49 protein-coding genes, 2 tRNA genes and 1 other RNA gene (1 of these 52 cut by a window edge) are annotated in these 57,328 nt (G+C 71.5%); 31 read left to right on the top strand and 21 right to left on the bottom strand.

Annotated features, from left to right (window positions below):
* On the top strand, positions 1-335 hold the 3' portion of the coding sequence (locus QZL85_RS14415) for an MFS transporter (RefSeq protein WP_295578021.1). Its footprint begins 946 nt before the window's first position; 335 of the gene's 1,281 nt are visible here — the last part of the coding sequence; its start codon lies off the left edge, out of view; the stop codon is at positions 333-335.
* Between the two features lie 7 nt (positions 336-342).
* Complete coding sequence (locus QZL85_RS14410; RefSeq protein ID WP_295578019.1) at positions 343-741, top strand: hypothetical protein; 399 nt, start codon at positions 343-345, stop codon at positions 739-741.
* A gap of 43 nt (positions 742-784) precedes the next feature.
* Here the strand turns inward: QZL85_RS14410 and QZL85_RS14405 are convergent, their stop codons facing one another.
* Positions 785-988: a hypothetical protein gene (locus QZL85_RS14405; RefSeq protein WP_295578017.1), complete on the bottom strand. Its 204-nt coding sequence runs from the start codon at positions 986-988 to the stop codon at positions 785-787.
* A 137-nt stretch (positions 989-1,125) separates the two neighbouring features.
* Between QZL85_RS14405 and QZL85_RS14400 the strand changes: the two genes are divergently transcribed.
* Entirely contained in the window at positions 1,126-1,851 is a 726-nt protein-coding gene (locus QZL85_RS14400) for a CoA pyrophosphatase (RefSeq protein ID WP_295578014.1), read from the top strand.
* Here QZL85_RS14400 and QZL85_RS14395 read toward each other — a convergent pair.
* Genes QZL85_RS14395 through QZL85_RS14375 form a run of 5 tightly spaced genes read right to left on the bottom strand, consistent with a single transcriptional unit; the run spans position 1,823 to position 8,527 of the window.
* Positions 1,823-5,263: a CARDB domain-containing protein gene (locus QZL85_RS14395; RefSeq protein ID WP_295578012.1), complete on the bottom strand. Its 3,441-nt coding sequence runs from the start codon at positions 5,261-5,263 to the stop codon at positions 1,823-1,825. The two genes, QZL85_RS14400 and QZL85_RS14395, sit on opposite strands and share 29 nt — an antisense overlap.
* A gap of 44 nt (positions 5,264-5,307) precedes the next feature.
* Positions 5,308-6,345 (bottom strand): serine hydrolase, encoded by a 1,038-nt coding sequence (locus QZL85_RS14390; RefSeq protein WP_295578009.1) that lies wholly within the window; start codon positions 6,343-6,345, stop codon positions 5,308-5,310.
* A gap of 34 nt (positions 6,346-6,379) precedes the next feature.
* Positions 6,380-6,724, bottom strand: a complete 345-nt coding sequence (locus tag QZL85_RS14385) for a DUF2834 domain-containing protein (protein WP_295578006.1) — start codon at positions 6,722-6,724, stop codon at positions 6,380-6,382.
* Positions 6,725-6,770: 46 nt separating this feature from the next.
* The gene (locus tag QZL85_RS14380) at positions 6,771-7,859 is read right to left on the bottom strand and encodes a HAMP domain-containing sensor histidine kinase (RefSeq protein ID WP_295578003.1); all 1,089 of its coding nucleotides are present in this window, start codon (positions 7,857-7,859) and stop codon (positions 6,771-6,773) included.
* Positions 7,856-8,527 carry a response regulator transcription factor gene (locus QZL85_RS14375; protein WP_295578000.1) on the bottom strand — a complete coding sequence of 224 codons (672 nt, stop codon included), beginning with the start codon at positions 8,525-8,527 and terminating at the stop codon, positions 7,856-7,858. Before QZL85_RS14375 ends, QZL85_RS14380 begins: the two co-directional genes overlap by 4 nt.
* Positions 8,528-8,613: 86 nt before the next feature.
* Here QZL85_RS14375 and QZL85_RS14370 point away from each other — a divergent pair, with 86 nt between their 5' ends.
* Entirely contained in the window at positions 8,614-9,189 is a 576-nt protein-coding gene (locus QZL85_RS14370; protein WP_295577998.1) for a M15 family metallopeptidase, read from the top strand.
* Positions 9,190-9,199: 10 nt separating this feature from the next.
* Here the strand turns inward: QZL85_RS14370 and QZL85_RS14365 are convergent, their stop codons facing one another.
* Positions 9,200-10,138, bottom strand: coding sequence for a hypothetical protein (locus tag QZL85_RS14365; RefSeq protein ID WP_295577996.1), 939 nt, complete (start codon positions 10,136-10,138; stop codon positions 9,200-9,202).
* 116 nt (positions 10,139-10,254) lie between these two features.
* Between QZL85_RS14365 and QZL85_RS14360 the strand changes: the two genes are divergently transcribed.
* The gene (locus QZL85_RS14360) at positions 10,255-11,982 is read left to right on the top strand and encodes a sodium:proton antiporter (protein ID WP_295577994.1); all 1,728 of its coding nucleotides are present in this window, start codon (positions 10,255-10,257) and stop codon (positions 11,980-11,982) included.
* A 109-nt stretch (positions 11,983-12,091) separates the two neighbouring features.
* On the opposite strand, the gene QZL85_RS14355 is transcribed toward QZL85_RS14360, so the two are convergent.
* Genes QZL85_RS14355 through QZL85_RS14340 form a run of 4 tightly spaced genes read right to left on the bottom strand, consistent with a single transcriptional unit; the run spans position 12,092 to position 14,404 of the window.
* A complete protein-coding gene (locus QZL85_RS14355) occupies positions 12,092-13,138 on the bottom strand; it encodes a beta-propeller fold lactonase family protein (RefSeq protein ID WP_295577993.1) in 1,047 nt (348 codons plus the stop codon).
* 59 nt (positions 13,139-13,197) lie between these two features.
* Positions 13,198-13,569, bottom strand: coding sequence for a hypothetical protein (locus tag QZL85_RS14350; protein ID WP_366208654.1), 372 nt, complete (start codon positions 13,567-13,569; stop codon positions 13,198-13,200).
* The gene (locus QZL85_RS14345; protein WP_295577989.1) at positions 13,566-13,868 is read right to left on the bottom strand and encodes a hypothetical protein; all 303 of its coding nucleotides are present in this window, start codon (positions 13,866-13,868) and stop codon (positions 13,566-13,568) included. Before QZL85_RS14345 ends, QZL85_RS14350 begins: the two co-directional genes overlap by 4 nt.
* Positions 13,865-14,404, bottom strand: a complete 540-nt coding sequence (locus QZL85_RS14340; RefSeq protein ID WP_295577986.1) for a PadR family transcriptional regulator — start codon at positions 14,402-14,404, stop codon at positions 13,865-13,867. The genes QZL85_RS14345 and QZL85_RS14340 overlap by 4 nt, the downstream gene beginning before the upstream one ends.
* A 174-nt stretch (positions 14,405-14,578) precedes the next feature.
* On the opposite strand from QZL85_RS14340, the gene QZL85_RS14335 reads away from it, so the two are divergent.
* Both QZL85_RS14335 and QZL85_RS14330 read left to right on the top strand, forming a co-directional pair.
* A complete protein-coding gene (locus QZL85_RS14335) occupies positions 14,579-16,069 on the top strand; it encodes an HNH endonuclease signature motif containing protein (protein WP_295577984.1) in 1,491 nt (496 codons plus the stop codon).
* 253 nt (positions 16,070-16,322) lie between these two features.
* Positions 16,323-16,414, top strand: a tRNA-Ser gene (locus QZL85_RS14330).
* A gap of 393 nt (positions 16,415-16,807) precedes the next feature.
* On the opposite strand, the gene QZL85_RS14325 is transcribed toward QZL85_RS14330, so the two are convergent.
* Genes QZL85_RS14325 through QZL85_RS14315 form a run of 3 tightly spaced genes read right to left on the bottom strand, consistent with a single transcriptional unit; the run spans position 16,808 to position 21,283 of the window.
* Positions 16,808-19,078 (bottom strand): DUF3488 and transglutaminase-like domain-containing protein, encoded by a 2,271-nt coding sequence (locus tag QZL85_RS14325; protein ID WP_295577982.1) that lies wholly within the window; start codon positions 19,076-19,078, stop codon positions 16,808-16,810.
* A complete protein-coding gene (locus QZL85_RS14320) occupies positions 19,065-20,309 on the bottom strand; it encodes a DUF58 domain-containing protein (RefSeq protein ID WP_295577981.1) in 1,245 nt (414 codons plus the stop codon). The genes QZL85_RS14325 and QZL85_RS14320 overlap by 14 nt, the downstream gene beginning before the upstream one ends.
* 8 nt (positions 20,310-20,317) lie before the next feature.
* The gene (locus QZL85_RS14315; RefSeq protein WP_295578165.1) at positions 20,318-21,283 is read right to left on the bottom strand and encodes a MoxR family ATPase; all 966 of its coding nucleotides are present in this window, start codon (positions 21,281-21,283) and stop codon (positions 20,318-20,320) included.
* A gap of 168 nt (positions 21,284-21,451) precedes the next feature.
* On the opposite strand from QZL85_RS14315, the gene ffs reads away from it, so the two are divergent.
* From ffs to QZL85_RS14290, 5 genes are all read left to right on the top strand, one after another.
* Positions 21,452-21,548: signal recognition particle sRNA small type (ffs, locus tag QZL85_RS14310), an RNA gene on the top strand.
* Between the two features lie 70 nt (positions 21,549-21,618).
* Positions 21,619-23,742, top strand: a complete 2,124-nt coding sequence (gene pta / locus QZL85_RS14305) for a phosphate acetyltransferase (protein ID WP_295577979.1) — start codon at positions 21,619-21,621, stop codon at positions 23,740-23,742.
* Complete coding sequence (locus QZL85_RS14300) at positions 23,739-24,962, top strand: acetate/propionate family kinase (protein ID WP_295577977.1); 1,224 nt, start codon at positions 23,739-23,741, stop codon at positions 24,960-24,962. Before pta ends, QZL85_RS14300 begins: the two co-directional genes overlap by 4 nt.
* Before the next feature lie 79 nt (positions 24,963-25,041).
* Positions 25,042-25,773 (top strand): HAD family phosphatase, encoded by a 732-nt coding sequence (locus tag QZL85_RS14295; protein WP_295577974.1) that lies wholly within the window; start codon positions 25,042-25,044, stop codon positions 25,771-25,773.
* Between the two features lie 38 nt (positions 25,774-25,811).
* Positions 25,812-28,346, top strand: a complete 2,535-nt coding sequence (locus QZL85_RS14290) for a glycoside hydrolase family 65 protein (RefSeq protein WP_295577973.1) — start codon at positions 25,812-25,814, stop codon at positions 28,344-28,346.
* A gap of 22 nt (positions 28,347-28,368) precedes the next feature.
* Here the strand turns inward: QZL85_RS14290 and QZL85_RS14285 are convergent, their stop codons facing one another.
* Positions 28,369-29,448 (bottom strand): NAD(P)-binding domain-containing protein, encoded by a 1,080-nt coding sequence (locus tag QZL85_RS14285; RefSeq protein WP_295577971.1) that lies wholly within the window; start codon positions 29,446-29,448, stop codon positions 28,369-28,371.
* 147 nt (positions 29,449-29,595) lie between these two features.
* On the opposite strand from QZL85_RS14285, the gene QZL85_RS14280 reads away from it, so the two are divergent.
* The 3 genes from QZL85_RS14280 to QZL85_RS14270 are packed head-to-tail and all read left to right on the top strand — an operon-like array spanning position 29,596 to position 33,424.
* Complete coding sequence (locus tag QZL85_RS14280) at positions 29,596-31,893, top strand: DNA polymerase III subunit gamma and tau (RefSeq protein WP_295577969.1); 2,298 nt, start codon at positions 29,596-29,598, stop codon at positions 31,891-31,893.
* A 3-nt stretch (positions 31,894-31,896) separates the two neighbouring features.
* Positions 31,897-32,490 carry a recombination mediator RecR gene (recR, locus tag QZL85_RS14275; RefSeq protein WP_295577967.1) on the top strand — a complete coding sequence of 198 codons (594 nt, stop codon included), beginning with the start codon at positions 31,897-31,899 and terminating at the stop codon, positions 32,488-32,490.
* Positions 32,491-32,503: 13 nt separating this feature from the next.
* A complete protein-coding gene (locus QZL85_RS14270; RefSeq protein ID WP_295577965.1) occupies positions 32,504-33,424 on the top strand; it encodes a DMT family transporter in 921 nt (306 codons plus the stop codon).
* A gap of 6 nt (positions 33,425-33,430) precedes the next feature.
* On the opposite strand, the gene QZL85_RS14265 is transcribed toward QZL85_RS14270, so the two are convergent.
* Positions 33,431-33,838 carry a hypothetical protein gene (locus QZL85_RS14265; RefSeq protein WP_295577963.1) on the bottom strand — a complete coding sequence of 136 codons (408 nt, stop codon included), beginning with the start codon at positions 33,836-33,838 and terminating at the stop codon, positions 33,431-33,433.
* 140 nt (positions 33,839-33,978) lie between these two features.
* Here QZL85_RS14265 and QZL85_RS14260 point away from each other — a divergent pair, with 140 nt between their 5' ends.
* From QZL85_RS14260 to QZL85_RS14230, 7 genes are all read left to right on the top strand, one after another.
* The gene (locus tag QZL85_RS14260; RefSeq protein ID WP_295577960.1) at positions 33,979-35,265 is read left to right on the top strand and encodes an aspartate kinase; all 1,287 of its coding nucleotides are present in this window, start codon (positions 33,979-33,981) and stop codon (positions 35,263-35,265) included.
* A gap of 240 nt (positions 35,266-35,505) precedes the next feature.
* The gene (locus QZL85_RS14255) at positions 35,506-36,576 is read left to right on the top strand and encodes an aspartate-semialdehyde dehydrogenase (protein WP_295577958.1); all 1,071 of its coding nucleotides are present in this window, start codon (positions 35,506-35,508) and stop codon (positions 36,574-36,576) included.
* Between the two features lie 130 nt (positions 36,577-36,706).
* A complete protein-coding gene (locus tag QZL85_RS14250; RefSeq protein WP_295577956.1) occupies positions 36,707-38,182 on the top strand; it encodes a malate:quinone oxidoreductase in 1,476 nt (491 codons plus the stop codon).
* Between the two features lie 23 nt (positions 38,183-38,205).
* Positions 38,206-40,188 (top strand): DUF2207 domain-containing protein, encoded by a 1,983-nt coding sequence (locus tag QZL85_RS14245; protein ID WP_295577954.1) that lies wholly within the window; start codon positions 38,206-38,208, stop codon positions 40,186-40,188.
* A gap of 9 nt (positions 40,189-40,197) precedes the next feature.
* Entirely contained in the window at positions 40,198-40,851 is a 654-nt protein-coding gene (locus QZL85_RS14240; protein WP_295577952.1) for a thymidine kinase, read from the top strand.
* A gap of 71 nt (positions 40,852-40,922) precedes the next feature.
* Positions 40,923-41,633 carry a FadR/GntR family transcriptional regulator gene (locus QZL85_RS14235; RefSeq protein WP_295577950.1) on the top strand — a complete coding sequence of 237 codons (711 nt, stop codon included), beginning with the start codon at positions 40,923-40,925 and terminating at the stop codon, positions 41,631-41,633.
* Between the two features lie 20 nt (positions 41,634-41,653).
* The gene (locus tag QZL85_RS14230; RefSeq protein ID WP_295577947.1) at positions 41,654-42,934 is read left to right on the top strand and encodes an alpha-hydroxy acid oxidase; all 1,281 of its coding nucleotides are present in this window, start codon (positions 41,654-41,656) and stop codon (positions 42,932-42,934) included.
* A 15-nt stretch (positions 42,935-42,949) separates the two neighbouring features.
* Here QZL85_RS14230 and QZL85_RS14225 read toward each other — a convergent pair whose 3' ends face one another.
* From QZL85_RS14225 to QZL85_RS14210, 4 genes are all read right to left on the bottom strand, one after another.
* Positions 42,950-43,714 (bottom strand): HAD-IIB family hydrolase, encoded by a 765-nt coding sequence (locus QZL85_RS14225; RefSeq protein WP_295577945.1) that lies wholly within the window; start codon positions 43,712-43,714, stop codon positions 42,950-42,952.
* Between the two features lie 76 nt (positions 43,715-43,790).
* A tRNA-Pro gene (locus QZL85_RS14220) sits at positions 43,791-43,864 on the bottom strand.
* A gap of 48 nt (positions 43,865-43,912) precedes the next feature.
* Complete coding sequence (locus QZL85_RS14215; protein WP_295577943.1) at positions 43,913-44,872, bottom strand: metallophosphoesterase; 960 nt, start codon at positions 44,870-44,872, stop codon at positions 43,913-43,915.
* Positions 44,869-47,439, bottom strand: a complete 2,571-nt coding sequence (locus tag QZL85_RS14210) for a transglycosylase domain-containing protein (protein ID WP_295577941.1) — start codon at positions 47,437-47,439, stop codon at positions 44,869-44,871. The genes QZL85_RS14215 and QZL85_RS14210 overlap by 4 nt, the downstream gene beginning before the upstream one ends.
* Before the next feature lie 76 nt (positions 47,440-47,515).
* Between QZL85_RS14210 and QZL85_RS14205 the strand changes: the two genes are divergently transcribed.
* Together QZL85_RS14205 and QZL85_RS14200 are read left to right on the top strand one after the other, a co-directional pair.
* Positions 47,516-47,731, top strand: coding sequence for a DUF4177 domain-containing protein (locus QZL85_RS14205; protein WP_295577940.1), 216 nt, complete (start codon positions 47,516-47,518; stop codon positions 47,729-47,731).
* Complete coding sequence (locus QZL85_RS14200; protein WP_295578164.1) at positions 47,731-48,198, top strand: RidA family protein; 468 nt, start codon at positions 47,731-47,733, stop codon at positions 48,196-48,198. Before QZL85_RS14205 ends, QZL85_RS14200 begins: the two co-directional genes overlap by 1 nt.
* 72 nt (positions 48,199-48,270) lie before the next feature.
* Here QZL85_RS14200 and acs read toward each other — a convergent pair whose 3' ends face one another.
* Positions 48,271-50,241, bottom strand: a complete 1,971-nt coding sequence (acs, locus tag QZL85_RS14195; protein WP_295577938.1) for an acetate--CoA ligase — start codon at positions 50,239-50,241, stop codon at positions 48,271-48,273.
* A 608-nt stretch (positions 50,242-50,849) separates the two neighbouring features.
* Between acs and QZL85_RS14190 the strand changes: the two genes are divergently transcribed.
* From QZL85_RS14190 to tmk, 7 genes are all read left to right on the top strand, one after another.
* Positions 50,850-51,830, top strand: coding sequence for a TadA family conjugal transfer-associated ATPase (locus QZL85_RS14190; protein WP_295577935.1), 981 nt, complete (start codon positions 50,850-50,852; stop codon positions 51,828-51,830).
* Positions 51,827-52,795 (top strand): type II secretion system F family protein, encoded by a 969-nt coding sequence (locus tag QZL85_RS14185; protein WP_295577933.1) that lies wholly within the window; start codon positions 51,827-51,829, stop codon positions 52,793-52,795. Before QZL85_RS14190 ends, QZL85_RS14185 begins: the two co-directional genes overlap by 4 nt.
* A 179-nt stretch (positions 52,796-52,974) precedes the next feature.
* Complete coding sequence (locus tag QZL85_RS14180; protein WP_295577931.1) at positions 52,975-53,211, top strand: DUF4244 domain-containing protein; 237 nt, start codon at positions 52,975-52,977, stop codon at positions 53,209-53,211.
* The gene (locus QZL85_RS14175; RefSeq protein WP_295577929.1) at positions 53,208-53,540 is read left to right on the top strand and encodes a TadE family type IV pilus minor pilin; all 333 of its coding nucleotides are present in this window, start codon (positions 53,208-53,210) and stop codon (positions 53,538-53,540) included. The genes QZL85_RS14180 and QZL85_RS14175 overlap by 4 nt, the downstream gene beginning before the upstream one ends.
* 70 nt (positions 53,541-53,610) lie before the next feature.
* Positions 53,611-53,928 (top strand): Rv3654c family TadE-like protein, encoded by a 318-nt coding sequence (locus QZL85_RS14170; protein ID WP_295577927.1) that lies wholly within the window; start codon positions 53,611-53,613, stop codon positions 53,926-53,928.
* Between the two features lie 75 nt (positions 53,929-54,003).
* Positions 54,004-56,667 carry a type I DNA topoisomerase gene (gene topA / locus QZL85_RS14165; RefSeq protein WP_295577925.1) on the top strand — a complete coding sequence of 888 codons (2,664 nt, stop codon included), beginning with the start codon at positions 54,004-54,006 and terminating at the stop codon, positions 56,665-56,667.
* A complete protein-coding gene (gene tmk, locus QZL85_RS14160; protein WP_295577923.1) occupies positions 56,664-57,284 on the top strand; it encodes a dTMP kinase in 621 nt (206 codons plus the stop codon). Before topA ends, tmk begins: the two co-directional genes overlap by 4 nt.
* The last annotated feature ends 44 nt before the right edge of the window (positions 57,285-57,328 follow it).

Genomic DNA, 57,328 nt, shown 5'->3' with positions numbered 1-57,328 from the left:
CCCTGATGCTGGCGGTCATGGGTCTCGGCGTCGGGCCGACCCTCGTGACCCTCTACAGCCTGGCCGGCCAGCGCAGCCCGGTCGGCCGGTCGGCGACGATCATGACCGTGCTCGGGTCGGCCGTGGCGCTGTCCCAGTCGCTCTCCGCCGCCGTGACCGGCGCCGTGGCCGAGGCCTTCGGCGCGCGCACCGCCATGGTGCTCCCGTTCCTCGCGGCCGGGGTCGTGGTGGGACTCGGTGTGCTCAACCTGGTCATCGAGCGACGCGCGCGGCGGACCCCCGTCGGGAGCCTCGAGGTTCCGCGCGCGCTGGAGTGTCCGCGCCCGGTGGGATGATCTCGGCATGACCCGGTACGCGATCGACTCCGGAACGGCTCTGCGCCTCGTCGAAGAGGGGCGGGCGGTGAGTGCGGCGCATTCCCTCGTGGGCCCGGCCGTGCTGCGCTCGCATGCGCTGGGTGCGCTCTACCGGGCGGTGCGTGACGGCACCCTCGCCGAGAAGGAGGGCCGCGCGCGGCTGGAGGGCATCGCGGCGCTGAAGATCCGGCTGCTCGGCGACCGCGTGTCGCGGGCGACGGCGTGGAAGATCGCCTCCGGGCTCGGGTGGGAAGACACCGCGGCCGCCGAGTACCTGGCCGTCGCGACGCTGCAGGCCGACGCGCTCATCGCCGCCGACCCCACGCTGGCCGCGGCGGCCGACGGCGTCGTCGCGCTCGCGGAGTACGACGACCTCTTCCGCTGACAGCGCCGCCGGTGACGCCGCGTCGACCTGGTCCCGCTGAGCGTCAGTAGCGGTTCGGCCCGTCCGGGTCGGTCAACGGCTCCTCGGGGTGCGGCGCGAACGGCTCGGTCGGATTCGGCGCCAGCGGCTCGGACGGGTACGGGGCCAGCGGCTCCTCCGGGGCGCCGGGCAGTCCCGGATCCGGCGGGCTCGCGGGGCCGGGGGTCTCCCCGGGGGAACCGGGGGAGTCGGGGAAGGCGGTGCTCATGGCGTTCTCCTCTCACAGCGCGGATGCGCGATGACCCCAGCCTCACCGGGCGCCCCGGCGCAGCCCAGCCCCTTGACCGCGGCGCGCGTCGCGGGTAGCACCGGCCCACCCCACCGGAACCGGCGTAGCCTGAACCGATGTCCGCCCCTCCCGCCCCGCGCAGCGCCCGGGCGCAGCTGGAGGCGCTGACGGCCGCGGTCGCCGACGGCACGGCGGGCCACGGCTTCTCCGCGCTGCGGAACGCGCCGGCGCCGACGGATCCCCGTGCCGCCGCCGTGCTGGTCCTCTTCGGCATCCTCGACGGCGTGCCGAGCGATCACGCCGCCGACGCCGTCTCACGCGACCTCGACGTGCTGCTCCTCGGCCGCGCGGCGACCCTGCGGTCGCACCCCGGGCAGGTCGCGTTTCCGGGCGGTCGTCTCGATGCCGGCGAGGAGCCCGTCGACGCCGCCCTCCGCGAGGCGGAGGAGGAGACCGGTCTCGATCCGGCCGGCGTCGACGTGCTCGGCACCCTCGAGACGCTCCCGCTCGCCTACTCGCAGCACCTCGTCACCCCCGTGCTCGGCTGGTGGCGGCATCCCTCGCCCGTCCGCGTCGTCGACGAGGCCGAGTCCGCGGCGGTCTTCCGTGCCCCCGTCGCCGACCTCCTGGACCCGGCGCACCGCGGCATCACCGTGATCCGCCGGGATGGTCAGGAGTGGCGCGGCCCGGCCTTCCACGTGCCGCACGCCGCCGGCATCCACCTCGTCTGGGGATTCACCGCCATCGTGCTGGACGGGCTGTTCGACCGGCTCGGCTGGACGGAGCCGTGGGACCGGACCCGCGAGCTCCCGCTCACTGCTGAACCTCGACCCACTCGCTGATGGCGGCCGCGGCGGAGTATCCGCCGCTGAACTCGGCCTGGGCGACGCGTGCGCCCTCGACCTCGCCTTGCTCGGCGCGGAACTCGAACGCGAAGTTCCCGTTCTCCACGCGTCCCTCGTACACACCGAGGTCCTTGCCCTCCTTGTCCTCGCGCAGCGAGACCACGACGGTTCCCCACACGCCGTCGCCGTCCTCCTCGACCTCGACGCGGCCGCGCGCGTACCCGCGTCCGACGTACAGATCGACGAAGCGCGTCCGCCGTCCGAACCAGACCTCGACGTGCGCACCGCCGGTGACGTCGCCGTGGCAGCCCTCGCCGGTGTCGGCGACGCCCGTGAGCCGCAGACTGTTCGGGAGCTCCCACGACTGGCTCTTGCGCTCCTCCCAGAACCGGCCGAGCGCGGGGTCGCCGATCATCGACTCGGTCCAGAACCGCACGTCGCGCTCCTCGCCCGGGTCCAGCTGCACCCATGCGCGCTCGAGGTAGGTGCGCGACAGCCGGTCGGTCTGGCGCACGACGACCCGGCACCGTGCCGGGACCGCGTGCGGGTTCGTCACCCGGACGACTCCCGTCTCCCGTGTCGAGGGCGACCCGGAGGCCGAGATCATGCGCGTGTGGTTGGACTGCGCCTCGTTGTTGTCCCGCGTGATCTCGCCGGGCTGCGCGGTGATCCGGGCGATCACGCAGTAGTGCGGACGGATGTCCAGGAACGGGATGCCGCTGAGCGCCGGCGGGCGCCACACATCGGGAGACGTCACCTCGGTCGTCGCGCCGGCCGCGAGCGTCGGGATCGTGATCGTCCCGAGTCCGGTCTCGGCCCCGCCGCCGAGCGTGAAGTCCTTGACCGCGAAGCGCACCTCGATGTCGTTCGCGACGTCGCGGCCGGTGTTGCGGATCGTCGCGACGATCCAGTTGTCATGGCCCTCCCACGGGACGTCGCGCAGCGCCGGGTTCAGGCGGTTCCGGTGGTTCTCGACGCGCAGGTCGGGGCTCTTCCAGTTCGTGCTCTGGCCCCACGGCAGGATCGACGGGTCGGGCTTGGCGTCCGCGTAGCGCAGCCGCACGCGGGCGAAGTCGCCCGCCGTCTCCAGTACGGTCATCGCGAAGTCGTTCGGGTACGACGGGTCGGTCGTGTCCTGCTCGCGGTAGTCGTCGTTGAGGGAGAAGGTCGCGTCGTCGTTGTCGGAGTCGTTGCGCAGCATCAGCAGCGGCCGACGGTCGGTCGGCGGCGTGTCGCCCGAGATGTAGTCGGTGCCGAGGACCACGAAGTCCTCCGGGATCGCCTGGTCGCTGAGCGCCGCGGCGTTCCGCCGCCGGTACTCGAAGTAGTAGTTGCGGCCGTTCGCGATGCGCAGCTCGACGGCCTGCCGCCGTCCCGCCGGGACGGGTACGCCGCGGCCGCTCGCGTGCAGCGTGACCTCCTCGTCGACGAAGCCGGCCACGCCGACCGAGATGGTCCGCACCTGACCTCCCGGCACCCACCCGAGGTGCATCCGCTCGACGACGGCCGGTTCCGGCGCACCCTCCTCGTTGCCCATGAGGTCCCACGTGCCGGGAGCGCGCGACTGGTACTCGGCGAGGTGCTTCGTCGACACCCAGTACGAGTCGTGCAGACCGAAGTTGTGGCCCAGTTCATGGCCGACCGTCTCCGCGAGCGTGCGGCCGTTGCTGATCGCCGTCCACGTCGTCGGCATCGTGAGCGCCTGGATGTTGCGGATCCGCGGGATGGAGATCTCGAAGCCGAACGGGAGCGACAGGCGGTCCTCGCCGACGATGAAGCTCATCTGGTAGCCGCCGGGGCGTGTGCCGTACGGCCACTGGTGGCGGCCGGGGAAGCCGGCGGGGGCACCTGCCGGGATGGAGCGCATCACCGCGATGATCGAGTCGACGGCGTCGAGGTCGAGCACGAGCGGCTGCCCGGCCGCCGTGCGATCGCGGTTCTGCCGCACGATCTCGGCGACCGCGGCCGTCGTGAAGTTGCTGAGCCCGTCGCCCTGCGTGCGGCCCGTCGCCTCCGGGTCGACGTAGTCGTCCCAGTCGTTGGGCAGGTGGACGGGCACGATGATGCCGGCCTCCACGAGGTTCAGCTGCCCGTCCGAGACGGCGTCGTAGTACAGCCGCGTCGATTCGAGGACGCCGCCGCGCATGACACCCGTGAAGATCTCCTGCCGCAGTGTCTGGGTGAGCGCCGTGACCTCCGCGGCTGTCAGCGTCGCCTGATCGTCGGTCTCCACGAGCAGCACCGCGACCCGGTAGTCCCCGCGCCGCGGGCGGACGTCGAGATTCTGCGGCACGTACGGGTCGCCGCCGCCCCACGAGGCATCCGGCGCGGCGTTCTCGGCCGGCCCGATGAGCGCCGTCGGCGGCCCATCCACGCCCGACCACGTGTCGGTGATCGAGAAGGCCGCCGCCGTGTGGACGGCGCCGGTCGCAGCATCCATCGCCACCAGCTTGTAGTCGCCGACGATGCCGCCGATCGCGACGACGACGTCGGGATGCGCGGGGTCGAACGATGCGTCGCGCGACGCCGAGACGAGGCCGCCCTCGGGCGGGTCGACGGCGAAGAGCAGGGAGTCGAAGGAGACGCCGCCGCGGCATGCGACGCGTGCGCGGGTCCAGGAGGCCAGGTAATGCACGGCGTCGATCGTGATCTCGACGCCGGGCGCCTCCACGAGCGGCACGACGCGGACCTCGGCGCCCGTCCCCACGAGCACCTCGTCCCCGCGCGTCGCAAGCCCCCACACCGCACCGGCGCCCGCGTCGAGGGGCTCCGGCGCCGTGGTCGGCGTCGTGAGATCGATGAGCGCCGTCCGTCCGTCGGCGTACCCGATGACGAGGCGCTGATCGCCGGGCGCAAACGTCGCGATCCGGGTGGCCCCGGGCGTCTTCGCGATCGGCTGCGGCGCGGAGCCGGCGCGCAGGACATACAGCCGGCGCCGCGGCGCCCAGCCGGCGAGGGCCAGAACGGCGGATTCGCTCGGGTGCGCGACGATGTCGACCACCCCGCTCGGAGCCTTCCCGATGTCCGTCACGGTGCCCGTCGCCGGGTCGACCTCGAGGTGGCGCGCGGCGCGCCCGCGTGTGACGACGGTGATCGTCGCGCCGGTCGCCGTCAGCGCCACGGCGCCCCCCGCGTCGGCCAGCGCCGACAGGGACACGGCCGCCACCGTCGGCGCGACCGTCGCGACGCCCCGGGTCGGGATCGCCGCGACCGCGGACGTCGCATCCGTCGGATGCGCGGCCACGTCGGCGATCGCGCGCCGATGTGCGGTGGAGTTCAGGCGCGCGCCGTCCGCCGCGCTGTGCACGAGCATCCACGCGCGGGCCTTCGGCCGCTCGAGCTGGATGATCGATCCGTCGCCGAGCAGGGCGAGGGACAAGCCGCTGGTGATGCCGTCGATGAGTGCCATGCCTGGAAGGAGGGGCGGCGGGGCGCCGGTGATACCCGCGCGTCTCAGTGCGTGTGGGGCTGCTCCTGCGCGACCCACGCGTCGATGGCCTCGGCTGCGACGCCGATGACGGGCCACGCGCCCTCCGAGCTGTTCCCGAGGACGCTGACCGTCGTTTCCGAGGCCGGGATGTGCGTCGACCGGAACGACACGCCCGCGTCGTAGCCCTCCATGACGGCGGCCGGCGCGGACGCATGCAGCCAGAAGCCCAGGCCGTAGCGCATCCCTTCGTCCGGCACGTCGTGGCGCGGCGCCGTCATCGCGGCCACCGAGGCGGGAGACACGATCCGCCCGGCGTAGAAGGCGCGCCAGAACCGGTGGAGGTCGGCGGCGGTCGTGTACGCCCCGCCGTCGCCGTTGCCGAGGACCGGGAGGTGCAGTGTGTTGACCCGGTCACCCGCCTCGAAGAGATAGCCGAGCGCCGCGGTCCCCGGCAGCTCGTCGGATCGGAGGAAGTCGGTCTGCGTCAGCTCAGCCGGCTGGAACACGAGGCGGCGGAGGACGTCGTGATACGTCTCGCCCGTCACGCGCTCCAGGACGATCGCGAGCACGATGTACCCGCCGTTGCAGTACCCGAAGCGCGTGCCGGGCGGGAAGGACTGCGGGAACCCGTCGACGAGCGGAAGGAACGCCTCCGCGCTCGTCAGCGTGTGGACCGGAGCCGTGAGCACGTAGTCCGAGGCGTCCCACTCGGCCTCCTCGTCGAGGTAGTCGCCGATCCCGGACGTGTGGGCGAGGAGGTGCTCGAGTGTCACGGCGTCGTCGATGAGCGGCAGGTCGTCGCCGAGGATCTCGCGTACGCGCCGGTCGAGTCGCAGCACGCCCTCCTCGACGAGCCGCATGACCGCGAGCGCCGTGAAGGTCTTGCTGCCGCTCGCCATCGCGAACCGCGTCTCGGGCGTGTTCGGCACCGCGAAGGCGCGGTGCGCGAACCGGAAGGCACGCGCGAGCGGGCGCTCGTCTCCGGCATCCACCGTGATCACACCGGTGAACGCCCGTTTCGCGGCAGCCGCTTCCAGAGCGGCGGAATCGATCGTCGACATGCAGACCTCCCGGAACACCTCAACCCTGGGCTGATCATCCCGCAGCGACGGCGTTCAGGGAATGGAGGCGCCGCTCGCGCAGCGCGAGGAACAGCGGGAACGTGAAGGCGAACGCCGTCACCCCGGACAGCACGATGTAGAGCCAGGCGCGACGCATGCCGAGCCGGCGCGCTTCGACGACGATCAGGATGCATCCGGCGACCGCGACGACGAGGAGGTCGACGCCGATCGACCCGACCGCGGGGCCGGACGTGAACAGGTCGCCGAGGTAGTCGCGCATGAGCACGACCGACCACACGTTCAGGAGGAGCGTGCCGATCAGGCCCACGAGCGCGAGGACGAGGTAGGCGATCGACAGGGGCGTCCAGGAAGGCTTCATGGGGGCATTGTCCTCGGGGAGCCGGCGACCGCGCGACGCCGGCCGTCTAGGAGGCGCCGTCGCCCGGCAGCGTGACCCGCACGCGAAGGCCTCCTTCGGCGGGAGCGAGGATCTCGAGTTCCCCGCCGCTCGCGCGGACGACCGACGCGACGATCGCGAGCCCCAGGCCGACGCCGTCGTCGCCCGGCCGCCGTGCGCGCCCGCCGCCGCGCACGAACGGCTCGGTGAGCGTCTGCGCGACGGCAGGATCGATGACCGGCCCCGAGTTGGAGACCGTCAGCACCGCCGCGCCGCCGCCGGTGTCCGTCGACACCGTCATCCGCCCACCGTTCGGCAGGTTGTGGACGATCGCGTTCTGCACGAGGTTCGCCACGGCGCGCGTCAGCAGGGCGCGGTTCGCGCGGGCGGGGGCCGGATGCAGTGCCGTCTCGATGCGGATCCCGCTCGCGCGGTCTCGGGCGTCCTCGATGACCTCCGCCGCCACCGCGGCGAGGTCCACCGCCGCCGTCGGCGCGTCGCCCCGCCCTGCCCGTGCCAGCAGGAGCAGCGCCTCCGTGCTCGCGATCGCGCGCTCGTTCGTGACGGCGATGCGCTCCAGCAGCGCATCGGCGTCGCGTCCCTCGGGGTCTACCTGAGCGACCTCGACCATCGTGCGGATGATCGCGTGCGGCGTCCGCAGCTCGTGCGACGCGTTCGCGGCGAACCGGCGCTCCTCGTCGATCGTGCGCTGCACGCGGTCGAGCATCGCGTCGAAGGCATCGGCGAGATCGGTCAGCTCGTCTCCGCGACCCGAGAGGGCGACCCGCTCATCCAGCGCGCCCTGACCCGTCCGCCGTGCCACGGTCGTGATGCGGGCGAGCGGTGCCAGCATCCGTCCCGCGAGGAACCAGCCGCCCACGAGCCCGATGGCGACGAGGGCGATGAGCGCCCAGGTCGCGTACCGGACGAACACGTCCATGAGGTCGCGGCGGTTCGGCGCCCAGCCGCCCTCCAGCAGCACGAGGTTGCCGTCCGGGACGAACCTCAGCAGCAGGATCCCCACGGCGAAGAGCGCGAGGCCCGCGATGAGCAGGAACCCCGCGTAGCTGAGGGTCAGCTTGACCCGCACGGACAGTCCGCGTGCGCGCGCGGTCACGGCGCGGCATCCGTCGCGATGCGGTACCCGACCCCGGGCACGGTCTCGATGACCCAGGGCTCGCCGAGGCGCTTCCGCAGGGAGGAGATCGTGATGCGCACCGCGTTCGTGAACGGGTCCGCGTTCTCGTCCCATGCCCGCTCGAGCAGGTCCTCCGCGCTGACGACGCCGCCGCGCGCCGTCATGAGCACCTCGAGAACCGCGAACTGCTTCCGGGTCAGCGAGACGTAGCGTCCGTCGCGGAACACCTCGCGTCGGAACGGGTCGAGTCGGATGCCGGCGGCCTCGACGATCGGCGGGTTCACCGCCGCCGGGCGGCGGCCGAGGGCGCGCAGGCGCAGCACGAGCTCGCGCAGCGCGAAGGGCTTCGTGAGGTAGTCGTCGGCACCGGACTCGAATCCCGACGCCTTGTCGTCCAGCCGGTCGGCGGCGGTCAGCATGAGGATGCGCGGGCTCTCCGGCGTCGCGGACAGGCGCCGGGCGATCTCGTCGCCGCTCGGTCCCGGGATGTCGCGATCCAGGATGACGACGTCGTACGTGTTGACCGCCAGCTGCTCGAGCGCCGTGTCGCCGTCGCCGGCGAGATCGGCGGCGATCGCCTCGAGCCGCAGCCCGTCGCGGATGGCCTCGGCGAGGAACAGCTCGTCCTCGACGATCAGCACACGCATGCGCCCATGCTAGGTCGGCCGGTGTATCGGGAGCGTATGGGATTGCGCCGACGCTCCCGCAACACGCGCCCGCGTGGGATGGGAGCATGCTCCGCCACGCCCGACGCGCCCGCCCGCGCCCCGTCCCGTTCGTCGTCCTCCTCGTCCTCGCGGCGCTCGCGATCAGCGCGGCGATCCTCGTCACCGTCCTGTGGGCGCCGATGCAGAGCCTCGCCTTCGCGCCGGGCGAGCGTGACGGCGCCGTCGACGAGCGGCATCCGATCTCCCTCAGCGCGACGCACCTGCCCGCGATCTCGCGGCTGGATGACGACCTGTTCGATGCGCTCCGGCGCGCCGAGGCGGATGCTGCTGCCGACGGCATCCGCTTCGATATCACCAGCGGATGGCGCAGTCGCGAGTATCAGCAGTGGCTGCTCGACGAGCGGATCGAGGAATGGGGGAGTGAGGAGCTGGCGCGGGAGTATGTCGCGACACCCGAGGGCTCCCACCATGTGACGGGGGATGCCGTCGACATCGCGCCGCTCGACGCGCAGATCTGGCTGATCGACCACGGCGCCCGGTACGGCCTGTGTCAGACCTACGCGAACGAGCGCTGGCACTTCGAGCTCGCGACCGAGCCGGGCGGCACGTGCCCCGAGATGCTGCCGGACGCGGCGGGATGAGTGACGTTCGTCAGCTCGCCACCGGATGCGGAGAGTCCGACCGCCGCGCGATCAGCATCCGGATGCCGAGCCCGACCGCCGCCGTGATCACCGTCGCCAGGATGGGGCGGAGCGCGAGCTCCGGGATCAGCAGTGCCATGCCGAAGACGTTGACGCCGTAGTCGAGCATGTCGCCCGGACTGTTCGCGTAGACACGGGTGCCGAGGGCGCTGCTGACGCCGGTGAGGAGAGCGGGCGCCACCCACACCACGATGACCGTCGCGACGGCCGCGATGACCCGGCCCACCGAGTCCACGCCCGCCCACGCGATCGCGGCGCCCGCCAGGACAGGCGCGATCCAGGGCGTCAGGACGAGCGCCGCCGGCGGTTCGACGGACACGGAGCCGAACGGCACGATGAGCGCCGAGGTCCACGGCCCCAACGCGATCGCGCCGATGACGAGCCCAATGAGGGCGCCCCCGCGCGGAGCCCGGACGACAAGCAGCAGCGCGCACACGCCCACGAGCACGATGAACACAGCACCGGCGGTGAGTCCGACGACGTAGACGGTCGCCTCCTCGCCCACCTGCAGGCCGGCGTGCACGGTGGCCGCGGTCTGCGCGACCGCGACCAGCTGCACGACGACGACCCCGACGAGGAGCAGCGCGGTGGCGCCCTTCGCGGTGGCCGCGCGAAGCGCACGTCCGACGACTCCGGCGGCCAGCGCTCCGACGATCAGCAGTGCGGCGATCAGGCTGACCGCGTACTGGCTGAACGGCAGCAGGACGAAGGGGGCATCGCCCGGCGCGCCCTCCCAGAGGTTCTGCAGCGGCAGCCCGGCACCGGTCGCGAGCCAGGGGAGCATCCCGAACAGGGCGGCGGCGGCGCCCATCGGCAGGAAGAGCCAGCGGGCGACGTCGCGCCGGGGAGCGGTCCTGGTCGGGTCCTCGGTGGTGGTCTCGCTCGCCATCGCGTCTCCTCTGCTGTCCGGGGGAAGTCAGCGGGGCCAGCCTAGGAGGGAGTCGGGACAGCCGTCGAGGCCGCGAGCCCGGGGCCGCGCGGCAACGGGCCGATAGTCTGGCCACAATGGAAATCGGTGTGTACGCGGTCGTGGCGGTCGCCATCATCGTCGGCGTGGCCGCCTTTTCGAAGAAGCTCGGTGTCGCCGCGCCCATCATCCTCGTCGTCGCCGGTGTCGCCCTGTCCTACCTCCCGGGGGTACCCGAGATCGAGGTGCCGCACGAGATCATCCTCGACGGACTCCTCCCGCCGATCCTGTATGCGGCGGCGATCAGCGTGCCGATCATCGATTTCCGGCGGAACCTTGCACCGATCGCGAGCCTGTCCGTCGTGCTCGTCATCGTCACGGCCTTCGCGACGGGTGGGCTCCTGTACCTGCTGCTGCCGGATCTGAACTTCGCCGCCGCCGTCGCGCTGGGTGCCATCATCAGCCCACCGGATGCCGTCGCGGCGACCTCGATCGGGCGCCGCCTCGGCCTGCCGCCCCGACTGCTCACCGTGCTCGAGGGCGAGGGCCTCGTCAACGATGCGACGGCTCTCGTGCTGCTCCGGTCAGCCGTCGCCGCCGCCGCCGGCGGGCTCGCCTCGCCGTGGGCGGGCGTCGCGGACTTCTGCTACGCCGTCGCGATCGCGATCGTCGTCGGATTGATCACGGGCTGGGTGACCGTGTGGGTGCGCTCGAAGCTGTCCGACCCCGTGCTCGACACGGCGCTGTCGATCGCCGTGCCCTTCATCGCCTTCGTCCCGGCCGAGCAGCTGCACGCCTCCGGGATCCTCGCCGTCGTCGTCGCGGGCCTCTACACCGGTCATGCGGCACCGGCGAAGTTCTCGCCGCAGTCGCGGATCAGCGACCGCATCAACTGGCGGACGATCCAGTTCCTCCTGGAGAACGGCGTCTTCCTGCTCATCGGACTCGAGATCCGCACCCTCATCGGCGACGTCGACCCGACCGTGCTCGGCGTGTGGGACTCGATCGGCATCGGACTGCTCGCGACCCTCGCCCTGGTCGCCATCCGGTATCTGTGGATCGGTCCGCTCGTCTACGCGCTCGGCCGCCGCGCACGGCGTGCCGAGAAGCAGACCTACCGATCGCTGCTCGCGCTCTACTACTTCCGGAGCCATCCGATGAAGTCACGGCGCCAAGCGCTCGCGCGCAACCGCCTGGAGCGCGACTACACCCGCCGCCGAGCCGACCTCGAGACGCAGCGGCAGGAGCACATCGACTGGCGCGGGGGAGTCGTGCTGGGCTGGTCGGGCATGCGGGGTGTGGTGACCCTCGCGGCGGCGCAGTCCCTCCCGGAGGAGACGCCGTACCGTCCGCAGCTCATCCTCATCGCGTTCACCGTCGCCGTCGTCAGCATCCTGCTGCAGGGCGGGACGCTCCCGTGGGTGATCAAGCTCCTGGGCGTGCAGGGGATCGACGCCACGGAAGACCGCAAGGACTTCGCGCAGCTGCTCGAGACGCTCAGCGTGGCAGGCCTCGACGCCCTCGACGAGGAGGTCGCCGCCCGCGGCGACTCCCTCGACCCCGAGGTCGTCGAGCGGGCCCGCCAGTCCTCGTTCCTCAACACGGAAGCCGCGTGGGAGCGTGCCGGCCGGGGCGGAACAGCCAGTGAGACGCCGCACCGCGTCTTCCGCGAGCTGCGGCTCGCCATCGTGGGAGCGGAGCGGGAGAAGATGCTCGAGCTGCGCGCCGCCGGCGTCTACCCCTCGCGGATCCTCGCCGAGGCGCAGGTGATGCTCGACCAGGAGGAGACGCGCCTGCAGCGCCGACCCGGTGGCGCGGGGCACTGAGCGCGCGATCTTCGACGCCATGTGGCGGCGCGACGTGTCGACCGCGAATCAGTACAGTTCGGCCGGCGTGGGGCTCGTCGATTTCCTGAGCCGAGGGCTCACCGCGAGGTCACTCGACGAAGCGGACCCAGTTCGCGCCCGTACCGGTCTCGGCCTGCTGCCGGAGCTCGAGCCGATCGGCATCCACGTCGTACAGGGAGACGGTGGTCGACTTCTCGCCGGCCGCCACGAGGTAGGCGCCGTCGCGGCTGAGCGCGAAGCCGCGCGGCTGCGTCTCGGTGACGGTGAAGCGGTCGGCGGGGGTGAGTGAGCCGTCGGCTGCCACCGCGACGGAGCCGAGCGTGTTCTCGGTGCGCTCGGACGCCCAGAGTCGCCGGCCGCCGTCACCGAAGTGGATGTCGGCGCCCCAGATGTAATGGTGTGCGAGCGGGTCCTCGTCGATGACGCTGTGCGCGAGGCCCTTCGTCGTGTCGTGGGCGGTGACCTTGTCCTGCGGGGTCAATGTGCCGTCGTCGGTGCTGCGGGCGAAGTGGAGAACCTCGGCGGAGAACTCCGTGAGGACGTAGACGGCATCCTGCGCGTCGTTGAGCACGAGGTGACGCGGACCGCTGCCGGCGGGGCATGCGACCGTCGCGGGGTCGAGCGGGGTGAGCGCGAGGTCGCTGCCGGTCGTGCCGTCGATCGCATACTGCGCGACGAGGTCGGCGCCGAGGGAGACGAAGTACGCGAAGCGTCCGTCGGCGCTGGGGAGGACGGAGTGCAGGCGCGGGTACGAGATCGTGCTCGTCGGCTCGCCGACCGTGCCGTCCACGACGGGGGCGAGGATGCCGTAGCCGCCGCCGTACGACGCCCCGAGCAGGGCGGTGCCGCCGCGGGTGAGCGCGAGGTAGTTCATCCCCCCGGCGGGAAGATCTCGCCTGCTGCGCGGCGTGAGGCGACCCGACTCTCGGTCGAGGGCGAGGGTCAGGATGCCGGGGACGTCGCCCTTGACCGCGGCGTAGACGAGGTCGCGCTCGGCGTCGACGACGAAGGTCGAGGTGCCGGGCAGGCCGTCGGTGACGGCGAGGCGCGCGAGCCGGCCGTGGGTCAGGCGGAACGTGCTGATCGAGCCGTCGCCGGCGTTGGCCACGAGGACCAGGGGGGATGCGGTGGTCACGGGACGAGCCTAGTTCCGGTGGGCGGGGTTCCGGTCGCGGTGCTGGGTGCGAGGCCGGCTCAGGAGAGCGCCACGACCGCGGTGAGCACGGCGAGGACGACGCAGGCCGGAGCCATCGTCCAGCGTTCGGCGGGACTTCGGGATGCGAGGTTCATGAGGATGCCGAGGGCGAAGTAGCCGAACAGCACCCAGGTGGCGACCACGACGACGGGTGACGTGCAGCCGGGGAGGACGCCGGCGCGAGCGAGCAGGATCGCGGCGAAGACGGCGTAGAGCAGCACCGACACGGCGCTGCCGATGCGCAGACGGCGGGGGAGGACGCGATGTCGGCCACCCCATACGAAGCGGCCCCACGGCGCGCCGGCCGCGACGCAGACCTGGAGGACGGCAAGGCCCGTGAGGATCGCGACCGCCACAGCCGCGGCGATCACCGCCACAGGAACACCGCCACGAGGAAGAGGGCATACAGGACGCCGGCCGCGACCGCGATGGCGCCCGCCGCGCGGACCCACGAGCCGCGCACCGCGGCGATCGCGAAGGCGATGGTGAGGAGCACCCAGACCGCCGTGTGGCCGCCGTCGACGATGATCGCGCGAAGCCCCGTCGCCTCGGGGACGTCGACGCCGTCGCCGATGGTGACGAAGATCACCGCGACGACGAGCGAGGCGGCGGCCGCGAGCGAGTAGAGCACCCGCACGCGGCTCTGCGGATGCTGCTGCGGTGTGCTCATGACGCCTGCCCCCGCAGTTCCTCTGTCCAGGCGAGCATGAGCGCGTGGGCGCGGAGCCCGTAGTCGAGCGTCGCGCGCTGGTACTCGAAGGCGAGGCGGCTGTCGTCGGGGACGGCGGCGGCCGCGGCATCCACTTGGGTCGCGAGACCGGTGAGGTCGTCCATGGCGCTCGCTGCCCGCTCGCGGACGCGATCGAGCACGAACCGCCGATCACCCGGATCGTCGAGGCGCCCGAGCAGGTACACCTTGGCGAGGAGTGTGGTCTCGGCGTCCGCGCCCGGCGCGATCGGCTCCCGCATCCACGCGCGCCAGCGTTCGCGACCGGCCGGCGTGACCGTGTAGAGCTTCTTCGGGCGTCCCGCGCCCGCGGCGTCGGCGACCGTGACGTCGCCCTGCTCGACGAGTTGCCGGAGCGCCCGCTGGAGAGCCCCGAAACTCGCGCTGTAGAAAAGCGAGATGCCCGCCCCGAACCGCTTGCGCAGGTCGTACAGCGACAGGGGACCGGTGAGGAGCAGGCCCAGGATGACGTATGGCATGCGGTGCGTCCTGCTCTCGCGATCGACAGATGTATCTCTCTGAGGGATATATTTATCCCTCGGGGTGATATTCGTCAAGACGCCGCTTCCTCCACATCGGTCAACTCATCGGTGTCGTCCACAGAGGCGTGAACCATTCGAACAAATGTCCGATGGTCGCGTCAGAATGACGGTATGAGATTTCTCGCGGAGCTGGCGTCGAGGGCGGAGACCGTCGCCGGTCATGGCGCGCTCGACGTCGAGTCGGCCGCCCTGCCGGCGGCGCTGCGAGAGATGCCGGATGATGCTGTCATCGCGCTCCTCGAGGAGGCGTCTGCGCTCATCGGATGTGCGGAGCGGCTCCGGGTCGCGGTCGCGGGGGTGATCGCAGAGCGGTCGGCCGCCCCGCACGGCGGACTCGCCGGCACGCTCGGGCACCGGTCGCCGGTGACCCTGGTCCAGGAGATCACGGGCGGCTCGAGGGGAGAGGCGAGTCGGACAGTGCGCGTCGGGGCGGCTCTGCTGGAAGGCCCGCCGGCCGACCCGGATGCGGGGCCCGAAGCGGGGCCCGGTGATGGGGCGGTGGCGCCGCCGTTCGTGTGGCATAGGGGCCTGCGCGATGCGATGCTCTGCGGGACGGTGACGGCGGCACAGCACGACGCCATCCGGCGCGGTCTCGGTGACCCGCGGGACTGCGCCGGCGCGGCGGAGGTCTGGGCGATCGCGGCACAGCAGCTGACGGAGGAAGCGCCCGGCATGCCGGTGGAGGAGCTCGCTAAGCGCGCCCGCGCGGTCCGCGATGTGCTCGATCCGGTGGGTGCCGAAGAGAGGTTCGCGCCGCGGTTCGCAGGCCGCGGCTTCCGCACGTGGACGGATGCGGACGGCGTCCACCACGCCCGCATCGACTTCGACGACGAGGCCTATGCGTGGGTGCAGTCGATCACGGATGCTGCGCTGCGTCCGCGCCGCGGCGGTCCGCGCTTCATGACCGACGCCGAGCGGACGCAGGCGGACGATCTCGTGAACGATCCGCGCACCAACGAGCAGCTGACGTACGACTTGATGATGGACATCCTGCGGGCCGGTGCCCTCGCGTCCACCGAGGATGTGTTCGGGGCGCGACAGCCGGGAGTCCGACTTGTCGTGGTGAAGGATGCCGTCGGCCCCCGCGACCCGTTCGGTCGCCTCCTCGCCGTCGGACACGTCGAGGATGGCGGCGATGCGGTTCCCGGGTCGGTGCTCGATCGGGCGCTGTGCGACACCGGATCCGTCGTCGTGACCGTCGACGGATGCGGCAACCCTCTCGATGTGGGGCGCGAGCAGCGACTCTTCTCCGGGAAGCAGCGGATGGCGCTCGCCGTCCGCGACGGCGGGTGCCTCTGGCCCGGATGCGATCGGCCGCCGTCGTATTGCGAGGCGCATCATGCGGACCACTGGGCCGAGGACCACGGTCGGACCGACATCGACCGCGGCGTGCTGCTCTGCCGTTTCCACCACCTGCTGCTTCACAACCAGGGGTGGAAGATCAGCCGCGAGGGCGCCGGCCCGTTCGTCCTCCATCCTCCGCGCGGAAGGGCAGGGGACCGGCAGGGAAGGGCGGCGGAGGACACCGTCCTCCGGTCGAAGTCGCCCGTGCGGTGGGCGTGGGATCCACCGCCCGACCGCGGCGGCTGGCGCGCGGCTTGACGCGGGCCAGGGGCGGCCACGACGGCATGAGGGGCCCAGGCCGTCTCGGCGCCGGGCGTCAGGCGTGACCGGCCGAGCGCCGGTCCCATCTGCGCCCGCCGCCCGGCGTCGGGCGCCCGTCACGGTGCCCCGGCCACCGTCATCCTCAGCGCCCAGCACCTGTCACCGAGCGCCGGCCGCCGTCGTTGCCCGTGGCCAGCACCCGGCGTCCGGCGAGAAGGGAGCCGGTGTCGCTCTGGTAGGATCGTCCGTTGGAAGTGTGTCCGAGCGGCCTAAGGAGCATGGCTGGAATCCATGTAGGCGGGGTAACTCGCCTCGCAGGTTCAAATCCTGTCACTTCCGCCACGAGATGAGCGTCGTCCCCGAGGGGCGGCGCTCATCTGCGTTTCCGGGAACGGCCACCGATACCGCTCCTCGGGCGCGCGGCTCAGCGCCCCGTCGCCCGGTCGGCTGGCTGAGGCCATCGTTCACCCGCGCCGAATTGCGGGTCGTGGCGCCGCGCACCCGCCATGTGACGCGGGCGAGCGCCGATTGCGCGGTGCACCACGGCGGGCGACTCCTGGGTGCTTCGTTCACCCGCGCCGAATTGCGGGTCGTGGCGCCGCGCACCCGCAATGTGACGCGGGCGAACTTTGGGCGCTTCGTTCACCCGCGCCGACCGGCGGGTGGTGGCGCCTCGCACCCGCCATCTGGCGCGGGCGAAACCCGCGCCGGCGCGCGGCCCGAGCCCGCGCCCGGCTACGCCACCGGGGCGACGCGGTCCGCGAACGCCGAGCCCGGCCGGATGATCAGCGACCGCGGCAGCATGAGCGCCCGCGCCTTCGCGCGCGATGCCGCCGGCGCGGCATCCAGCATCGCCACGCGGATCTTCTCGGCGTCCTCCGCCGCACGCTCGGCCACCTCGACGGCGCCGGCGCGCGCGTAGCTCGCATGCTCGACGGCGTTGACGAGCCGTCGCATTTCGCCGGGGGGAGCGCCGTGCGACTCCATCAGCCGCATCCCGAACGCGCGCGGCGACTCGGATGCCGGCACGGCGGCACCGAGGTCGATCGCGACGTCCTGCACGATCCGCCACGCCGCCGTGATGTCGCCCGCGCGCGCGCGGCGCGACAGCATCCGCAGCCGGAGGGCCCGCAGCGCCGTCGGCGTCACCGACAGCACCAGGACCACCGCGATGGTCGCGAGGTACGGCCGCAGGTCGACGAGCTGCACGCTCCCGGCGCCCGACGAGGCACCGTCGTTGAATTCGGGGTTCAGCGGCGTGGCCGCGGGAGACGCCGTGGGCGTCGTCGTCGGCCGCGGACCCGCGACATCCTCACCGTCGTCGTCGACGCCCGCGATCGCGGCAGGCAGGAACCGCGGCACGTCGCCGAGGCTCTTGGTCGGCTCGAACGCGATCCAGCCGATCCCCTCGAAGTACACCTCCGGCCAGGCGTGCAGCTGGCTCGTCTTCACCTCGGCGATGCGCTGGTCCTCCTCGCGCTCGTTCGTGAGGCTGCCCGGAAGGAAGCCCACGACGATCCGCGAGGGCATCTCGAGCGTGCGGGCCATGAGCGCGAACGCGGCCGCGAAGTGGATGCAGTAGCCCTCCCGCACCTGGAGGAACTGCGCGATCGCATCGGCGCCGGTCCCGTCGAACCCGTCCTGGACGGGGGACAGCAGCGAGTAGCTGAAGTCGCGCCCACGGAACCAGGACTGCAGCGCGGACAGCCGATCGAAGTCGTTGGTCGCCTCGGCCGTCACCTCGCGCGCCGTCGCCTCGATGATCTCCGGGATGCCGTCGGGTGCGGCGTCCAGCACGATGTTGCTGCCCACCAGTCGCGCCTCGGCGCCGCGGATCTGCTCGAGCGTCGGTCGCGGCACGTGCGTGACGATCTCGTACCGCTGCCCGAGCGTGTTGCTCTGCGGTGTCTGGACGGTGCGGCTGTACGGCACAGCGCGCCAGATGCCCTCGAGGCCGTCGACGGCGACGGCCGGGAAGGCCACCGGGAGGTACGCCGACGACAGCTGGTCGATCGTCACGTTCGTGCGGTACTCGGTGACCCGGATGTCCTCATCGGCCCGCACGTCGTCGAACGTGGACTCGCCGAGCGGCACCGACCGCAGGCGATCGGGACGCCACACCGCGCCGTCGAAGCTCGACAGCGTTGTCGCACGCAGGTACGGCAGCGCGGGCGCGTTGGTCCGCACCCGGAGCGCCGTCACGTCGCCGCGCTGGCGCAGGTCGTCGCCCAGCTCGAGCGTCGGGTCGATGGTGGCCGCGAACCCGTTGCCGCCGGCACGCACGACCGGCGGCGGCAGGGCGGGGGCCGCGATGATGGCACCGATGATCGCGACCGCGCCGATCGTCGCCGCCACAGCGGTGACCCCGGCGCCGTCGGACCGACCGCGCGGCGCGACGGTCTCGCGCGTGCGCGTCTCGGCGCGGATGAGGTAGAGCACCGCGGTGGCCAGCACCGCGAACGCGAGGACGTTGACCCCGCTGGGCACGGCGATCGCCGGGATGAGCCATACCGCGACGAGCGCGATGGTCGCGAGCAGCGGCATCCGCGCCGTCAGCACGACGTGGTCGAGCGCGATCGTGAGGATCCCCATCGCCGCGACGATGATGAAGCTCACCGACCGGGTCGGCTCGAGCGGGGCGACCCCGAGGAGGATCTCGTTGGAGGCCGTCTGGATCAGCACCGGGATCTGCCCGAACGACTCCGGCGTCGGGATCACCGCGAACAGCGCCGTGTCGGTGAAGAACATCACCGTCACCGCTCCCGCCCACACCGCCGTCTCCAGCAGCGTCACCGCGACGGCCGGCACGCGCAGGCGGCGCGTCACGAAGCCGAGCGCCAGCAGCGCCGCGGTCAGCGAGGCGACCGCGAAGGTCCACGCGCCGGCGGCGACGACGCTCAGCAGCGGCGCCAGGGCGGAGACGAGCGCGATGTAGAGCGCGAGGGTGAGCCGTCGCTCGCCGCGTGGGCGGGCGACGGCCTCGGGCAGGCGCTCAAACGCCGACACGGCGCGACCCCCGGTCCAGCGCCGCGAGCCACGCGACGGCCAGGTCGGCGTCGGGCGGGATCGCGGCGGCATGCCAGCCGGCCTCCACCGACCGGGCGAGCGCGTCCTCGTGCGGCGCCACCGTCAACAGGATCGGCAGCGTGCTGCGGTGCGTGAGCGGGGCGAGGAGGACCGTGTCGGCGTCGTCGATCCGGCCTGTCACGAGGACGAGGGGCCCGGTCTGCGCGCCGGTGAACTGCCGCACGAGCTCTTCGAGGGCGACGTCGCGCCGCGCCGTGATGGTCGCGAACGCGACGGTCAGCTCGTCGACGCCCGTCGAGTCGCCGGCGTCGACGGGGGGGACCAGATCGGTCCCGTCGGCATCCATCACCGTGACGATGTAGCCCTCTCGGGCCAGGCGTGCGACGACCGAGACGCACGCCGTGACACCCATCTCGAAGCCGGGGTCGCTGCCGGGAGACCGGAAGGCCTCCGGCGTCCAGCGGTGCACGCTGCGGTCGAACACGACGACGGCGGACGGCGTCGATTCCTGCTCCTCCTGCCGCACCATGAGCGCGTCGCGGTGCGCCGTCGCACGCCAGTGGATGCGACGCATCGAGTCGCCCGGCGTGTAGTGGCGCGGGATGAGGTTGTCGGTGCCCTGCCCGAGCTGATCGGTCGTGGAGTGCATGCTGCCGCCGGCCTCACCGGGCAGGTCGGTGAGCGGCCCCAGCTCGATGACGGCCGGCGCGATCGTGAGCGCCACCGTGCCGCCGATCGTGTGCCGTCGGCGTGCGAAGCCGAACGGGTCGGTCGAGGTCACCGACAGCGGCCCGAGGGCCCGGACCCCGCGGCGCTCCGTCGTGATGGTGTACTCCAGATCGATGGCGTGCATCCCCGAGCCCATCGCCGAGGCCATCGCGGGGAAGGCGCCGGCGGCGGTGCCCGTGACGCCGTCCGGCAGCTTGTCGACCCATCTGCCCTGCGCCGCCGGCAGCGGCGAGCGGATCTCGACCCGCGCGCGCACGAGGTTCTCCCGGCCGGCCGTCCCGATGTCGGGCACGAACGTGCGCGTGACGCGCTCGGTGCGCCGCACGAGGTAGAGGGTCGCGACGCTCGCGGCGACGACCGCGAGCAGCAGCGCGCTGACGTACAGCAGCTCGGTGATGGTGAACTCGTACGCGAGGATGAAGCACAGGATGCCGAGCAGCACCGCCCCCGTTCCCCGGAGCGTCAGCGGCCACACCCTCATGATCGTCCTCAGCGCGTCGCGACGGGTACCCGGACGGACCCGGCGATGCTCTGCAGGATCGACGACACGGCGTCGGTCATCGACCGTCCGCGCGCCGCGCTCGACCCGCGCGCCGCGATCATGCGATGCGCGAAGACGGGTTCGAGGAGCGCCGCGACGTCGTCGGGGATGACGAACTCGCGCTCGTCGAGGGCGGCCCACACCTTCGCCGCGCGGACCAGCTGGAGGGTCGCGCGCGGGCTCGCGCCCAGGCGCAGATCCGGATGCTGACGCGTCGCGCGGGCGAGGCCCACGGCGTACTCCTCGATGGCGGGGGAGACGTGCACGTTCCGCGCCCAGGCGACGAGGTCGCGGACGCGGTCCGAGCCGATGACGGGCGTCACGGCATCCAGCGGGTTGACGGTGTCGCGCTGGCGCAGCATGAGCGCTTCGGATGCGGCATCCGGGTAGCCCATCGAGATCCGCATCATGAACCGGTCGCGCTGCGCTTCGGGGAGCGCGTACGTGCCCTCCATCTCGAGCGGATTCTGCGTCGCGACGACGAGGAAGGGCTCCGGCAGCAGGTGCGAGACGCCGTCGACGGTGACCTGTCCCTCCTCCATGGCCTCCAGGAGCGCGGACTGCGTCTTCGGAGACGAGCGGTTGATCTCGTCGGCGATGACGATGTGCGCGAAGATCGCGCCCGGCTTGAACTCGAACTCGCGGTCGACGGGGTTGTAGACGCTCACGCCGGTCACGTCGCCGGGGAGCAGGTCGGGGGTGAACTGGATGCGGCGCACCGTCGCCTCGACCGAGGCCGCCAGGGCGCGGGCGAGCATCGTCTTGCCGACGCCCGGCACGTCCTCGATGAGGAGGTGTCCCTCTGCCAGCATGCACACGAGGGCCGACCGGACCGCGTCGGGCTTCCCGTCGATGACCCGCGTGACGGAGGCCAGGATGGCGTCCGTCGTCTCGGCGAACTCCTCCGCCGTCATGGCGTGGCTGGGCGGCGGCCCGGCCGGGACATCGCTGAAGATCGGCGTGGTGTCATCCGGCATGCGGCCCCCTGGTCCGTCGCGAGCGATCAGCGGGCGCACCCTCGCGCTCGCCCTTCGATGCTAGTCCCGGCGCGGCGGCCGCGTCTGTGAGTCGGCTAGACTTGTCTCAGCTCTCCGCGAGGCGGCATCTCGGCCAACTCCCCCAGGACGGAAACGTAGCAAGGGTAACCGGGCTCTGTCGGGTTCGCGGAGAGTCTTACTTTTCCCCCGGGTGTCTCTTTTCCCCGGTGCCCGCCTGGCCGCCTTCTCCGGCCCCGGCCTAGGCTGGGCGAGTGGCACAGAGCATCTACATCACGTCGACCGAGGGTCATTCCGGGAAGTCCACGATCGCGCTCGGCGTGCTCGACTCGCTCAGCCACGCGACGCCGCGCGTCGGCGTCTTCCGCGCGATCGCCCGGTCCACGGCCGAGCGCGACTACGTCCTGGAGATGCTGCTCGACCACGACGGCGTCGACCTCGGCTACGACGAGTGCATCGGCGCGACCTACGACGAGGTCCGCACCGACCCGGATGCCGCCCTCGGGAAGATCGTCGAACGCTACAAGGCCGTCGAGGCGCAGTGCGATGCCGTCGTCATCGTCGGCAGCGACTACACGGACGTCGGCAGCCCCGCGGAGCTCGGCTACAACGCGCGCATCGCCGCGAACCTCGGCGCCCCCGTCCTGCTCGTCCTGTCCGGGCAGGCCGCGGAGGGCGACCACATCGGCGAGTCCGGCGGGCGGACCCCGGAGCAGATCGGCCACCTCACGACCCTCGCGCTCACCGAGATGTCGCACGAGCGGGCACGCCTGTTCGCCGTCATCGTCAACCGCAGCCTCCCGGCCCTCCGCGCCGAGATCGTCGAGCACGTCGCCGCCGTCGCAGCCCCGCACGTCGGCGCCGACATCGGCGTGTGGGCGGTTCCCGAGGACGAGTACCTCGTCGCACCGTCCGTCCGCGACATCATGCGGTCCCTGGATGCCACGCTGCTCAAGGGCGACGAGGAACTCCTGACCCGCGAGGTGCTGCACGTCGTCGTGGCGGGCATGTCGCTGAACAACGTGCTGCCGCGCCTGGAGGAGAGCGCGATCGTCACGATCGCCGCCGACCGCACCGACGTGCTGCTCGCGACGCTGCTCGCCAACTCCTCGGGCACGTTCCCGTCGGTCTCCGCGATCGCGCTGAACGGCCCGTTCCCGCTGCCCGAGCCGGTCGACCGGCTCATCGACGGCCTCGAGTCGCCCCTGCCGATCCTCTCCACCGACCTCGACACGTACGAGACGGCCCGGCGCATCATGACGACGCGCGGACGCCTCGCCGCCGACTCGCAGCGTCGCTACGACACGGCGCTGGCCCTCTTCGAGCAGAGCGTCGACACGACCGACCTGCTGCGGCGGATCGGCATCGCGCGCGCCGACGTCGTCACGCCCCTGATGTTCCAGTTCCAGCTGATCGAACGCGCCCGCGCGCAGCGCAAGCGGATCGTGCTGCCGGAGGGGACGGATGACCGCGTCCTCCGTGCCGCCGCCACGGTCCTCGCCCGCGGGGTCGCCGACATCACGATCCTCGGCGAGGAGGCCGATGTCCGCGCCCGCGCCGGTGAGCTCGGCATCGACCTGCAGGCCGCGCAGGTCCTGAGCCCGTTCGACCCGACCTACGTCGACCGGTTCGCGAAGGAGTACGAGCGCATCCGCGCACACAAGGGCGTCACCTACGCGCAGGCCGCGGACAGCGTGACGGACGTGTCCTACTTCGGCACCCTCATGGTGCACCTGGGGCTCGCCGACGGGATGGTCTCCGGCGCCGCGCACACGACGGCGCACACCATCCGACCCGCGTTCGAGATCATCAAGACGAAGCCGGGCGTCTCCGTCGTCTCCAGCGTCTTCCTGATGGCGCTCGCCGACCGGGTCCTCGTCTACGGCGACTGCGCCGTCATCCCCGACCCGACGAGCGAGCAGCTCGCCGACATCGCCATCTCCTCCGCCGCGACGGCGAGCCAGTTCGGGATCGAACCGCGCGTCGCGATGCTGTCCTACTCGACGGGGGAGTCCGGCGCGGGCGCCGAGGTCGAGAAGGTCCGTGCCGCCACGGTCCTCGTCCGCGAGCGCGCTCCCGAGCTGCTCGTCGAGGGCCCCATCCAGTACGACGCCGCCGCCGATGCCGCCGTCGCCAAGGCCAAGATGCCCGAATCGGCCGTCGCGGGCCGCGCGACCGTGTTCGTCTTCCCCGATCTGAACACCGGCAACAACACGTATAAGGCGGTGCAGCGCTCCGCGGGCGCCGTCGCGATGGGCCCCGTGCTCCAGGGCCTCAACAAGCCGATCAACGACCTGTCCCGCGGCGCGCTCGTCGAGGACATCGTCAACACGATCGCGATCACGGCCATCCAGGCCCAGGAAGAGGCATCCGCATGAGAGTCGTGCTCGTCATCAACAGCGGGTCGTCCTCCTTCAAGTACCAGCTGATCGACGTCGAGACCGAGACGGCGCTCGCGAGCGGCCTCGTCGAGCGCATCGGCGAGTCGACCGGCGCCGCCAAGCACACCGTGCTCTTCCACGGTGCCGGCGTCGCCGCGACGGATGCCACGTACAAGAGCGAGCTCCCGATCCCCGACCACGCCGTCGGGTTCCAGGTGATGCTCGACGCGTTCGCGGCGCACGGCCCGTCCCTCACCGAGACCCCGCCGATCGCGATCGGCCACCGCGTCGTGCAGGGCGGCGCGCGGTTCTTCCAGCCGACGCTCATCACCGACCTCGTCGAGATCAACATCGACGAGCTGTCGGTCCTCGCCCCGCTGCACAACCCCGGCGCCGTGCAGGGCATCCGCGCCGCGCGCGCCGCGTTCGCCGACCTGCCCCACGTCGCCGTCTTCGACACCGCGTTCCACCAGACCCTCCCGCCGGCGGCCTACACGTATGCCATCGACCGGGCGATCGCGCGGAAGCACCGCATCCGCCGCTACGGATTCCACGGCACGAGTCACAAGTTCGTGAGCGAGGCCGCCGCCGCGCACCTGGACCGGCCGCTGCGGGAGCTGCGGCAGATCGTGCTGCACCTCGGCAACGGCGCGTCGATCACGGCGATCGACCGGGGTCGATCCGTCGAGACGTCGATGGGGCTCACCCCGCTCGAGGGGCTCGTGATGGGCACCCGATCCGGCGACCTCGACCCGTCGGTGCTCCTGGTGCTCGCCCGCCGCGAGGACATGTCGCCCGGCGAGCTCGACGCGTTCCTGAACAAGCGCAGCGGTGTGCTTGGTCTCGCCGGCGTCTCCGACATGCGCGACGTCGAAGATCGCCGCGCCGCCGGCGACGGGCCCGCGACGCTCGCGTTCGACGTGTACATCCACCGCATCCGCGCCTACCTCGGCGCCTACATCGCCCAGCTCGGCGGCGTCGACGTCATCTCCTTCACGGCCGGGGTCGGCGAGAACTCCGACGTCGTCCGTGCCGCGGCGCTGGAGACCCTGGGCTTCGCCGGCGTGCACCTCGACGCCGAGCGCAACGCGGTCCGCGGCCGCGGCATCCGCACGATCTCGGCCGACGACTCACCCGTCACGGTGCTCGTCGTCCCCACCAACGAAGAGCTCGAGATCGCCCGGCAGACGCTCTCCATTGCCGGCGCGGGGCGCTGACGAGGGAGAGCGGCCGGAGGTGCAGCGCATCCGGTCCGCGGCATGCTCCGCGCCCCCGGCACGCGACTACGCTGAAACGGTGACAGCCGACGAACTTCCCGACCTGACCACGTACGACGGCGTTCTGTTCGACCTGGACGGCGTGCTCACCCCGACCGCCGAGGTGCACATGCACGCGTGGCAGACGATGTTCACCAAGCTCTTCGCGGACTGGGGGATCACCCCGGACTACACCGAGCGCGACTACTTCGACTACCTCGACGGCAAGAAGCGCTACGACGGCGTCGCGAGCCTCCTGCGCTCCCGCGACGTCGAGGTGCCCTGGGGCGACCCGTCCGACCCCACGACCGCCGACACCGTCTGCGGCATCGGCAACCGCAAGAACGTCGTCTTCGAGCGCGTGCTCCGCGACGAGGGCATCGCCCCGTACCCCGGCTCGCTCGCCCTCGTCGAGAAGCTGCAGGCCGCCGGCGTCCCGATCGCCGTCGTGTCGAGCTCGAAGAACGCCGAAGAGGTGCTGCGCGCCGCCGGCATCCGCGACCGCTTCCCGGTCGTCATGGACGGCGTCGTCGCGGAGAACGAGAACCTGCCGTCCAAGCCCGCGCCGGACGTCTTCCGCGAGGCGGCCCGGATGCTGGGCGTCGATCCCGCCCGCAGCGTCGCCGTCGAGGACGCGCATTCCGGTGTGCAGTCCGCCGCCGCCGCCGGCTACGGCCTCGTCGTGGGCGTGGACCGCGGCGTCGGCGCCGACACTCTGTTCGCCAGTGGCGCGCACGTCGTCGTCGACGACCTGTCCGCCTTCGTCTCCTGATCGCCCCGAGCCCCACCGAGCCACCCGAGAGGCTGCACATGATCGATCGCGATCGCTTCCCCGTCGACCCGTGGCGTCTCATCGAGACACGCCCGTCCCTGGACGACGTCGGCCTCACCGAGACGCTCTTCGCCATCGGGAACGGCTATCTGGGACTGCGCGGCAACCAGCCGGAGGGCCGCCACGCGCACGAGCACGGCACCTTCATCAACGGCTTCCACGAGACGTTCCCCATCCGCCACGCCGAGCAGGCGTACGGCTTCGCGGAGGAGGGCCAGACGATCATCAACGCCCCCGACGCGCAGGTCATGCGCGTCTACATCGAGGACGAGCCCTTCGCGTTCGACATGTCGGATATCCGCGAGTACGAGCGCGTCCTCGACATGCGCGCGGGGGTCCTCACGCGGCACATGCGCTGGACGACGCCGAGCGGCAAGGACGTCGCGATGGAGATGCGCCGCATCGTGTCCTTCGAGGAGAAGCACCTCGCGGTCATGAGCATCACCGTCACGGTGCTGAACGCCGACTCGCCCGTGACCGTGAACTGCCAGATCATCAACCGGCAGGACGGTGCCGACGTCTACGGCGGCAACGCGCCGCACCTCGCGAAGGCCGGGTTCGACCCGCGCAAGGCCGAGCGCATCCAGGACCGCGTCCTGCTGCCGGAGGAGTTCTGGCAGGATGGCCCGCGCACTGCGCTGTCGTACCGGGTCGCGGCCTCCGGCATGTCGATCGCGGTCGTCGCCGACCACCAGATCGAGACGGAGAACCCGTACGACGAGCGCACGCTCATCGAACCCGACATCGCGAAGAACGTCTTCCGCGTGCAGGCCAAGGCCGGGGTCCCCATCACCGTCACGAAGGTCGTGAGCTACCACACGTCCCGGGGCGTCCCCACGCGCGAACTCGTCGACCGGGGCCGCCGCGCGCTGGACCGCGTGCGCGACCAGGGCGTGCAGGCGCAGTTCGACCGTCAGGCCGCGTGGTGCGCGGACTTCTGGAACCGGTCCGACGTGGAGATCGGCGGGCAGGACGAGCTGCAGCAGGCGACCCGCTGGTGCCTCTTCCAGCTCGCGCAGGCCAGCGCCCGCGCCGACGGGCTCGGCGTCCCCGCGAAGGGTCTCACCGGCTCGGGGTACAGCGGCCACTACTTCTGGGACACCGAGATCTACGTCCTGCCGTTCCTCATGTACACGACGCCGCTCTGGGCCCGCAACGCCCTGCGCATGCGGTACCTGATGCTGCCCGCCGCCCGCAAGCGCGCCGGTCAGCTGAACGAGGCCGGCGCCCTCTTCCCCTGGCGCACGATCAACGGCGAGGAGGCATCCGCCTACTACGCCGCCGGCACCGCGCAGTACCACATCAACGCCGACGTCAGCTTCGCGCTCGCGAAGTACGTGCGCTCGACGGGCGATGACGAGTTCCTCTCCCGCGAGGGCATCGACATCGCGGTGGAGACCGCGCGGCTGTGGGCGACCCTCGGCTTCTGGCGGTTCTCCGAGGCCGGCCCCGACAGCTTCCACATCCACGGCGTCACGGGGCCGGACGAGTACACGACCGTCGTCAACGACAACCTCTTCACGAACGTCATGGCGCGCTTCAACCTGCGCTTCGCGGCCCACGTCGTGCGCGACATGGCCAAGGACGACCCCGAGGCCTACCGCCTGGCCGCCGAGCGGCTGGACCTGGACCCGTCCGAGGCGCCCGCGTGGGACGCGGCCGCCGACGCCATGCACATCCCGTACAGCGAGGCGCTCGGCATCCACCCGCAGGATGCCGTGTTCCTCGAGCGCGAGATCTGGGATCTGGAGAGCACGCCCGCCGAGCAGCATCCGCTGCTGCTGCACTTCCACCCGCTCGTCATCTACCGCTACCAGGTGCTCAAGCAGGCCGACGTCGTGCTGGCGCTCTTCCTGCAGGGCAACCACTTCACGCCCGAGGAGAAGCTCGCCGACTTCGAGTACTACGACCCGCTGACCACGGGCGACTCGACCCTGTCGGCGGTCGTGCAGTCGATCCTGGCGGCCGAGGTCGGGTACCAGGACCTCGCGCTCGAGTACTTCACGGAGTCGCTGTTCGTCGACCTCGGCGATCTGCATCGCAACGCGTCCGACGGCGTGCACGTCGCCTCCGCCGGTGGTGTGTGGACCGCGCTGGTGTCGGGCTTCGGCGGCATGCGCGACTACTTCGGCGCGCTGTCGTTCGATCCCCGTCTGCCGGTGGGCTGGTCGTCGCTGTCGTACACGCTGCACTGGCACGGCACCCAGCTGCGGGTCGGCGTCACGCGCGACGCGCTCACGATCATCGCGGGGGAGGAGGGCGAGACGGTCTCCTTCTCGGTCCGCGGCGAGGACCACGTCGTCGCCCCCGGCGAGACCGTGGTCGTGACGCTGGACGGTCAGGGTCCGGTGCTGCCCGGACGTCCCACCCTCGGCGACATCGGCGAGACGCTCCGTGAGGACGGCACGCTGCTGTCGGCGTCCGTGCCGACCACGACGACGAGCCTCCCCATCATCACGGCCGCGATCCCGATCGCGGGCGGCGACGACGGCCACCTCGGCTTGGACGCGTGATCGCGCGGGACGCGATGCGGGGTCAGACGGGGACCGATGCGGCGACGATCGCGCGCGCGGCGTCCCGCCCGGCCCGATTGGCTCCGACGGTGGACTGCGACGGCCCGTAGCCGATCAGGAACAGGCGCGGCTCGTCGATCGCACGCCCGTTCGCGACGCGGATGCCGCCGGCCGCCGTGCGCAGCCCGAGCGGCGCGAGGTGGGCGATGTCGGCGCGGAAGCCCGTGGCCCACAGGATGACGTCGGCCGCCTCGAACCGCCCGTCGGGCATGCGCACGCCGTGCTCTTCGATCGCCGCGAACATCGGATGCCGGACGAGCACGCCGCGGTCGGCGGCGGCCTGCGCCCACGGCGTCCAGTGCTGGCCGGTCACGGAGATGACGCTCCCCGGGGGCAGCCCCTGCCGCACGCGCTCCTCGACGCCGGCGATGGCCGCGACGCGGGCGGCGGTGTCGAACTCGGCGGCGTCCCACACCACGTCGTGCCGCGTGACCCAGAAGGTGTCCGCGACGCGCCAGATCTCCTCCAGGAGCTGCACGGCGGAGATGCCGGCGCCGACGATGACGACGCGGAGTCCTGCGAACTCGTCGGCGGACACGTAGTCGTGCACGTGGAGCTGCCTGCCGCCGAACCGCTCCTGGCCGGGGTAGTGCGGCCAGAAGGGCCGCCGCCATGTCCCCGTCGCGTTGACGACGTGGCGCGCGGCCCACGCGCCCCGATCGGATTCGACGAGCAGGCGCCCGGACGGCGCGTCATCCATACGCCGCACCGCGGAGACGGTGACGGGCCGCAGCACGCGGAGGTCGTGACGCTCCTCGTACTCGGCGAAGTACGCCGGGAGCACATCGCGGCTGGCCGCGCGCGGATCGACGGGAGGAACCGGAGAGCCGGGCAGCTCGTGGATGCCGTTGACCGTCGCCATGCGCAGTGACGCCCACCGATGCTGCCAGGCGCCGCCGGGGGCGGCGTCGGCATCGAGGACGATGAAGGACGGGTCCCCCGAGGACGCCGGAACGAAGCCGCGCCGGCGCAGGTGGTAGGCGGCCGACAGGCCCGCCTGACCTGCGCCGATCACGGCGACATCGACGGGGGTGGGCTGCACACGCGGGTCAACGCCGCGGGGTCCGGGCGTGTTCCCGGCGGCACCGCTTCACGCCCGCCGGCGGCCGGCGTCGCCGTGCCCGCTTCTGCCGTGCGCTCGGGTGCGGACGGCGGGCGCGATGTCGGCGGCACGCCGTAGTCTGGTGTCGTGACCACCGCCCTGTACCGCCGCTATCGTCCCGAGACGTTCGGCGAGATGATCGGGCAGTCGCAGGTGACCGAGCCGCTCATGACCGCCCTCCGCGGTGACCGGGTCGGGCACGCGTACCTCTTCTCCGGCCCGCGCGGATGCGGCAAGACGACGTCGGCGCGCATCCTCGCCCGCTGCCTGAACTGCGCCGCGGGGCCGACCGACACCCCGTGCGGCACGTGCGACAGCTGCGTCGAGCTGAGCCGCGGCGGGGGAGGCTCGCTCGACGTCGTGGAGATCGACGCGGCCTCGCACAACGGCGTCGACGACGCCCGCGACCTCCGCGAACGCGCGATCTTCGCCCCCGCGCGGGACCGGTTCAAGATCTTCATCCTCGACGAGGCGCACATGGTCACGGCGCAGGGCTTCAACGCGCTGCTGAAGCTCGTCGAGGAGCCGCCGGACCACGTCAAGTTCATCTTCGCGACGACCGAGCCCGAGAAGGTCATCGGCACCATCCGCTCGCGCACGCACCACTACCCGTTCCGCCTCGTCGCGCCCGGGCCGATGCTGGAGTACGTCGAGCAGCTTTGCCGGACCGAGGACGTGCAGGTCGAGCCCGGCGTGCTGCCCCTCGTCGTGCGCGCCGGCGGCGGGTCGCCCCGCGACACGCTGTCGCTCCTCGACCAGCTCATCGCCGGGTCCGAGGACGGCGCCGTCAAGTACGAGCGCGCCGTCGCCCTCCTCGGCTACACGCACGCGGAGCTCCTCGACGAGGTCGTCGACGCCTTCGGCGCCCGTGACGCGGCCGCAGCGTTCTCCGCGGTCGACCGGGTCGTCCAGACCGGCCAGGACCCGCGCCGGTTCGTCGACGACCTGCTCGAACGGCTCCGCGACCTCATCATCGTCTCGGCGACCGGCCCCGGTGCGGCGGCCGTGTTCCGCGGCATCACAGCCGATGAGCTCGACCGGATGGGTCGCCAGGCCGCGGCGTTCGGCACCGACCGCCTCTCCCGCATCGCGGACCTCGTCGTCGCGACGCTCGACGACATGACCGGCGCCACGTCGCCCCGGCTGCAGCTCGAGCTGCTCGTCGCGCGCGTGCTCGCCGGAGGCGAGGCCTCTTCCGCTGCGGCGTCCCTGTCCGGCGCGGCGGCGCCCGTCGTTGCGGCCGGCTCGGTCGTTCCGGCGCCCGCGGCTGCTCCTGCACCGGCGCACGCCCCTGCCGCGCAGGCCCCCGCGGCTCCCGCCTCGGCCGCTGCACCTTCTGCTCCGGCCTCCGCGGCTGCTCCTGCTCCTGCTTCTGCTTCTGCTCCCGCGGCTGCTTCTGCTTCCGCGGCTGCTCCTGCTTCCGCCTCCGGGACCCCGGCCTCCGCTACTTCTGCCCCCGCTCCGGCGCCGGGCTCAGCGGCAGCGCCCGGAGCGGACACCGCACCCGCGACCCCGACGGATACCGCGCCCCAGCCGACGCCGGTCCCGACGGGGCCCGTCACGTTCGCGCAGATCCGCGACGCGTGGCCCGAGATCCTCAACAGGCTCGAGCCCGTCAGCCGCTCGTCCTGGATGATCGCCACCGCCGCGCGACCCGCCGCGTACACGGAGTCCGGCGTCCTGACGCTGTCGTTCCAGAGTCAGGCAGACGTCGCCGCCTTCAAGAAGCTCAACGCGGGGCAGGGACCGAGCGAAGACCTCCGCGGCGCCATCCACTCCGTGCTCGGCATCCGCGTAAAGTACGTCGCCAAGCACGACTCCGACCCCACCCCGCCGCCTCCGGCATCGGACGGTCCCGGTGGCGGGCCTGCCGGCGGCTCGGGCGGCTCCGGTCCGGCAGCGCCCTCCGGCGACGGCCGGCCGCGCCCGGGTGGCGCATCCCGCCCGTCAGCGCCGTCCCCGCCCCGCGGCGCCGCATCGGCAGCGGCGGCCGCGGCGCCCGTCACGGAGTGGGCCGTCGCGCCGATCCCGATGTCCGACGATGCGCCCGCGGCATCCGCGCCGCTGGCCGTCGACGACGAGCCGGAGGAGGCCGAGTCGGCCCCCGTCCGCACGCTCACCCTGCCGCGCGAAGGCGACATCATCCCGATCCCGGACGAGGCGCCGGACGATGAGGACGACGTCCCGCCGCCGCCGGACGACGACGCACCGATCCCGCCCCGCGCGCCGGTCGCGGTCGAGCGCCCGATCGCCGAGCGCCCGCCCGCGCGCGCGCCGCGCCGCGGCGGCATCGAGCGCGTCGGCGAGGCCGTCGTCCGCCAGGTGCTCGGCGCGACGTTCGTCCGCGAAGAGCCCTACACCGCGCCGACGACGAGGTTCAGCTGACCCATGTACGACGGCATCGTCCAAGACCTGATCGACGAGTTCGGGCGCCTTCCCGGCGTCGGCCCGAAGTCCGCGCAGCGCATCACGTTCCACATCCTGCAGACGCCCACCTTCGACGTCTCGCGGTTGTCGCAGCTGCTCGGCGAACTGCGCGAGCGCGTGCGGTTCTGCGAGATCTGCGGCAACGTCTCCGAGCAGGACCGCTGCGGCATCTGCCGCGACCCGCGCCGCGACGACACATTCATCTGCGTCGTCGAAGACGCCAAGGATGTCGCGGCGATCGAGCGCACGCGCGAGTTCCGCGGTCTCTACCACGTGCTCGGCGGCGCGATCAGCCCCATCGCCGGCATCGGTCCGGACGACCTGCGCATCACGCAGCTCATGCAGCGTCTCGCGGACGGTCGCGTGCAGGAGGTCATCCTCGCCACCAACCCCAACCTCGAGGGAGAGGCGACGGCGACCTACCTCAGCCGCCTGCTGCACACCCTCGAGATCAAGGTCACGCGTCTCGCGTCGGGTCTCCCTGTCGGCGGCGACCTCGAGTACGCCGACGAGGTCACGCTCGGCCGCGCGTTCGAGGGCCGACGCAGCGTCTGATGCGCGCCGTCTGATGCCCGGTACGACCGTCACCGGACGGGGGTGGCTGCTCTACGGCGCCATGGCCCTGCTCTGGGGTGTGCCGTACCTCCTGATCAAGGAATCGGTCGAGACGTTCTCGCCCGCCGCGGTCGTCGCGGGTCGCACCCTTCTCGGGGGTCTGATCCTGCTGCCGATCGCGCTGCACCGCCGCGCGCTGCGCCCGGCGCTGCGGTTCTGGCCCTGGGTGCTCGCCTTCGGCGCCATCGAGATGGCCGGCCCCTTCGTCCTCCTCGGTCACGCGGAGCAGACGCTCCCATCCGGCACCACGGGACTGCTCGTGGCCACGGTGCCGCTCTTCGCGGCGCTCATCGCGCTGCTGCGCGGCGACCGCACGGCGCTCTCGCCGGTGCGCGCGATCGGCCTCCTCGCGGGGTTCGCCGGCGTCGCCGTCATCGTCTCCGGGCCGGGACTGGCCGTCGGCAGCGACCCCGCCGCCCTCTTCGCCGTCGGCGAGGTGCTGCTCGTCGCCCTGCTCTACGCCGTCGCGCCCTTCATCATCGCGACGAAGCTCAGGGACGTCCCCGCCCTCGGCAGCATCACGCTCTCGCTCCTCGCAGTGGGCATCGCCTACCTCCCGATCGCGCTGCTGACCCCGCAGGAGGCGCCGACGCTCCGCAGCGGACTGTCGCTCGTCGCCCTGGGCGTCCTCTGCACGGCCGTCGCCTTCGTCGCGTTCTTCGCCCTCATCGCCGAGGTCGGGCCCGTGCGGGCGCCGCTCTTCACCTACGTGAACCCGATCGTCGCGATCCTGTTGGGCGTGCTGCTCCTCGGCGAGCACCTCACGACGGGTCTGCTCCTCGGCTTCCCGCTCGTGATCGTCGGATGCTGGCTCGCCGCGACCGGCGGACGGCTCCGGCCTCGCCGGCCCGCGGAACTGCCGCCCGCGGTCTGAGCGGCCTCAGTCCAGCGGCGCGAAGGCGTCGGGGTCGTTGGTCAACACGATGCGCAGGGCGTCCTCGATGTCGGTGTCGTCGAGCGTGTACGTTGCGTCGATGCGCTCTTCGGCGTCCTCTTCGTCGTCCTCATCGCCCCCGTCGTTCGCGAGCTCACGCTGTTCGAGCACCGCGTTGTCGATGGCGCCCCCGGCATCCTCCAGCCCGAAGAAGCGGTAGGCGTCCACGACGGCATCCACGGGATAGACGTCATCGTTCATGTGCAGCTCGACGGCGTTGAGCAGCCCGCCGTTCATGACGAGGCCGTGGAAGGTCAGGACGGTGAGCAGTGCGGCATCGCCGGGGTGCGTCGCGGCGGCGGGGGACTCGAGGTCGAGTGCCCGGTTCCAGATCTCGTCGACGTGAGTGCTCATGGGGTCCACGGTACGCCGACGTCCCGGATCCTGACACATGGCATCGCCGGAATGGGCGGCTCCGTAGAATGGTCGCTCGGGTGCAGCATCCGCTCGCCCGCCGGCCTCAGCGTGCCGGCCATCATCCGGGAGTCGCACACGTGGCGCTGATCGTCCAGAAATACGGCGGGTCGTCGGTCGCCGACGCCGAGAGCATCAAGCGCGTCGCGAAGCGCGTCGTCGACACGCGTCGCGCGGGGCACGACGTGGTCGTGGCCGTCAGCGCGATGGGCGACACGACCGACGAGCTGCTCGACCTCGCCGCCCGCGTCGCGCCGATCCCCGCGCCGCGTGAGCTCGACATGCTGCTCTCCAGCGGCGAGCGGATCTCCATGGCGCTCCTCGCGATGGCCATCCACTCGATGGGCTTCGAAGCGCGTTCCTTCACCGGCAGCCAGGCCGGCATGATCACGGATGCCACGCACGGCGCCGCGCGCATCGTCGACGTCACCCCGGTCCGCCTCCGCGAAGCGCTCGACGAGGGCGCGATCGTGATCGTCGCCGGTTTCCAAGGCTTCAACCGCGACACCCGCGACATCACGACCCTCGGCCGCGGCGGATCGGACACGACCGCCGTCGCCCTCGCGGCCGCCCTCGAGGCCGACGTGTGCGAGATCTACAGCGACGTCGACGGCATCTACACCGCCGACCCGCGCGTCGTGCCGAAGGCCCGCAAGCTCGACGTCATCTCCGCCGAGGAGATGCTCGAGCTCGCCGCCAACGGCGCAAAAGTCCTGTACATCCGTGCGGTGGAATACGCCCGCCGTCACGGCGTCATGATCAACGCCCGGTCGACCTTCAGCTCGGGACGGGGCACGTACGTGCTCGGACCCGGGATGACGGCGCCGGACCTCGGAGAGGATTCGACCATGGAAGAGCCGATCGTCGCCGGTGTCGCCACCGACCTCAGCCAGGCCAAGATCACGATCATCGGCGTCCCGGACGTGCCCGGCAAGGCGGCCGAGATCTTCACCGTCGTCGCCAAGTCCGGCGCGAACGTCGACATGATCGTGCAGAACGTCTCGGCGGCCGCGACCGGCCGCACCGACATCTCGTTCACGCTGCCCAGGGCCGACGCCGCGACGGCGCTCCGCGCGCTCGCCGGCGAGCAGGCCGAGGTCGGATTCGAGAGCCTCGTGCACGACGACCAGATCGGCAAGCTCTCCGTCGTCGGGGCCGGGATGCGCACGCACTCCGGCGTCTCGGCGACGCTCTTCGAGGCGCTGTCGACCGCGGGCGTGAACATCGAGATGATCTCGACCTCGGAGATCCGCATCTCCGTCGTCGTCCGCGGCGACGACCTCGCCGAGGCTGCGCGCGTCGTGCACGCGGCGTACGGCCTCGACGGCGACACCGAGGCCGTCGTCTACGCCGGCACCGGCCGCTGACCCGCGCCGGAGGCTCCTTCGCCCGGCGCACTGCGCCGCGCCCGCCGGCATCCTGCGACAGGTGACTTCGCCGCGCCCGCCGCCGCGCGGTGAGCGCACCCACCGACGTAGAGCGGCAGGATTGCGCCGCGATGCGGCAGTCGCGGGCTGCAACAGAGGGGATGCCGCCATTCCGCGGCCGGTAGAATCGCGGGAACGCCCGATCGGGCACCCTCCCCGCACCACCGCAAGGACACCGCCATGACCCGCATCTCCGATTCCGGACTCTCCGTCGCCGTCGTCGGCGCCACCGGCCAGGTCGGCACGGTCATGCGCGAGATCCTCATCGAGCGCGCGTTCCCGATCGGCGTGCTGCGCCTGTTCGCCACGGCCCGCTCCGCCGGCACGGCCGTCGAGTTCGGCGGGCACACCGTCATCATCGAGGACGTCGCGACGGCCGACCCGGCGGGGATCGACATCGCCCTGTTCTCCGCCGGCGCGACCGGCTCCCGCGCGCACGCGCCCCGCTTCGCCGAGGCCGGTGCCGTCGTCATCGACAACTCCAGCGCCTGGCGCATGGACCCCGAGGTCCCGCTCGTCGTGAGCGAGGTCAACCCGCACGCGATCGAGAATCTGCCCAAGGGCATCATCGCGAACCCGAACTGCACGACCATGGCGGCCATGCCGGTCCTGAAGCCCCTCGATGCGGAGGCCGGTCTCGAGCGGCTCATCGTGAGCACCTACCAGGCGGTCTCCGGCTCCGGCATCGCGGGCGCGCAGGAACTTCTCGGCCAGGTCGAGGGCGTGCTCGCGCAGGGCGACACCCTCCGCCTCGTGCACGATGGCTCCGCCGTCGACTTCCCGCAGCCGGAGAAGTACGTCGCGCCCATCGCCTTCGACGTCATCCCGCTGGCCGGCAACCTCGTCGAGGACGGCCTCAACGAGACCGACGAGGAGAAGAAGCTCCGCAACGAGAGCCGCAAGATCCTCGAGCTGCCGGACCTGCTCGTCGCCGGCACGTGCGTGCGCGTCCCCGTCTTCACGGGCCACTCGCTCTCGATCCACGCCGAGTTCGCCCGCGACATCACGCCCGAGCGCGCGCGCGAGGTGCTCGCCGGCGCCCCCGGCGTCGTCCTCGAGGAGGTCCCGACGCCGCTGCAGGCAGCCGGCAAGGACCCGAGCTTCGTCGGTCGCATCCGCGCCGACCAGTCCGCCCCCGCCGGCAAGGGTCTCGTGCTCTTCATCAGCAACGACAACCTGCGCAAGGGTGCGGCGCTGAACGCCGTGCAGATCGCCGAGCTCGTCGCCGCCCGCCTCGGCGCCGGCGTCTGACCCCGTCGGCGACGCCCCGCAACACGCCCGCGGCACGGCTTGCCGTGGCGGCAAGAACCGCGTTCCTTGACGCCGCGGCGACCCGCACGCCGGTCGGGGACCCCCGGAACCCCGCCTAGACTGGAACATTGTGAGTGAGACAGTCGACGTCGCCCTGATCGGCGGTGGCATCATGAGCGCCACCCTCGGAACCCTGCTGAAGCAACTGCAGCCGGACTGGAAGATCGTCGTCTGCGAACGCCTCTCCGAGGTGGCGCAGGAATCCTCCAACGCGTGGAATAACGCCGGCACCGGCCATGCCGCCCTCTGCGAGCTCAACTACATGCCCGAGGGCAAGGACGGCACCGTCGACCCGGCCAAGGCGGTCGTCATCAACGAGCAGTTCCAGCAGAGCCGTCAGCTGTGGAGCTCGCTCATCGAGCGCGGGATCCTCGACGAGCCGTCGACCTTCATCAGCGCCACGCCGCACATGACGTTCGTGCAGGGCGAGAAGGACGTCGCCTACCTCAAGAAGCGCTACGAGGCACTGAAGACCCAGCCGCTCTTCCACGGCATCGAGTACTCCGAGGATTCCCGCGTCATCAACCAGTGGGCGCCGCTGCTCATGCAGAAGCGCCGCAAGACCGACGAGCCCTTCGCCGCGACGCGCGTGCCCGCCGGCACCGACGTCGACTTCGGCGCGCTCACCCGCCAGCTCTTCGACCACCTGCAGGAGCAGGGCGTCGACGTCGTCACCAACCGCGAGGTGCGCGGCCTCACGCGGCAGAAGGACGGGACCTGGAAGGTCTCGTACCGCAACGCCCTCGGCAGGACCCCGGGCAGCTTCAACGCCCGCTTCGTCTTCGTCGGTGCGGGCGGCTGGGCCATCAAGCTGCTGCAGAGCTCCGGCATCCCGGAGATCAACGGCTACGGCGTCTTCCCGATCGGCGGCCAGTTCCTCCGGACCACGAACCCTGCCGTCGTGTCGCAGCACAAGGCGAAGGTGTACTCGCAGGCGTCGGTCGGCGCGCCGCCCATGTCGGTGCCGCACCTGGACACCCGCGTCGTCGACGGGGAGTCCTCGCTCCTCTTCGGCCCGTTCGCGACGTTCAGCCCGAAGTTCCTCAAGAACGGCCGCATCACCGACATCGTCGCGCAGGTGCGTCCCGGGAACCTCTGGCCCATGATCAAGGTCGCTCTCGACAACCCGGGCCTCATCACGTACCTCGTCAGCGAGCTGCTGAAGAACCACAAGAAGAAGGTCGACTCGCTCCGCACCTTCGTGCCCACGGCGAAGGACGAGGACTGGGAGCTCATCCAGGCCGGTCAGCGCGCACAGGTCATGAAGAAGGATGCCGAGAAGGGCGGCGTGCTCCAGTTCGGCACCGAGGTCGTCACCTCCGCCGACGGCACGATCGCCGGGCTCCTCGGCGCCTCCCCGGGCGCCTCGACGGCCGCCTCGATCATGCTCGGCCTGCTCAAGACCTGCTTTCCCGATCGCATCGAGGAGTGGGCCCCCGCGCTCTCGGAGCTCATCCCGAGCTACGGCGAGACGCTCAACGGCGACGCCGAGAAGGCCGCGCAGTCGGTCACCGCGACGGCGGAAGCGCTGGCGATCAACCGCTGAGCCGACCGTCTAGCCTGAGGGCTATGCGCTTTCGACGGATGCCGGCACTCCTCGCGGCGGTCGTCGCGCTCCTGTTCGCCCTCGTGCCCGCGAGCGCCGCGCACGCCGGCGTCGACGACTTCGACTTCGCGTCGTTCACCGGCGACTACTACCTCAGCCGGGACACGACCGGGGAGGCGCAGCTCTACGTCGAGGAGACGATGGTCGCGCTCTTCCCGGACGTCGACCAGAACAAGGGCCTCGTCCGCGCCCTCCCCAAGCGCCAGTCCGGCATCGACCTCGGCACCGAGGTGCTCGAGGTCTCCGGGCAAGACGACGCCGCGGTGCCGTGGTGGACCGAGGAGGACGAGGACTGGGTCTACATCCTCACCGGGAACGACGACTACGTGCAGGGCCGGCAGAGCTACACCTTCCGCTACACGATGAGCGACGTCGTCATCCGCTATCCCGACACGGATGCCGACGAGTTCTACTGGGACACCGTCGGCACCGATCACGCGCAGGACATCGCCGAGGTCGACATCACGGTGCACCTGACGGGCGCCGTCGCCCGGGATCACCAGGACGGGCGAGCATCCTGCTACGAGGGCCCGGAGGGCTCCACCGACACGTGCGACATCACCGGCCCCACGCCCGACGCCGACTGGTCGTACGACGCCGCGTCGTGGGCGTCCTGGCATGGCGCGTCCGCGGCCGACGCCGTCGCGTTCACGGTCGCCACAGGGCCGCTCACGGCCGATGAGAACGTCTCGGTCGCCCTCGGATTCACGGTGGGCGCGTTCGCGGCGGCGAGCCCGCCCCCGCCCCCGCCGTACCCGTGGTGGCAGTGGATCGTCCCGGGTCTCGGGCTCGCGCTGGGCGTTCTGGGGCTTCCGATCCTGCTCGTGCTGCGCGCGCGGCTGCGGCGCAATCCCGATGACACCCCTGTGATCGCGATGTACACCCCATCCGACGACGAGTCGCTCACGCTCTCGGCCGGCGTCCTCGACGTCCCCGCGCGGGCGCTCGCGGCGCACACCGTCGACCTCGCGGTGCGGGACAAGATCGAGATCCACGCGACCGGGGACCGGGACGAACCGTCCGACTTCGAGCTCGTCGTCACCGACGTCAACGGGCTCGACCACGACGACAGGCGGGTCCTGCAGACCCTGTTCGGGCGGAAGGCGAAGCCGGGCTCCCGCATCGGGCTGTCCACCTTCACGCGCGTGCCGCCCACGCGTGCCGTGACGTACGTGCGCCGCATCGACGAGTTCACGACCCAGCGCGGCTACCGCGCCGCACGACCCGGCTGGGTCGAGCGGCTGCGCTGGGGGATCGGGCTCGGGGCCATGATCCTCGGCGGCGTGATCCTGTTCGGCATGGCCGACGTCGACGTCATCCCGTTCCCCGTCCTCGTCGCGGCGTTCCTCGCCTGCGTCCTGGCGTTCATCGCCTCGTTCGCCGTGCCGCTGCCGGCGACCGTGCTGACGGTCGCCGGTGGGCGCCACAAGCACGAGCTCGACGGCATCCGGGAGTACCTGCGGCTCGCGGAGGAGGACCGGTTGCGCGCCGCCCAGAGTCCGCGGACCGCCGACCTCGTCTCCTCCGGCCGTCGTCCCTTCGGCGACACCGCCCCGGGCACGGTCGTCAGAGCGTCTGCTGCCCTACGCCGTGCTGTTCGGGATGGAGGACGAGTGGTCCGCCGTCATCCGCGCGCAGCTTCCGGCCGCTCAGCTCACGGCCCGCGCGAGCCTGTTCGACGCGCTGTCCTCCCGGTCGCTTGCCGACGCGTCGTCGTCGGTCGGGCGCCTCGCCGCGACCCCGGTCTCGCGCCCGAGGGGGTCCAGCTCGTCGTGGAGCTCGTCCAGCGGCGGCTGGTCGTCATCCGGCGGATCCTCCGGCGGCGGGTTCTCCGGCGGCGGGGGCGGCGGGGGCGGGATCGGCGGTCGCTGAGGCGTCCCCGGACGGTTTGGAGGTCCCCTTTCCGACGGGATCCGGGCGCGGCGGGGTCCCCGATGGGGGCCTAGAATCGATCGGTGGCCAAACTGTACTTCCGCTACGGCGCGATGAACTCCGGGAAGTCCACAGCCCTGCTGCAGGCGGCCTACAACTACGAGGAACGCGGTCAGCGCGTGCTGCTGGCCAAGCCCGAGATCGACACCAAGGGCGCCGACAAGATCGCGAGCCGGCTCGGCGTGGAGCGCACCGTCGATTTCCTGGTCGCGCCGGATGCCGGTCTGCGCGCGCTCTTCGCGATGCACCGCGACCGGGTCCGCCGCGAGGCCGACAGCGCGCTCATCCCCGACCCGGTGCCGAGCGGCTCCCGGCCCGACGTCGCCTGCCTCCTCATCGACGAGGCGCAGTTCCTGACGCCGGAGCAGGTCGACGACCTGCTCCGCATCGCGGTGAACGACGGCATCCCGGTGCTCGCGTACGGCATCCGCACCGACTTCCAGACGAGCGCCTTCCCGGGCTCGGCGCGCCTCCTCGAGATCGCGCACAGCCTGGAAGAGCTCAAGACCATCTGCCGCTGCGGCAGCAAGGCGCTCTTCAACGCGCGGCTCGTCGGCGGCCGCTTCGTCTTCGACGGCGACCAGGTCGCCATCGATGAGCTGAGCGCCGACCGCGTCACCTACGAGTCGATGTGCGCGGACTGCTACCTGAGTGAGTCCGGCGGTCGCCTGCGGTAACAATCCTTCAGCCGTTTGCAAGGTCAGACCATGAGGGTTAGTGTGGTCGGACAGCAGACGAAGGGAAGTGCATGTCACCGCAGACAACCGCACGGGCATGGCGGGTCGTGCTCGAGAAGATCGAGAGCGACCTCCTCGAAGGGAAGCTGGGTCCGGGCGACCGCCTGCAGCCCGAGCGCGAGCTCGCCACGACCCTCGGCGTCGGGCGGTCGAGCGTGCGGGAGGCGCTCCGCGTCCTCGAGGTCATGGGCCTCATCCGCACGGGGACCGGGTCCGGTCCCACCTCGGGCGCCATCATCGTCGCGACGCCCCTCGGCGGGCTCTCGCAGTTCCTGCGACTGCAGGTCGCCGCGCAGGGCTTCCCCATCGCCGACGTCGTCGAGACCCGTCTCCTGCTCGAGGACTGGACCGTCGGGCGCCTCGCCGAGACAGCCGAGCCCGACCTCGCCGAAGCCCTCATCACGCTGCAGGCCATGAGCGAGGACGGCGTCACGACCGAGGAGTTCCTGGCCCTCGACTCCCAGTTCCACGTGCGTCTCGCCGACGCCACCGGCAACCAGATCGTCGCCGCCACGATGGGCGGGCTCCGCACCGCGATCGAGGGCTACGTCCTCACCGGGTCGCAGCGTCTGACCGACTGGGATGCGGCGGCCACCCGCCTCGTGCACGAGCACCACGGCATCATCGACGCCATCACCGCAGGCGACCCGGACACCGCCCGCGACCGCGTCCGCGCCCACATCACCGGCTACTACGCCGCCACCGGCCTCTCGGCCGAGTGACGGAACACGGAAGGATCCCCATGGTCCAGCGCCAGCTGCCCAAGGTCGGCGAGCTCCTCGAGCTCATGCAGTTCAAGAAGCCCGAACTCGACGGCACCAAGCGCCGCCTCGAGGGCGCGCTCACGATCTCCGACCTCCGCACCATCGCGAAGCGCCGCACGCCGAAGGCCGCGTTCGACTACACCGACGGCGCGGCCGAAGGCGAGCTCTCGCTCGCGCGGGCGCGGCAGGCCTTCGAGGACATCGAGTTCCACCCCGACATCCTGCGGCCCGCCGCGAGCGTCGACATGTCGACCGAGATCCTGGGCGGGCGCTCGGCGCTGCCGTTCGGCATCGCCCCGACGGGTTTCACACGCCTCATGCAGACCGAGGGCGAGATCGCCGGCGCGGGCGCCGCGGCGGCCGCCGGCATCCCGTTCACCCTCTCCACGCTCGGCACCACCTCGATCGAGAACGTCCGTGCGGCGAACCCGCACGGCCGCAACTGGTTCCAGCTGTACGTCATGCGCGACCGCGAGATCTCCTACGGGCTCGTCAGGCGCGCGGCGGAGGCCGGCTTCGACACGCTCATGTTCACCGTCGACACACCGGTCGCGGGTGCCCGCCTCCGCGACAAGCGCAACGGCTTCTCGATCCCGCCGCAGCTCACCGTCGGCACGATCGTCAACGCCATCCCGCGGCCGTGGTGGTGGATCGACTTCCTCACGACCCCGAAGCTCGAGTTCGCGTCGTTGAACACCACCGGCGGCACGGTCGGGGAGCTGCTGAACGCCGCGATGGACCCGACCATCGGCTACGACGACCTCGAGGTCATCCGCAGCCTCTGGCCGGGCAAGATCCTCGTCAAGGGCGTGCAGAACGTCGCCGACAGCAAGCGCCTGGTCGACCTGGGCGTGGACGGGATCATCCTGTCCAACCACGGCGGACGGCAGCTCGACCGCGCACCCATCCCGTTCCACCTCCTCCCGCACGTCGTGCGCGAGGTCGGCAAGGATGCCACCGTCATGATCGACACGGGCATCATGAACGGCGCCGATATCGTGGCATCCGTCGCGCTCGGCGCGAAGTTCACCCTCATCGGGCGCGCGTACCTCTACGGCCTCATGGCCGGCGGACGTCGGGGCGTCGACCGCACGATCGCGATCCTGCAGAGCGAGATCGAGCGCACGATGAAGCTCCTCGGCGTCTCGAGCCTCGACGAGCTCGAGCCCCGCCACGTCACGCAGCTGCAGCGGCTCAGTCCCGTCGCACTCCCGGCGGCGCGCCCCGCTCGGCCGCGGCAGGTCGCCGCGAAGGGCTGACGCGCGGCCGACAGGTCAGCGAGCCGGGAGGGTCGGCACGAGCTCCTCGAGGTAGGAGATCGTGTCCTCCCACCCGGTGACCGCATGGCACGTCACGCCCATCGCGAGAACGGGGTAGTCGTTGCCGTTCTCGTCGAGCCGGTCGCCGACGAAGAGCATATCGTCGAGCGCGATACCGGTCTGGTCGGCGAGCTGGCGCATGCCGTAGGCCTTGTCGATGCCCCGCTGCGTGATGTCGACCGAGGTGGAGCCGCCGGAGCGGACCTCGAGGTCGGGGATGCGGCCGGCGACGGCCTCGCGCAGGGTGTTCTTCTTCTCGCCCGTCGGGTCCCACGCCATCTTGACGTCGACCGGGGCGGACTGACCGAGGGCCGAGAAGGTGATCTGCGAGCCGCGGTCTTCGAGGATGTCGCCCCACGTCTCGGACTCCCAAAGACCCAGCCGGCGGGCCTCCTCCTCGACCGCGGTCAGCGCACGGGTCTTCTCGTCGTCGGTGAGCGCGTGGGCGTAGACGGTCTGCACGCCGTCTGCCGTGATCCGGTAGTACTGCGTCCCGCACGTCGGGAGCAGGTGGATGTGGCCGAGCACCGCCGAGTCCGCCGCGGGCAGGCGGTCGACGACCTGCTTCTGGAACTGGGTGAGCTGTCCGCCGGAGATGATCGCCACCTCGACCCGCTCGGCCAGTGCGATCAGGAGCTCGCCCATCCGGGGCGCGATGGCGCTCTTGGAGGGGGCGAGGGTGTCGTCCAGATCGAAGGCGACGAGGCGGACGGTTGTCATGGCTGCTGCTCCTGATCGGGTGATGCGAAAGGCCCCGTCCCGGTCTTCTCAGACCAGGGACGGAGCCTCTCCGTTGTCGGGGTGACAGGATTTGAACCTGCGGCCTCGTCGTCCCGAACGACGCGCGCTACCAAGCTGCGCCACACCCCGTGGCAACCCCCCGAGTCTACCCTGTCCGGGCGCTCTGGACGAATCGGCTCACGCGATGGGACGCAGGGTGAGCACCGAGACCTCGGGCCGGCATCCGAATCGCACCGGCGCGTAGATCGAGTGTCCGAGACCGGCGCTGACGTTGAGCGGGACGGTGCGCTCCGCATGGGTCCACGTGCTGAGGCCCCGCGCCTGATCGAGCGGGATGTCGCAGTTCGCGACGAGCGCGCTCGGCGAGAACGGGATGCGCACCTGCCCGCCGTGGGTGTGCCCGCCGAAGAGGATGTCGGCCCCCGCCTCGGTGAAGCGGTCGAGGACTCGGCGGTACGGGGCGTGCGTCACGCCGATCGTCAGATCCGCGGCGGCGCGATCGCCGAGCCGCGCGAGCGCGTCGACGGATGCCGGGACATCGTCCCAGTCCCGATGCGCGTCGTCGATGCCGAACGCGTCGATGCGGAGGCCGGCCACCGTGCGCGTGGCGGCGGTGTTGTCGAGGTCCGTCCAGCCGAGCTCGTCGGAGAAGAACTCGTCCATCCGCGCGGTGTCGATGTCGCTGACCACCGGCATGTGGCGCGACGGGCCGGAGAAGTACTTCAGCGGATTGCGTGCGGACGGGCCGACCCGGTCGTTGGACCCGTGGACGTGGAAGCCGGGCACGCCGCGCAGCGGCGCGAAGGCGCGGCGGATACCCTCCAGGCCCCGCTCGTGGCCGAGGCTGTCGCCCGTGTTGATCACGAGATCGGGCCGCACCTCGTCGGCGATCCGCGCGATCCAGCTCTGCTTGTAGCGCTGCCACGGCGCCATGTGGGCGTCGGAGAGGTGCAGGACCGTGATGGGCGCCGCACCCCGGGGGAGCAGCGTCAGTTCGTGCCGACGGATCGTGAACAGGTACCGCTCGATGCCGATGCCCCAGACGGCGGCGCCCGCGCCGAGCGCCGCAACAGCGCCGGCCCCGACGAGCCAGGGGCTCACGGGGCCGGCGCCGAGACCGCTGCGGGCTCGCGTCACGGGCACTTCTTCGCCTCGTACGCGACGGTGACCTTCGTGCCGCGGCTGATCATCGTGCCGGCGGCGGGGGAGGTGCCGGTGACCTGACCGTCCTTCGGCGCGTCCTCCTTCTCCGTGCAGGCTCCCTCGACGTTGGTGATCCCCACCGCGCGGAGCTGCTCGGCGGCGTCCTCCGGCGTGCCGTTGACCGCGGGCACCGAGATGCCCTGGCCGTTGCTGGGGCGGATCGTGACGTTCACGCCGGCGGCGACGCGCCCGGCGCCCGGGTCCTGCTGGATCACGGTACCGGCCGCCTCGGTGCCGTCGACGGCGTCGCCGACGCTGACCGAGAAGCCCGCGCGGCGCAGCGTGTCCGTCGCCTGGTCCACCGACATCCCGATGACGCTCGGGAGGGTGACGTACGTGCGCTTGGTGAGCGTCGCGTCCGGTTGGGGGAACTGGTCACCGCCGTACTTCGCGTTCGCGGCGCGCTGCATCACCGGCCAGATGGCGTTGCGGATGCGGGAGAGGATCCAGCCGTTCTCGTAGTAGTCGTTGAGCTTCTTCTTGCCCAGCACGTTTCCGACCCAGACGACCGTGGCGACCTCGGTGGACGAGCCGTCCATCCAGGTGTGCACGTACTCGTGGATGCCGGTCTTGCCGAAGATCGGGGTGCCGTCGTAGGTCTTCGAGCCGACGCCGGTGCCGTCCATGACGCCCTGGAGCGTGTACGCGGCCGTCGCGGCGACGGCCTCGCTCATGACGCGTTCGCACTTCGTCTCCGGGATCGGCTGCTCGTTGCCGTCGGCGTCGAGCACCTTGTCGATCGCCTTCGGCGCGCACAGGATGCCCTTGCCGGCGATCGCGGCGTACGCGGCGGCCATGTCGATCGGCGCGACGGCCTGGTCACCGAGGACGTTGTAGGCGAAGTTGTTCTGATCCAGCGCGCCGCCGTCGCCCAGCATCACGCCCATCTTCATGGCGATCCGGTTCGTGCTGCACACCGAGATCGTCTGCGCCATCGAGAGGAAGCCCGAGTTCAGGGAGTCCTTCGTGAAGTTGTAGATCGTGCCGTTGTAGCCGCTGCTGCTCTCGAAGTTGCCGACGTGCCCGGCCTGGCCGGAGTTGTCCGCCTCGACGGACTGCGTCTGGCCGTCGCATGTCTGCACCGTCTTGGTGCCGACACGACCGTTGACGAACTCGTTGACCGAGTGACCCTGCTCGAGCCAGTTGATGAGGCTGAACACCTTGTAGGTCGAGCCCGCCGAATGGCCGCCGCCGCCGTTCTTCTCTCGCACGTTGTAGTTGACGGCGGTGGTCTTCTTGCCATCGCCGCCGGACGCGTCGTAGGCGCGGTTCTGGACCATGGAGAGGATGCGGCCGGTGCCGACTTCGAGCTGGATGCCGGAGGCGCCGAGGTTCATGTAGTCGACGCCGGCGGGCACGACATCGATGGCGTCGCGGGCCGCAGCCTGGAGGTCGAAGTCGACCGTCGTGTAGACCTTGAGGCCGCCACGGCGAAGCGCGGCCGCGCGGTCCTCGGGCGTGGGGCCGAACGCCTTGTCGGTCTTGATGATCGACGTCACGTAGTCGCAGAAGAACTCGCGACCCTTCGCGATCGTGCAGCCCTGCGTGCGTTTCGTGATCTTCGGCTCGATCGGGAGCGCCTTCGCGGCGTCGTATTCTTCCTGCGTGATCTTGCCGTCGTCCAGCATGCGGTAGAGCACATAGTTCCGGCGGTCCAGCGTCAGCTGGTAGCCGTCCTCGGCGCTGTTGGCGGGCTCGCCCGCGCTGTCGGTCGTCGATCCCGCCGGGATGTCGATGCGGTAGGTGTTCGGCTCCTGCACCATGCCGGCGATCGTGGCGGCCTCGGCGATCGTCAGTTTCGCGGGCGTCGTGCCGAAGTAGTACTGCGCCGCGGCGCCGATGCCGTACACGACACCGCCGAAGTGCGCGATGTTGAGGTAGCCGATGAGGATCTCGTCCTTCGAGTACTCCTTCTCGAGCTGGATGGCATAGCGCATCTCCTGCAGCTTGCGCTGGTAGCCCTCGGCCCCCTCGGCGACCGTCGTCTGGAGGTAGCAGTTCTGCACTTCCTCCTGGTTCTTGGCGCTCAGCTCGCAGTTCTGCTGCAGGACGTTCTTGACGTACTGCTGGGTGACGGACGAGCCACCGCGCTGGTTGCCGCCGACGGCGTTGTTGATGAGGGCGCTCATGGTGCCGACGAGGTCGACACCGCCGTGCGTGTAGAAGTTCTTGTCCTCGCTGGAGAGGATCGCGTCGTACATGACCGGCGACACCTTGTCGAAGGTGGCGGGGATGCGGTTCTGGTCGTAGAACTCCGCGATGCGGACGTCCTTGCCATCCCTGTTCTCGGCGTAGATCTGCGTCGGCAGCATCAGCTTGTCGATCTCGAGGTAGCTCGGCATGTTGTCGAACACCGTGATCGCGCTGGATGCCGCATAGCCGGAGACGGCGATCGCGGGGGTGACCGTCGCGGTGACGAGGATGCCGGCCACGGCGCTGAGACCGACGAGACCGAGCAGGCCGCCGAGCACACCGCTGGCCGTCCGTTTCTTCTGGGGCATAGGGTTGATCGTAAGGGAGATACCTGAGGGAAGCCTCGGGGGCTCTCCCGCGTCGCGCCGATTTCCGGGAGTCCGAATGACCACGTGGGAATACATGACCACGCCGCTGCTCATCCACAACACCGCCGCCATCCTCAACAACTGGGGCAAACAGGGGTGGGAGCTGGTGCAGGTCGTCCCCGGTCCGGAGGGCGGGCTCGTCGGCTACTTCAAGCGACCGTCCGGGCAGGGTTCTGCGAACGCCGGCCTCGGCGCGGCCGCGCAGGCGGCCCAGCAGTTCGGCGACGCATGATGGGCGTCTCCGCACGTCTGGCCGAGCTCGGCATCGATCTTCCGCCGGTGGTCCCGCCGGTCGCGGCGTACGTGCCCGCGCGGGTGCACGGCGACCTCGTCTACACCTCGGGCCAGCTCCCCATGATCGCCGGCGCCCTCCCCGCCGCAGGGAAGGTGGGTGACGGGCACGGCCTCGTGCCGGCCTCCGACGCCCAGGCGTACGCGCGCCAGTGCGCGCTGAACGCCGTCGCGGCGGCCGCCGACGTCGTCGGCGGAGTCGACCGCCTCACCGGCGTCGTCAAGGTCACCGGCTTCGTGGCATCCGTCCCCGAGTTCACCGGACAGCCGGGAGTCATCAACGGGGCGAGCACCGTGCTCGGCGAGATCTTCGGGGAGGCCGGCCGGCACGCCCGCGCCGCCGTCGGCGTCCCGGTGCTGCCGCTGGACAGCCCCGTCGAGGTCGAGGTCGTCTTCTCGTTCGCCTGACCCCGCGATACGTCGAAGGGCGCCCCCGAGCAGCTGCTCGAGGGCGCCCTCTCTCGTGACGCGGTCGCGTGCCTATCGCACCTGCGCCGAGATGACGCTCATGACCGCCGTGTCGGCGAGGGTCGTCGTGTCCCCGACTTCGCGGCCCTCTGCGACGTCCCGGAGAAGGCGGCGCATGATCTTGCCGGAGCGGGTCTTGGGCAGCTCGCCGACGATGTAGACGTCGCGCGGGCGGGCGATCGGCCCGATCATCTCGCCCACCCAGGCGCGGAGCGTGCCGGCGAGGCCCTCGGGGGAGTGCTCGTGGAGGTAGCTCTCCTTGATGATCACGAAGGCGACGACGGCCTGGCCGGTGGTCTCGTCCGCGGCGCCGACGACGGCAGCTTCGGCGACGGCGTCGTTGCCGACGAGCGCCGACTCGATCTCGGTGGTCGACAGGCGGTGACCGGAAACGTTCATGACGTCGTCGACGCGACCGAGGAACCAGACATCGCCGTCGTCGTCGAGGCGCGCGCCGTCGCCGGCGAAGTAGAACCCCTGCGTCTCGAACTTCTCCCAGTACGTCTCCTTGAAACGCTCCGGGTCGCCCCAGATCCCGCGCAGCATGCTGGGCCAGGGTTCGGTGACCACGAGCAGGCCGCCGTTGCCGTTGCCGACGTGCTTGCCGTCGTCATCCACCACGTCGATGGAGATCCCCGGGACCGGCACCTGCGCGCTGCCGGGCTTGGTCTCGGTGACGCCCGGGAGGGCGGAGACCATCATGGCGCCCGTCTCGGTCTGCCACCAGGTGTCGACGATCGGGGCGGACTTCCCGCCGATGATCTTGCGGTACCACATCCATGCTTCCGGGTTGATGGGCTCGCCCACCGACCCGAGGAGGCGCAGGGACGACAGGTCGAACTTCTTCGGGATCGCGCGGCCCAGCTTCATGAACGAGCGGATCGCCGTCGGCGCGGTGTACAGGATCGTGACCCCGTACTTCTCCACGATCTCCCACCAGCGGCCCGGATGCGGGGTGTCGGGCGTCCCTTCGTAGAGCACCTGCGTCGCGCCGTTGGCGAGCGGGCCGTACGCGACATAGGTGTGCCCGGTGATCCACCCGATGTCGGCGGTGCACCAGAAGACGTCGGTCTCGGGGTGGATGTCGTGCACGGCCTTGTTGGTGAACGCCGCCTGCGTCAGGTAGCCGCCGGAGGTGTGCAGGATGCCCTTGGGCTTCCCGGTCGTCCCGGACGTGTAGAGGATGAAGAGCGGATTCTCGGCCGGGAACGGCTGCGCCTCGTGGTCGGCGGATGCCTGCGGCACCACATCGTGCCACCACAGGTCCCGGCCCTCACGCCACGGGACCTCGTTCTCGGTGCGCCGGACGACGAGCACGTGCTCGACGCTCTCCTGCGGGCCCGAGCCGTTGCGGTCGGCGAGGGCCATGTCGACGGCGGGCTTCAGCGGGGAGACCCGCCCCTTGCGGTAGCCGCCGTCGGCGGTGATGACGATCTTGGCGCCGGCGTCGTCGATCCGGGAGCGGAGGCTGTCGGCCGAGAACCCGCCGAAGATGACGGAGTGGATGGCGCCGATCCGCGCCGACGCGAGCATCGCGGCGATGGCCTCGGGGATCATGGGCATGTAGATGGCGATCCGGTCGCCGGCCTCGACGCCGAGGCCGATGAGGACGTTCGCGAGGCGCTTGACCTCGTCGGTCAGCTCGGCGTAGGTGACGCGGCGCGCATCGCCCTCCGGCTCGCCCTCCCAGAGCAGCGCGACGCGGTCGCCGTTGCCCGCCTCGACGTGCCGGTCGAGGCAGTTGTAGGCGACGTTCAGCTCTCCGTCGGCGAACCACTGCGCGAAGGGCGGGTTCGACCAGTCGAGCACCTGCGTGAACGGCGTGTCCCAGTGCAGGTCGCGCGCCCGGTCGGCCCAGAAGCCCTCCCGGTCGGTGCGGGCCTGCTCGTACAGGTCGGCGGTCGCGATCGCCTGCGCGGCGAACGCCTCGGGCGGGGAGAACCGGCGGGTCTCATTCAGCAGGTGGTCGATCTGACTGCTCATCTTGGCGCGCTCCTTTGCGACGGTCCGCGGCTGTGCGGGAGGCGGCACGGGTGCCGCGACGATTCCGGACAATCTAACGGCGGCGGTTCCCACCCACTACCGCCGATAGTGGGTGGCCGGGTGGTCGAGTGGCCGGGTGGCCGGGTGGTCGAGATGCCGGGGGGGCGGAGAGATATATCGGTTGCCGACGGCGGTGCGAATTTGTCCTCTCAGGTTCGTTGCGTAAGCTCGGGTCGGCCGAACATTGATTCTGGCGATGCGGCGTCCCGATACCCCCATAACGGGCGCTCGCATGTGGCGGCATCCCATTCCCCCCAATGGGATGCCGCCCTCTCTCTTTTCCGGCGGGTTTCCGGGGATTTCCGCCGTGGACGGTCGTCGCCCGGCGGGGTCGGTGCCGGATGTGCGGCTCCTCCCCAGGACGGGTTGCCGGGTGGCTGTCCACGGGTTGCCTCTGACCTGGCGTGCGGTGGATGCCGCCGGCCTAGCGTCGGGGCATGTCCGAGCTGTTCGTGGTCCGTCCCCGCGCTGTGGCACGCGCGGCGGGGCCTGGGCGGGACGGTTCTCGCGCGCCTGCCGACGTCGGAGGCGGCGGGGGCGGGGGCGGCATGAGAGTGCGCGGCGGCGCGGCGCCGGTGCGCGAAGAGCCGCGGCGCGTGCCCGATCACCCCGCGTTGGCTCCGCTGCTGCCCTACCTCACGGATCCCGACGTGACGGACGTCTTCATCAACGGATCCGACGGCCTGTTCGTCGACCGCGGCGCGGGCGCCGAGCGCATCGGGGGATGGCGCGCCGCCGATGCCGAGGTCCGCGCGCTCGCCGTCTCGCTCATCGGCCTCGGCGGTCGTCACCTCGACGACGCGTCGCCCTGCGTCGACGTGCGCTGGGAGCATGGCGCCCGTGTGCACGCCGTGCTGCCGCCGGTGTCGTGTCAGGGCACCGCGATCTCCATCCGGCTCCCGGCGACCGGCTCCCCGCGGCTCGACGATCTCGGGCGAGCGGGGATGTTCGACGCCGCGACGGGCGCGCGTCTCGAAGCGCTCGTCTCCGGGCGCGCCAACGTCCTCGTCACCGGTGCGACGGGGGCGGGGAAGACGACGCTGCTCGCCTGCCTCCTCGGGCTCGTGCCGCACCAGGAGCGGATCGTGACCATCGAGGACGTCGCGGAGCTGCGGATCGCGCACCCCCATCACGTGCGACTCGAGGCGCGGCAGGCGAATCTGGAAGGCGCCGGGGGCGTGCCGCTCAGCCGTCTCGTGCGCGAGGCGCTGCGGATGCGCCCCGATCGGCTCGTCGTGGGGGAGTGCCGCGGTGAGGAGGTGCGGGAGCTTCTGACCGCGCTCAACACCGGTCATGACGGCGGCGCCGGGACGGTTCACGCCGGCGCGCTGCGGGACGTGCCCGCTCGGCTCGAAGCACTCGGGTCGCTCGCCGGAATGGACGACCACGCCGTCGCGCGCCAGGTCGTCAGCGCGATCGGCGCCGTCGTCCACGTCGAGCGAGCGGCCGATGGCGTCCGTCGCGTGACCGGTATCGCCCGGCCGGTTGCGCCCGGCGGACGATTGGAGATCATCGAGGCGGACCCGTGACGGCCGTGGTGCGGAGACGGCCGGCGCGGACGGCGCCGGGCGGCGGCGAGCCGGCCGACGGGGTGCGCCGGCGTGGCGGGCGGGGAGCTCGGACGGACGCTGCGGGGGACGGCGTCGCGGCGGTGGCGGAGACGATGCACCGACTCGCGGTGCTCCTGCAGGCAGGCGTCGCGCCCGCGCGGGCATGGGAGCACCTCGCCGACACGGGAGACGACGGGGCGCGGCGCGTCTGCGCGGCCGGCGAGCGCGGGACGGCACCCGCCGACGCCGTCGCCGCCCTGGGCGGAGCGTGGCGACAGGTGGCCGTCGCGTGGCAGGTGGCGCTGACCGTCGGCGCGCCCCTGGCGCAGAGCCTCCGGGGTCTCGCCGACGCGCTCCGCGAGGCGCAGGACTCCCGCGACGACGTCGCGGTCGCGCTCGCCGAGCCGGCGGCGACCGCCCGGCTCATCGCCTGGCTCCCGCTGGTCGCCGTCGGGATGGCCTTCCTGCTCGGATTCGACGTCGTCGCCATCGCGACCAACCCGATCGGCATCGCCTGCCTGGCCCTCGGCGTGACGCTCATGGTCGTCGCGCATCGCTGGTCGTCGCGCCTCGTCGCGCGGGCACAGCCCGATCCGTCGATCGCGGGGCTGGATGCCGAAGTCGTCGCGATCGCGCTCTTCGGCGGCGTGTCGATCGACCGCGCGCTCCGGGTCGTCGAGGAGTCCGGCGGCGGCGGTCCGACCGCCGCCACGTCCCTGGTCCTCGCGCTCTCGCAGAGCGCCGGCGCGCCCGCCGTCGAACTGCTCCGCGCGGCGGCCGCCGCCGAGCGGCACCGCGTCCGCACCGACGGTCGCCTGCGCGCCGCCCGGCTGGGGAGCCGCCTCCTGCTGCCGCTCGGCGTCTGCACGCTCCCCGCTTTCCTCCTTCTCGGCGTCGCGCCGATGCTGCTCTCGGTCCTGAGCGCCACGCCGCTGACCCTCTGAACCATGACGCCCTCAACCGTGCCCAATCCAGAACCATGACGCCCTCAACCGTGCCCAATCCAGAACCGTGCCCACTCCAGAACCGTGCCCACCCGAACCGTGCCCACCGAGACCGTGCCCACCGAGACCGTGCCCACTTCTGAACCGTGCCCACCCACCCGCACTCGAAGGAGCCACCCATGACCAGATTCACCACCCGCCGCGACGGCGTCGCCGCCCTGCACCCTCTGCCCCGACTCACGGCGCGCCGCGCCGCGGCGCTGTTCGACGACGAGACGGGAGCCGCGACCGCCGAGTACGCGATCGCCACGATGGCCGCCGTCGCCTTCGCCGGCCTCCTCGTGATCATCATGCGCAGCGACGAAGTGCGCGGCATCCTGACCGATCTCGTCCGCCGCGCGCTCACGGTCGCATGATCATCCGCCACGGCGACCGGGGATCGGTGACGGCGGAGTTCGCCGTGGTCGTCCCCGCCGTCGTGCTGGTCGTGCTCCTCACCGCCGCGACGCTCACCGGCGCGGCACGCCAGGTCCGCCTCGAGCAGGCCGTCGCGCAGGCGGCGCGGCTCGCCGCGCGGGGGGAGAGCGACGCCCGCGTGCAAGCCGTGGCCGCCGCGCTCGGCGGAACGATCAGCCTCGGACAGGACGGGGATATGGTGTGCGCCACCGCCAGCGCGCCGTCCGCCGTGCCGCTGCCCCTCCCGCCGCTCCGGGCGTCATCCTGCGCGTTGAGCGGCGGCAGATGACACCACCGGAGCAGGGGCCGCAGAGAAAGGAGGGCGACCTCGTCATGGCATCCCGGATGGGTTGTGGTCTGTGAGCGGACTGAGCCTTGCGGTCGGCGCGCTCGCCGTCACGGCGACCCTTGCGATGGGCTGCGCCGGCATCGGCGTCGCCGCGAGCCGCAGCATCCGGGCGGCCTCCGCCGCGGACGCATCCGCGCTCGCCGCAGCCGATGCGGCATCCGGTGCGGTCGTGGGCGTGCCCTGCGAACGCGCCGCCGAGATCGCCGCCCGGCACGGCGCTGCGCTGGAGGACTGCAGGGTCGACGGGCTCATCGCGACGGTCGAGGTATCCGCCCCGGTGGGGGTCTTCACGGCGCGCGCCCGCGCACGGGCGGGGCCGCCGCCGTGAGTGCACAGCGGCGACGCTCCCAGGATTCTCCTGCTCCCGCGGTGTGTATGGTGTGCTTCGGAGAAAGGACGCCCCGTGGCAGACGGCAAGAAGCTCGTCATCGTCGAGTCCCCGACGAAGATGAAGTCGATCCAGGGATACCTGGGCGACGGGTACGAGGTGCTCAGCTCGGTCGGGCACATCCGTGACCTGGCCAATAAGAAGGACATCCCCGCCGAGTTGAAGAAGACCTCGGTGGGCAAGTACTCGATCGACATCGAGAACGACTTCACCCCTCTCTATGTGGAGAGCGACCGCGGCAAGAAGACGGTCGCCGAGCTCAAGCGCGCCCTCAAGACCGCCGACGAACTCCTGCTCGCCACCGATGAAGACCGCGAAGGCGAAGCCATCGCGTGGCACCTCCTCGAGGCGCTCAAGCCCAAGGTCCCCGTCAAGCGCATGGTCTTCCACGAGATCACGAAGGACGCCATCCGCGCCGCCGTCGACAACACCCGCGAGCTCGACCTCGCACTCGTCGACGCGCAGGAGACCCGCCGTATCCTCGACCGCCTGTACGGTTGGGACGTCTCCGACGTCACCCGCCGCAAAGTCGGCCAGGGGACATCGGCCGGCCGTGTGCAGTCCGCCGCGACCCGCCTCGTCGTCGACCGCGAGCGTGAGCGCATGGCGTTCGTGTCCGCGTCGTACTGGGACGTCGAAGCCGTCGCCGCGAAGGCCGCCGAGTCCTTCTCGACGCGCCTCGCGCGCCTCGACGGCGCGCCGCTGGCCCGCGGCACCGACTTCGACGACGCCGGTCAGCTCAAGAAGGCCGTCGTCGTCGTCACCGAGGAGCAGGCGCGCGCCCTCGCCGCCGCCCTCGAAGCCGCCGGCACCGCGACCGTCGTCTCGGTCGAGGCGAAGCCCGGATCCCGCAGCCCGAAGGCGCCGTTCACGACCTCGACCCTCCAGCAGGAGGCCGGTCGCAAGCTCTCGATGAGTGCCAAGCACGCCATGGGTGTCGCGCAGCGTCTCTACGAAAAGGGCTACATCACCTATATGCGCACCGACTCGACGGCGCTGTCCGCGCAGGCCGTCACGGCGGCGCGCGAGCAGGCCGTCGCGCTGTACGGCGACAAAGCCGTGCCGGCCAACCCGCGCAGCTACCGCAACAACAGCAAGAACGCGCAGGAGGCGCACGAGGCCATCCGCCCCTCGGGCGAGAGCTTCCGCACGCCCGCGTCCGTGGCATCCGGTCTCGACCGCGACGAGCTGCGGCTCTACGACCTCATCTGGAAGCGCACGGTCGCGAGCCAGATGTCCGACGCGAAGTACGAGACCACGACCGTGACCCTGGACGCCCAGGCCGGCGCACAGGTCGCGACCTTCACGGCATCCGGCACCGTCTACACCTTCAAGGGGTTCCTCGAGGCGTATGAAGAGGGGCGCGACGAGAAGCGCGGCGACGCCGACAAGGCGGAGGACCAGTCCCTCCCGATCGTCGCCGTCGGCGACGAGCTGCGTCTGCGCGACATCGAGCCCAAGGGCCACGCGACGAGCCCGAAGCCCCGTTACACCGAGGCCTCGCTCGTCAAGGCGCTCGAGGAGAAGGGGATCGGCCGCCCGTCGACGTTCGCGAGCATCATCGACGTCATCCTCGACCGCGGCTATGTGAGCAAGCGCGGCCAGGCGCTCGTGCCGAGCTGGCTCGCGTTCAGCGTCATCCGCCTGCTCGAGGAGCACTTCAGCGAACTGGTCGACTACGACTTCACCGCCGCGCTGGAAGACGACTTGGATGCGATCGCCCGCGGCGAGCAGGACCGCGCCGCGTGGCTGCGCGAGTTCTACTTCGGCTCCGACGACCACCGGGGCCTCCGCAACATCGTCGACAACCTCGGTGACATCGATGCCCGCGAGATCAACTCGACGCCCATCGGCGACGTGGCGACCCTCCGGTTCGGCAAGTACGGCCCGTACCTCGAGGTTCCCGGCGACGAGGAGACCCCGCGCCGCGTCAACGTGCCGGAAGACCTCGCGCCCGACGAGCTCACCCCGGAGAAGGCGCGCGAGCTCATCGACGCACCCGTCGCCGGCGACCGCGTGCTCGGGCAGAACCCCGACACCGGCCGCGACATCGTCGTGAAGGACGGCCGCTACGGCCCCTACCTCGAGGAGGTGCTCCCGGAAGCGGAGGCGCCTGCCGAGGACGCGCCGAAGAAGCGCGGAGCGAAGAAGGACGTCGCACCCAAGCCGCGTCGTGCGTCGCTGTTCAAGAGCATGTCGCCTGACACCATCGACCTCGACACCGCGCTGAAGCTGTTCGCGCTGCCCCGCACGGTCGGCGCCGATCCGGAGACCGGCGACGTCATCACGGCGCAGAACGGCCCGTACGGCCCGTACCTGAAGAAGGGGACCGACTCGCGCAACATCGGCAGCGAAGACCTCATCTTCGAGATCTCCCTGGAGCAGGCGCTCGAGATCTACAAGCAGCCGAAGTACGGCAACCGTGCCGCGTCGAGCGCCCTCAAGGAGTTCGAAGCCGACCCGGTCAGCGGCAAGCCGATCAAGATCAAGGACGGCCGGTTCGGCGCGTACGTGACCGACGGGACGACGAACGTCACGATCCCGCGCGGCCAGATGCCCGACGACATCACGTTCGAGATCGCCGTGCAGATGCTCGCCGACAAGCGTGCCAAGGGCCCCGCGCCCAAGCGCACGACGACCCGCAAAGCGCCGGCCCGCAAGCCCGCCGCGAAGAAGTGACCGGCGTCTGGATCACGTTCGAGGGCGGTGACGGGTCGGGCAAGACGACCCAGGCCGCGCTCCTCGAGCAGTGGCTGCGCGAGCAGGGACGCACCGTCGTGCGCACCCGCGAACCCGGCGGCACCGAGGTCGGCGTGCTCATCCGCGACATCGTGCTGCACCACCGCGGCGACATCGCGCCGCGCGCGGAGGCCCTCCTGTACGCGGCCGACCGTGCGCACCACGTCGCGACGCTCGTACGGCCGGCGCTGGAGCGCGGCGACGTCGTGATCCAGGACCGGTACCTCGACTCCTCGGTCGCCTACCAGGGCGCGGGCCGGGTGCTGGATGCCGGCGAGGTGCGTAACCTGTCGCTGTGGGCGACGGACGGGGCGCTGCCGGACGTGACCGTGCTGCTCGACCTCGATCCCGCCGCCGCGCGGGCCCGGTTGGATGCCGACGACAAGCCCTTCGACCGGCTCGAGGCTGAGAAGGCCGAGTTCCACGAGCGCGTGCGTGCGGCCTTCCTCGAGCTCGCGGCATCCGAGCCGGAGCGGTTCCTCGTGCTCGACGCGTCACGCCCCGTCGAGGAGCTCGCCGCCGCCGTGCGCGAGCGCGTGGGCGGCGCGCTGCGCTGAGCCGGGCGTCGACTGTCACACAGTGCGGCCCGCGGCGGCGCTCC

Source organism: uncultured Microbacterium sp. (genome assembly GCF_900078385.1).
In the GTDB taxonomy this organism is placed as follows: domain Bacteria; phylum Actinomycetota; class Actinomycetes; order Actinomycetales; family Microbacteriaceae; genus Microbacterium.
Note: the sequence above shows the minus strand (reverse complement) of the source record. Positions and strands in the feature narration are given on the sequence as shown.

Excerpts from the sequence above, each read along its gene's own strand:
- QZL85_RS14375 (WP_295578000.1), bottom strand. The coding sequence starts at position 8,527 with ATGCGTGTGCTGATCGTCGAGGACGAGCTGTTCCTCGCCGAGGCCATC.
- QZL85_RS14230 (WP_295577947.1), top strand. The coding sequence starts at position 41,654 with ATGGTCCAGCGCCAGCTGCCCAAGGTCGGCGAGCTCCTCGAGCTCATG.
- QZL85_RS14400 (WP_295578014.1), top strand. The coding sequence starts at position 1,126 with ATGTCCGCCCCTCCCGCCCCGCGCAGCGCCCGGGCGCAGCTGGAGGCG.
- QZL85_RS14340 (WP_295577986.1), bottom strand. The coding sequence starts at position 14,404 with ATGCCATACGTCATCCTGGGCCTGCTCCTCACCGGTCCCCTGTCGCTG.
- QZL85_RS14265 (WP_295577963.1), bottom strand. The coding sequence starts at position 33,838 with ATGAGCACTCACGTCGACGAGATCTGGAACCGGGCACTCGACCTCGAG.
- QZL85_RS14390 (WP_295578009.1), bottom strand. The coding sequence starts at position 6,345 with ATGTCGACGATCGATTCCGCCGCTCTGGAAGCGGCTGCCGCGAAACGG.
- QZL85_RS14245 (WP_295577954.1), top strand. The coding sequence starts at position 38,206 with ATGCGCTTTCGACGGATGCCGGCACTCCTCGCGGCGGTCGTCGCGCTC.
- QZL85_RS14235 (WP_295577950.1), top strand. The coding sequence starts at position 40,923 with ATGTCACCGCAGACAACCGCACGGGCATGGCGGGTCGTGCTCGAGAAG.
- recR (WP_295577967.1), top strand. The coding sequence starts at position 31,897 with ATGTACGACGGCATCGTCCAAGACCTGATCGACGAGTTCGGGCGCCTT.
- QZL85_RS14315 (WP_295578165.1), bottom strand. The coding sequence starts at position 21,283 with ATGACGGCGGAGGAGTTCGCCGAGACGACGGACGCCATCCTGGCCTCC.
- QZL85_RS14175 (WP_295577929.1), top strand. The coding sequence starts at position 53,208 with ATGATCATCCGCCACGGCGACCGGGGATCGGTGACGGCGGAGTTCGCC.
- QZL85_RS14345 (WP_295577989.1), bottom strand. The coding sequence starts at position 13,868 with ATGAGCACACCGCAGCAGCATCCGCAGAGCCGCGTGCGGGTGCTCTAC.
- QZL85_RS14360 (WP_295577994.1), top strand. The coding sequence starts at position 10,255 with ATGGAAATCGGTGTGTACGCGGTCGTGGCGGTCGCCATCATCGTCGGC.
- QZL85_RS14290 (WP_295577973.1), top strand. The coding sequence starts at position 25,812 with ATGATCGATCGCGATCGCTTCCCCGTCGACCCGTGGCGTCTCATCGAG.
- acs (WP_295577938.1), bottom strand. The coding sequence starts at position 50,241 with ATGAGCAGTCAGATCGACCACCTGCTGAATGAGACCCGCCGGTTCTCC.
- QZL85_RS14335 (WP_295577984.1), top strand. The coding sequence starts at position 14,579 with ATGAGATTTCTCGCGGAGCTGGCGTCGAGGGCGGAGACCGTCGCCGGT.
- QZL85_RS14225 (WP_295577945.1), bottom strand. The coding sequence starts at position 43,714 with ATGACAACCGTCCGCCTCGTCGCCTTCGATCTGGACGACACCCTCGCC.
- QZL85_RS14255 (WP_295577958.1), top strand. The coding sequence starts at position 35,506 with ATGACCCGCATCTCCGATTCCGGACTCTCCGTCGCCGTCGTCGGCGCC.
- QZL85_RS14365 (WP_295577996.1), bottom strand. The coding sequence starts at position 10,138 with ATGGCGAGCGAGACCACCACCGAGGACCCGACCAGGACCGCTCCCCGG.
- QZL85_RS14270 (WP_295577965.1), top strand. The coding sequence starts at position 32,504 with ATGCCCGGTACGACCGTCACCGGACGGGGGTGGCTGCTCTACGGCGCC.
- QZL85_RS14200 (WP_295578164.1), top strand. The coding sequence starts at position 47,731 with ATGGGCGTCTCCGCACGTCTGGCCGAGCTCGGCATCGATCTTCCGCCG.
- QZL85_RS14410 (WP_295578019.1), top strand. The coding sequence starts at position 343 with ATGACCCGGTACGCGATCGACTCCGGAACGGCTCTGCGCCTCGTCGAA.
- QZL85_RS14405 (WP_295578017.1), bottom strand. The coding sequence starts at position 988 with ATGAGCACCGCCTTCCCCGACTCCCCCGGTTCCCCCGGGGAGACCCCC.
- QZL85_RS14180 (WP_295577931.1), top strand. The coding sequence starts at position 52,975 with ATGACCAGATTCACCACCCGCCGCGACGGCGTCGCCGCCCTGCACCCT.
- QZL85_RS14320 (WP_295577981.1), bottom strand. The coding sequence starts at position 20,309 with ATGAGGGTGTGGCCGCTGACGCTCCGGGGAACGGGGGCGGTGCTGCTC.
- QZL85_RS14300 (WP_295577977.1), top strand. The coding sequence starts at position 23,739 with ATGAGAGTCGTGCTCGTCATCAACAGCGGGTCGTCCTCCTTCAAGTAC.
- QZL85_RS14210 (WP_295577941.1), bottom strand. The coding sequence starts at position 47,439 with ATGCCCCAGAAGAAACGGACGGCCAGCGGTGTGCTCGGCGGCCTGCTC.
- QZL85_RS14205 (WP_295577940.1), top strand. The coding sequence starts at position 47,516 with ATGACCACGTGGGAATACATGACCACGCCGCTGCTCATCCACAACACC.
- QZL85_RS14190 (WP_295577935.1), top strand. The coding sequence starts at position 50,850 with ATGAGAGTGCGCGGCGGCGCGGCGCCGGTGCGCGAAGAGCCGCGGCGC.
- QZL85_RS14370 (WP_295577998.1), top strand. The coding sequence starts at position 8,614 with ATGCTCCGCCACGCCCGACGCGCCCGCCCGCGCCCCGTCCCGTTCGTC.
- QZL85_RS14385 (WP_295578006.1), bottom strand. The coding sequence starts at position 6,724 with ATGAAGCCTTCCTGGACGCCCCTGTCGATCGCCTACCTCGTCCTCGCG.
- QZL85_RS14395 (WP_295578012.1), bottom strand. The coding sequence starts at position 5,263 with ATGGCACTCATCGACGGCATCACCAGCGGCTTGTCCCTCGCCCTGCTC.